Below are 57,671 nucleotides of genomic sequence, written 5' to 3' on the forward strand. Positions count from 1 at the left end.
ACGGCGAGAGGGGCATGGTCATGCCCCTGCGCCAGATCGAGAAGGTCGCCGAGATGCATGGTGCGTGCGCTCATCGGTTGCTGCCCCAGGCGCCGAGGCGCGACATGAGCGGGAACGGCTGCTGCGGCGGCTCGAAGCGCGGCGGCACGCCGAGCAGCGGCGCCACGCGCTCGACCACGTTTCCGGTCACCGGACCGGCGTTCCAGCCGGCGGTCGAGAACCCGTAGGTGCCTTCCACGGCCTGCGGCTCGTCCATGATGGTGAGGAACACGTATTTCGGCTTGTCGGCCGGCACCACCGCCGTGAAGGTGGTGAAGTTCTTGTTCTTGGAATAGCGGCCGTTGATCACCTTCTCGGCCGTACCGGTCTTGCCGCCCACGAAGAACCCCGCGATGGCGGCGGCGCTCGCCGAGCCTTCCGGCACCGAGGCGTTGAGGCGCATCACATAGCGCATGGCCTCGCTGGTCTCGGGCTTGAGCACCTGAAGGGCGGTCTTGCGCGCCTCCTCCTGATCGCGCTTCAGGAAGGTGGGCTTGATCATCACGCCGCCGTTGACCAGCGCGCCCACCGCCGCGAGCGCCTGCAGCGGCGCGACCGCGAGGCCGTGGCCGAACGCGATGGTCATGGTGTTGAGCTCGCCCCAGCGGGGCGGAACGATCGGCAGGGCGCTTTCCGGCAGCTCCGTCTCGAGGCGGGTGAGCTGGCCCATCTTGCGCAGGAAGGCCTTGTGCCCCTCCACGCCGATGCCGAGCGCCATGCGGGCGGTGCCGATGTTGGACGAGTGGACGAACACCTCCGGCGTGCTCAGCACCCGGTGCGTCGCGTGGTAGTCGCCGATGGTGAACTTGCCGTAGCGCAGGCCCGAGCGCGCATCGAAAGTCGAGTTGATGTTGTACTTGCCGGAATCGAGCGCCATCGCGACGGTCAGCGCCTTGAAGGTCGAGCCCATCTCGAACACGCCGACATTGATGCGGTTGATCCGGTCCTTGTCGAGCGCATCGACGGGATTGTTCGGATCATAGTCCGGCAGGGACACGAGGGCGATGATCTCGCCCGTGTTCACGTCCAGGATCGCGCCCGCGGTCGCCTTGGCCTTGTACTTGGCCATGCCCTTGACGAGCTCGTCGCGCAGCGCATGCTGCACGCGCAGGTCCAGGGACAGCTGGATGGGCTTGAGGTCGGCCGCCGAGATGTTGAACCCCGCGCCGTTGAGATCCTGCAGGCCCATGCTGTCGATGTATTTCTCCATCCCGGCGATGCCCACGTTGTCCACGTTGGCGAAGCCGAGCACGTGGGCGGCGGCCTCCGCGTTCGGATAGACGCGCTTGTTCTCCGGCAGGAAGCCGATGCCCGGGATGCCGAGGCGATGCACCTCCGCCTGCTGGCGCGGCGTGATCTCGCGCTTGACCCAGACGAAGCCCTTCTTGGTGCTGAGCTTGTTGCGCAGGTCCGTGGCGTCGAGGTCCGGCAAGACGGCGGTGAGCAGCTCGACCGCCTCGTCCTTGTCGACGATGTTGCGCGGCTCGGCGAAGACGGACACCATCTTCACGTCGGTGGCGAGGATCTCGCCGTTGCGATCGATGATGTCGGGACGGGCTGCGGAAATTTCGGACGACGCGGCGCGGCGCACCTCGCTCGTGTTCTCGCTCGTCACCGCAAGAAAAATCAGGCGGCCTCCGATGAGGCTGAACAGGCCGACGAAGCAGGCGGCTGCGAGACCCACCCGCGAGGTGCTCTTGTCATGGCGCAGGCGAAACAGCTCGCGGGCATGGCCGAGCACGCCGCGTCCGACGCGTCGCGCGGACAAGGGAGCGCGTCCCGGATGCCGCGCAGGTGCGCCATCGGGATGTATGGACTGGCCGATCCCAAGGGCGGAATCCGCCGCAGGGTCCGCCGCGGGATCAGGAAGGCTCGTACCCTGCCATTCGGTTTGGGGCTCTTGCAACACGAGGCTCACCGTTTCGGAGTTTGGGTCGTCGGGGTGCGGGCGTCCGAATTCTTGTCCTTCGGAGTCGACGTCGGCTCGAGAAGACCGAGCGCTTCGAGCTTGCGGCCGATCTCGTCCTCGCGCGAAGGCCGGTTCGGCAGGTCGGACAGACGCGCGAGCTGCTGGATCTTCAGAGGCTGAAGATCGAGATGCTTGTCGACCGCCTCCTGAAGTCGGTCGGGGCGATCGAGATACTGCCATTCGGCCTGCAGAACCGCGATGGCCTCGCGTTCGCGCTGCGCCTTGGATTTCAGCTTCGCCACCTGCTCGGCATAGTACAGCGTGTCGTACTTGATCGAATAGGCATAGCCTGCCGATGCGATGAGAGCAGAGATCGCGATGATGTGGAGCAGCCGGATCATCGGCGCCCTCCCCGTTTTTCAGCCGTCTGCGGCAACTCGGCCAACATGGTGATGGCGCTCAATGGCTCCTGCGGCGGCGTGTCCGTGCGCGCGCCGGCCCGCAGCTTGGCCGACCGAGCCCGCGGATTGCGCGCCAGCTCGTCGTCACCCGGTCCGACGGGACCTCTGGTGATCGCCTCGAAGGTTGGTTCGGGCGCGGCCGCCGTCGGCAGATGGCGCGAGCCCGTGGCCGCGCGCCCGGTGCGGACCGCAAGGAACTGCTTCACGATGCGGTCTTCGAGCGAGTGGAACGTGACGACGACGAGGCGGCCCCCGGGCTTGAGAATGCGCTCGGCCGCGTGCAGGGCGCGTACCAGCTCGCCGAGCTCGTCGTTGACCGCGATGCGAAGGCCCTGGAACACGCGCGTGGCCGGATGGATGCCGCCGGGCTCCTGCCGGATCAGCGAGGCGACGAGATCCGCCAGCTGGCGCGTGGTCTCGAAAGGCTGGCGGCGGCGCATCTCGATGACCGCGCGCGCCACGGCGCGCGCGCGCCGCTCCTCGCCGTAATGATAGAAGATGTCCGCGAGTTCCGCCTCGCTGGATTCGTTGACGAGATCGGCCGCGCTCGGACCGTTGCGCTCCATGCGCATGTCGAGCGGACCGTCGTTGCGGAACGAGAAGCCGCGCTCGGCCTGATCGAGCTGCATGGACGACACGCCGATGTCGAGCACGACGCCGTCGACGCTCTCGAAACCTTGCGCGTGCGCGATCTCGTCGAGGTCGCCGAACCGTCCTGGGACGAGGATCAGGCGCTTCTTGAACTTCGCCGTGAGAGACGCCCCGCCCGCGATGGCATCCGGATCGCGATCGATGGCGATGACCTTGTTCTGGGGATGGGCATCGAGAATGGCCCGGGTGTAGCCGCCGGCACCGAACGTTCCGTCGATGAAAGCACCGCCGCGCTTCGCGTCGAGCGCTGCGCCAACCTCCTCCAGGAGCACAGGAACGTGACGGGACGGTCCGCCAGCGGCTCCGGCTCCTGGGCCGTCGCCGCGTCCCATCATCGTTCCCGTACTCCTGGTGAGGTATTCTGCACTAGCCTTGGCTCCGCAATCCGGCTTCCCAATGCCTTCTTCAGGTCTCGGACCTTCGTGCGCGCCTCCTCCAAGTGCGCACGGAAGCGCTCGGGCTCCCAAATCTGGAACTTGTGACCGAGTCCGACGAACGTCACCGTATCGCCAATCCCGGCATGAACTTTTACCGTATCCGTCAGGATGACACGCCCCTCCGGATCGACCTTCAGAATCTCGCTGGTCCCGAACAACGCCGTCGACAGCTGATCCCGCTCGTCCGAATAGGGCGACAGCGTCGACAAGAACGCATCGATCTCGTTCAGAAGCACGTTGCCGCCTGCGTCCAGGGCCTGCGCGTCCAGCGCCGGATGAACGTAGAGCCCCTCGAATCCATCCTTGGCCAATACGGCCCGGAAGGATGCCGGGATCGAGACGCGACCCTTCGAATCCAACTTGTTGGTGAAATTGGACACGAAGCGGTTCATTGGCCGCAGCTCGCACGCTCCTGATTGTCAGCCCCCCGGCGGACCTTGAGGATCCGCCTCCCGCAGCCGGTGGTGACGCTACTTCCCGAAGCTGAACGCCAGCATTTCTTGAGTGCTTGACGCTCCCTTCGGAAGACACCGTCGACGGGATGGTTTGGGATAACATGGGATAATATGGGCGTCAACGGAACGGAGGTGGGGGACATGCGTCGCGGCATGCATTCCCCATGAGACGCATTTACGGTTAATGAATCGTAAGCGGAGCAATGGTTTGCTCCGCTTTCCTGCAAAATTCCGCCTGTGGAAAGATGGGGTCAGCCGGCCTGTAAGCCGGGTTCTGTAGGGCCCAAAGTCTAAGACCTTGGACGTGGCGGCCATTCCTCTGGGACGGTCATTGCTGACCGCCTCAAGCAACCAACCCGGACGACGGGCCTGGAAGCGGGCCTGGCGCGAACGCCTGTCGTCCCTATTCGGTTTTGCTCCTGGTGGGGTTTACCCTGCCGTGCGCATTGCTGCGTCCGCGGTGCGCTCTTACCGCACCCTTTCACCCTTACCCCGAGGTCCGAGAACCTTCGCGGGGCGGTCTGCTCTCTGTGGCACTTTCCCTGAGGTTACCCTCGCCGGACGTTATCCGGCACCTTGCTTTCCATGGAGCCCGGACTTTCCTCCCCGAGCGAACTCGAAGCGGCCGCCCGGCCAGCTGACGGTGAGGATGTGGTGCCAAATGCCCCTGCCCGTCAAGGGCATTGCGCATGATGCCGAGCGGCCGGTGCGCTAGTCGGCCGCGGCGGTGATCACCTTCACCTTGGCGCAATAGGCGCGCGACGCGCCGGTCATGGTCTGCGCGCGATGTCCGAACTGATAGCGCAGGATGGTGCCGCAGGTATCGCCACCGGCAAGCTTGTAGGCTCGGGCGAGATATTTCAAACCATACCGGAGATTGGTTTCCGCATCGAGCAGGCCGGCAGCCGGCCCCTGATAGCCGAGCGACTGCGCCGTGCGGACGTTGATCTGGGTGAGGCCCAAATTGGGGCCGTTGCGCGCGCCGGCATTGTAGCGGCTCTCGAGCCGGACGACGGCATCCGCGAGTTCGTAGGGAAGGCCGTTCTCGGACGCATAGCGGACGATCATCGGCCGGAGAGCGGTGCCGCGGGCGGAGTCCGATGACCGCAGCTTCAGCGCGGCGTCCACGGGCGTCGCGGGAACGGATGCGGTCTCGTCCTCCGACAGGGCGGCCGCCTCCACGGCCATCCGGGACAGCGGCTTGGCGTCCGGAACCTTGCCGTCCTGAGCCTTGGCGGCAGCGGCGGCTTCCTTCGCCTTCCTCCGGCTCGCTCCCTTGACGGCCTTCGAACCTTTCTGCGCCTCGGCCGCCTCGACGGCCTCCTCCGCGGCGGCTGTCGCCTCGGCGGCGGCCGCGCTCAGGAACTCAGCGGCCTTGTCGGGAGAAATGACCGCACCATCATGACCTCCTTCGGCCCGAGCTTCGGCGGCCAGAAGCAGGGCCGCAGCTCCAGCAGAGGCAATTGCAAGGGTTCTGAGCAGATGTTGCCAAGTCAAACCGAAACTCCAGCCGGCACAAATCGGAAGGTGCGGTCGGTGGAGGCCAATTAGGGCGAAGATGTGGCACATCAAGCCGCATATTTGTTCAGAATACGTTCAAGCTTGGCTGTGTAACCTTGAGGACTCCTGGCTTTGCGGGCCGTTTCTAGCCTCAGGCGAACGGCAAGAATTTTCCTCCGCTTATGCGGAACGGGGAGGAACTCTTTCTCCGCCCAGGAGTTGGCGACAGCGTAAGGTCAAGCTAAACAGGACCGGGCAGCCTACCGCCCGCTCAACAACAGGGAAGCCTCCATGAAGAAGATCATGACAGCCATTGCCGCCGGTGCCCTCACCCTCTCGATGGCAGCCTGCAACACCCCGGGCGAGCGCGCAGTGGGCGGCGCTGCGATCGGCGGCCTTGCTGGCGCGGCCATTGGCGGTGCAGCCACGGGTCGTGGCAGCGGCGCCCTGGCGGGCGCGGCCATCGGTGCCGCCGGTGGCGCGATCGTCGGCGCATCGACCGCCCCGGCCCGCCCGGCCTGCCCCTACGGTACTTATCAGGACGTCTACGGCAACGTTTACTGCCGCTGATCGCGCGTCCACGGTTGGATTTCAGGGGTCGGGACATTCCCGGCCCCTTTCCTTTTGCCCGCACTTGAGCGTACGACTAGTCGCACGATGATTCAGTCGATTTGGGGTAAGCTGGGTGGCGCCGGTATCGGGCTCGCGTTGGGCGGGCCGATCGGAGCCCTCCTGGGTGGTGTGGCCGGCCACGTTCTCATTGACCGCGAGGGCGCTCCTTTCGGGAAGCCGCCGCGCGACGTGCTCTTCACCATGGGTCTCGTGGCGCTCGCGGCCAAGATGGCGAAGGCGGACGGCGTCGTGGTCGATGTCGAGGTCAGGGCCTTCGAGCAGATCGTGGACGTGCCGGACAGCGAACACGGCAAGGTGGAGCGCCTGTTCAACCTCGCCATGCAGACCTCGGACGGCTTCGAGTCCTACGCCCGTCAGATCGGCGACGCGTTCAAGGACGAGCCCGCCCTGCTCGAGGATGTGCTCGACGGCCTGTTCCACATCGCCAAGGCCGACGAGGCGATCCATGAGGCGGAATACGCCTATCTGAGGGACGTGGCGACGATCTTCGCCTTCTCCGACAAGGATTTCGAGCGCGTCGCGGCCCGGCACGTCAGGCGCCCGGACGATCCCTACCTCATCCTCAAGGCCGACCGGAGCATGAGCGACGAGGAGCTCAAGCGCCACTACCGCCGGCTCGTGGCCGAGAACCATCCCGACCGGGAGATCGCCCGCGGCCTGCCGCCGGAAGCCGTCAAGATCGCGACCGAACGCGTGGCCGCCATCAACGCAGCCTGGGAACGCATCGCGGCCGAGCGGAACCTCCGGTGACGGCATGAGCGCTCTCGCCCCGGAAAGCCCGGTCGCCGGCAAGGTGTTCCCGTCGCCCAATCACGGGGAGCGCAAGGACGGCCAGCGCCCCAGCATGCTGATCCTCCACTACACGGGCATGCCGGACGAGAGCGAGGCCCTGCAATGGCTGTGCAATCCGGTCTCGCAGGTCTCCGCCCATTACTTCGTGTTCGGCGACGGGCGCGTGCTGCAGCTCGTTCCCGAGATGCGCCGGGCCTGGCACGCCGGGCTCTCCTCCTGGGACGGGGACAACGACATCAATTCCTGCTCCATCGGCATCGAGATCGCCAATCCGGGCCATCCGGGCGGCCTGCCGCCCTACCCGGACGCGCAGATCGAAAGCGTCGCGGCCCTGGCCCGGGACATCGTCGCCCGCTGGCGCATTCCGGCCACGCGGGTGCTCGGCCATTCCGACGTCGCTCCGGGCCGCAAGGTCGACCCGGGCGAGCTCTTTCCCTGGCAGCGCCTGCACGAGGCTGGCGTCGGCCACTGGGTCGCGCCCTCGGCCACGAGCGACGGCCGCTTCTTTTCCCGGGGAGACCAGGGCATGCCCATCGAGGCCCTGCAGGCGATGCTCGCCATGTACGGCTACGGGGTGAGGATCAACGGGGTGTTCGACGAGGACACCGAAAAGGTGGTCGCGGCCTTCCAGCGTCACTTCCGGCCCGAGCGCGTCGACGGGGTGGCGGATGCCTCGACGATCATGACCCTGCGCAACCTGATCGCCGCGCGGCCGCAGGGCGCCGCATGACAAAGAGTTAACTCGTAACGTCCCGGAAAATCGGCCACAATCGCCCTTCATGACAGTCCATGTGGTGGAGAGGGCTTTTCGGTGCGTCGCGTCTGGTTGTGGTTGATCGGCATCGTCCTGGTGGCGGGCACCGCCGGCTTCGTGCTGTGGACGCCCACGGGCGGCAACGCGTCCGATCAGGCTTACCGCCTCGGCGCGGTGGATCGCGGCCCGATCACGGCGAGCGTGCGCGCGACCGGCACGCTCAACCCGGTCACGACGGTGCTGGTCGGCTCGCAGCTCTCCGGCCAGGTGGTCGAGATCCTGGCCGACTACAACACCCCGGTGAAGGAAGGCCAGGTGGTGGCCCGCCTCTATGCCGAGCAGATCAAGTCGCGACGCGACGCGGCGCTCGCCGACCTCGCCCAGGCGAAGGCCGATCTCGACACCAAGCGCGCGCAGATCGACAAGGCCCGTTCGGCGCTGCAGCGCTCGCAGGCGCAGGCGAACGATCTCGCGGCCCAGCGCGACCGCACGCAGGCGCAGCTCGCGGACGCGCAGCGCACCCTCGACCGGCAGAAGGAGCTGACCACCCGGGCGGTGGGAACCCAGACGGCCCTGGAGCAGGCCGGAACGCAGGTCGACATCCAGAAGGCGAACCTCGTCTCGGCCGACGCGCAGATCGCGTCGAACAGGGCCGAGACGGACGGGCTCAGGGCTGACCTCGCCCTCGCCGAGGCGGGGGTGAAATCCGCCGAGGCGATCATCCTGCAGCGGCAGGCGAAGCTCAAGGACATCGAGATCGACCTCGCCCGCACGGAGATCAAGTCGCCCGTCGACGGCGTCGTGGTGAAGCGGGACATCGAGCTCGGCCAGACCGTCGCCGCCTCCCTGTCGGCCCCGACGCTCTTCACCATCGCGCAGGACCTGCGCGAGATCGACATCTACGCCAATATCGACGAGGCCGACGTGGGCCGCATCAAGGACGGCCAAAAGGTGACCTTCACGGTGAACGCCTATCCGAACCGCGTCTTCGAGGGCAGCGTCAGGATGGTGCGCCTGTCCGCCCAGACGGTGCAGAACGTGGTCACCTACACGGCCGTCATCGGCGTGCGCAACCTCGATCAGGCGCTCCTGCCCGGCATGACGGCAAACCTCCAGATCGTCACCGACGAGCGGGAAGACGTGCTGCGCATTCCCAACGCTGCCCTGCGTTTCCGCCCGCCGATCGCCGTCGCGTCGAGCGAGCCGAACGGCCAGGCGCCGCGGCGGCGCGCGCGCGACCGCGATGCGCCGGCGCAGCCGGAGGACGGTGCGGACGGGCGCATCTACCGGGTCGCCCAGGACGGCCGGCCCGAGGCCGTGCATGTGCGGCTCGGCGCGACGGACGGAACCTATACCGAGATCCTGCGCGGCGACGTGCAGGAGGGCGCGGCCATCATCGTCGGGGCCCAGCGCCAGGATGCCGGGGAGGATGCGAACGGCCCGGCCTCGAACCGCCGCCCCCGCCCCCCGCGCATGTTCTAGTGGAGTGCCCCGTGGCTCTCATCGAAACACGCGACCTGAGACGGGTCTACGATCTCGACGCCGGCCGGGTCGTGGCTCTGGATTCCGTGTCGCTCGACATCGACAAGGGTGATTTCGTGGCCGTGATGGGCCCATCCGGTTCGGGCAAGTCCACGTTCATGAATCTCGTCGGCTGCCTCGACAAGCCGACCACCGGCCATTACCGCTTGGCCGATACGGCGGTCGAGCGCCTCGACGCGGACGGCCTGGCGCGCCTTCGCAACCGCGAGATCGGCTTCGTCTTCCAGCAGTTCAACCTCCTGCCCCGCGTCGACGCGCTCGGCAACGTGGAGCTGCCGATGGTCTATGCGGGGTTCGACCGCAGGACCCGGCGCGAGCGCGCCCTGCATGCGCTCGGCCGCGTCGGCCTCGCCGAGCGGGCGCATCACCGCCCCATGCAGCTCTCCGGCGGACAGCAGCAGCGCGTCGCCATCGCACGCGCGCTCGTCAACGGCCCGAGCCTGCTCCTCGCCGACGAGCCGACCGGCGCCCTCGACAGCCGCACGGCCAACGAGATCATGGCCCTGTTCCAGGAGCTCAACCGCGAGGGCGTCACCATCGTGCTCGTGACGCACGATGCCGAGGTCGGACGCCACGCGCACCGGCTGATCCGCTTCCGGGACGGCCGCGTGACCGAGGATCACCGCCAAGTCCCGGTCGATGCGCGCGCCCTCGCCCGGGAGGCCGCCGAATGAGGTTGATCGAGGCCATCCGGTCCGCATTCTCGGCCATCGCGGCCAATGCCCTGCGCAGTCTTCTGACCATGCTCGGCATCGTCATCGGGGTCGCGGCCGTCATCGCCATGGTGGCGATCGGCTCCGGGGCGCGCAATCTCGTCGACCAACAGATCCGTTCGCTCGGCGCGAACCTCGCCATCGTGACGCCCGGAAATGTCACCCAGGGCGGCGCACGCCTCGGCGCCGGTGCGGCCTCCTCCCTCACGGACGACGACGCGCACGCGATCCGTCGAGAGGTCGACGGCGTGGTGGCGGCCGCGCCCTTCGTGCAGGGCGGCGCCCAGGTGGTGGCCGGCGGCAGCAACTGGGCGACGCGCATCTACGGCATCGACCGGGACTGGTTCTCCGCCCGCGAATGGGACGTCGCCACCGGCCGCACCTTCGATCCGGAAGAGGTCCGGCGCGGCGACATCGTGATCCTGCTGGGCCAGACGGTCGCCCGCAACCTCTTCGGCGAGGACGATCCCATCGACCAGATCGTGCGCGTGCGCAACGTGCCCTTCCGGGTCATCGGCGTCATGGCGTCGAAAGGGCAATCGGCCTTCGGTCAGGACCAGGACGATGTGGTCTTCGTGCCCCTCGACGCGGGCCGCCGCCGTGTGATCGGGCGCAACTACGCCAAGGACGGATCGGTCGGCTCGATCTTCGTGAAGTTCGCCGACGAGAGCGACATCGAGCCCGGCATCGCCAGCATGACGGAGCTGCTGCGCCAGCGTCACCGCATCACGGGCGAGCAGGAGGACGATTTCTCGATCCGCAACCTGACGGAAATCGCCAACACGGCGTCCGCCTCCGCCAACACGCTCTCCATGCTGCTCGCCGCCGTGGCCGCCGTGTCCCTGCTCGTGGGCGGCATCGGCATCATGAACATCATGCTGGTCTCGGTCACCGAGCGCACCCGCGAGATCGGCCTGCGGCTTGCCGTCGGCGCACGGCCGCGCGACATCCTGAGCCAGTTCCTGATCGAGGCGACGACGCTCTCCACCATCGGCGGGGCGCTGGGCATCGGCCTCGGCGCCGGAGCCGCCTATCTGGTGGCGCAGCTCGCCGGCTGGCCCTCGCTCGTGTCCACCAATGCCATCATCGTGGCGGTCGGCTTCTCGGCCCTGGTGGGCATCTTCTTCGGGTTCTACCCGGCGCAACGCGCCGCGAGGCTCGACCCCATCGAAGCCTTGCGGCGGGAGTGAGGACGCCGCTCACGCGCGTCATCACCGGGCTCGTCCCGGTGATCTCGATTGTTCGAGGCGGGGCGTTCTTCCGATCGGGATGGCCGGCACGAGGCCGGCCATGACGTGGAGAGTGTCGGTGAGACCATGGGACGGCGGGCACGAGGCCGACCATGACGCAGCAGGGTCGCAGCAGCCTTATTCCGCCGCCATCACGCGGTAGCGCGCCGGATCGTAGTTGAGGATCGGGGCGAGCCAGCGCTCGACCTCGGTGACGCTCATGTCCTTGCGGGCGGCGTAATCCTCGACCTGATCGCGCTCGACCTTGGCGACGCCGAAGTAATAGGCGTCCGGATGCGACAGGTAGAGACCCGACACGGACGAACCCGGCCACATGGCGTAGGATTCGGTGAGCGTCACGCCGATGCTGCGCTCGGCCCCGAGCAGGCTGAACAGGGTCGCCTTCTCCGTATGGTCGGGCTGCGCCGGATAGCCGGGCGCTGGGCGGATGCCCTGGTACTCCTCGCCGATCAACCCCTCGTTGCTGAGGTTCTCGTCCGTCGCATAGCCCCAGAACTCCCGGCGCACGCGTTCGTGCATGCGCTCGGCAAAGGCTTCCGCCAGGCGGTCGGCAAGAGCCTTGACCAGGATCGAACGGTAATCGTCGTTGGCGCGCTCGAAGCGCTCCGCGATGCGCACCTCCTCGATGCCGGACGTCACCACGAAGGCGCCGACCCAGTCGGGCTTGCCGCTCTCCACCGGGGCGACGAAATCGGACAGGCAGATGTTGGGCTTTCCGTCCCGCTTCGAGAGCTGCTGGCGCAGGCCGTAGAAGGTCGCGAGCTGCTCCTTGCGGCTCTCGCCTGTGTAGAGTCGGATGTCGTCGCCCACCGCATTGGCCGGCCAGAAACCGATGACGGCCTTCGGATTGAACCAGCGCTCGTCCACGAGTTGCTTGAGCATGGCCTGAGCGTCCTCCCAGAGCTGCCGCGCGGCCTCGCCCTGCTTCTCGTCCTCGAGGATCGCCGGGAAGCGGCCCTTCAGCTCCCAGGTCTGGAAGAACGGCGTCCAGTCGATATAGGGCACGAGCTCGCCCACATCGTAGCTGCGGAACACGCGCGCGCCGGTGAAGGTGGGCTTCGGCGGCTGATAGGACGCCCAGTCGAGCGCGAGCCTGTTGGCACGGGCCTTTTCGAGGGACAGGCGCTGCTTGTCCGCCTCCGAGCGGGCATGCGCCTCGGCCACCTTGCGGTACTCGGAACGGAGCGTCTCCACGTAGCCGTCCTTCATCTCGGACGACAGCAGCGAGGACACGATGCCCACCGCGCGGCTGGCGTCGGTCACGTAGACGGCCTGCCCCTTCTTGTAGTTCGGGTGGATCTTCACCGCCGTGTGCACGCGGCTCGTGGTGGCGCCGCCGATGAGCAGCGGGATGTCGAAGCCTTCGCGCTCCATCTCGCTCGCCACATGCACCATCTCGTCGAGCGAGGGCGTGATGAGACCCGAGAGGCCGATCACGTCCACCTTCTCCCGGCGGGCCGTCTCCAGGATCTTCTGGGCCGGCACCATGACGCCGAGGTCGAGGACCTCGTAGTTGTTGCAGGCGAGTACGACGCCGACGATGTTCTTGCCGATATCGTGCACGTCGCCCTTCACGGTCGCCATCAGCACCTTGCCGGCGGCGGACCGCTCGGTGACGCCGGAGGCTTCCTTCTCGGCCTCCATGAACGGCATCAGATAGGCGACCGCCTGCTTCATCACGCGGGCGGATTTCACCACCTGCGGCAGGAACATCTTGCCGGCGCCGAAGAGATCGCCCACCACGTTCATGCCGGCCATGAGCGGGCCTTCGATGACGTGCAGCGGGCGCTCGGCGCCCTGGCGGGCCTCCTCCGTGTCCAGCTCGATGAACTCGGTGATGCCGTTGACGAGCGCGTGCTCGATCCGCTTCTCGACGGGCCAGGAGCGCCACTCGAGATCGGCAGTCTTCGCGGCACCGGATCCATCGCCCTTGAAGCGGGGCGCGGCCTCCAGCAGGCGCTCCGTCGCGTCGGGACGGCGGTTGAGAACCACGTCCTCGCACAGCTCGCGCAGCTCCGGATCGATCTCGTCGTACACCGCAAGCTGGCCGGCATTCACGATGCCCATGTCCATGCCGACCTTGATGGCATGGAACAGGAACACGGAGTGCATGGCCTCGCGCACGGGCTCGTTGCCGCGGAACGAGAACGACAGGTTCGACACGCCGCCCGAGATATGCGCGTGCGGCAGCGTCTCCCGGATGATCCTGGTCGCCTCGATGAAGGCGACCCCGTAGCCGTTGTGCTCCTCGATGCCGGTGGCGACCGCGAACACGTTCGGGTCGAAGATGATGTCCTCCGGCGGGAAGCCGACCTGCTCCGTGAGGATCCGATAGGCGCGGGTGCAGATCTCGACCTTGCGCTCGAGCGTATCGGCCTGGCCCTGCTCGTCGAAGGCCATCACGACGACGGCTGCCCCGTAAGAGCGGCAGATCCTGGCGTGCTCGATGAACGATGCCTCGCCCTCCTTCATGGAGATCGAGTTCACGATGGCCTTGCCCTGGATGCACTTGAGGCCGGCCTCGATCACGTGGAACTTGGAGGAATCCACCATCACCGGCACGCGGGCGATATCGGGCTCGGCCGCCACGAGGTTGAGGAACTCCACCATGGCCTTCTCGGAATCGAGCAGGCCCTCGTCCATGTTGACGTCGATGATCTGGGCGCCGTTCGCCACCTGGTCGCGCGCGACATCGAGGGCGGCGGCGTAATCGCCGTTGGTGACGAGCTTGCGGAACTTGGCCGAACCCGTGACGTTCGTGCGCTCGCCCACGTTCACGAAGGGAATGTCCGAGGTCAGGACGAAGGGCTCGAGTCCCGACAGGCGCATGAGCGGCTGCACCTTCGGCACCGCGCGCGGGGCCTTGCCGGCAACGGCCTCCGCGATCGCCCGGATGTGGTCGGGCGTCGTGCCGCAGCAGCCGCCGACCACGTTGACGAGACCCGCATCGGCGAACTCGGCCAGCATCGTGGCCGTCGCCTCGGGGCGCTCGTCGTAGAGACCGAATTCGTTGGGCAGGCCGGCATTCGGATAGGCGCAGACGAGCGTGTCGGCAACCTTGCCGATCTCCTGGATATGGGCGCGCATCTCGCGGGCGCCGAGGGCGCAGTTGAGCCCGATGGAGAACGGCTCCGCATGACGCACCGAATGCCAGAACGCCGTCGGCGTCTGGCCCGACAGCGTGCGGCCGGACAGATCCGTGATCGTGCCCGAGACCATGATCGGCAACGTCACGCCCTTCTCGGCGAAGACCTGATGGGTCGCCACGATGGCCGCCTTGGCGTTGAGGGTATCGAAGATCGTCTCGATGAGGATGATCTCGGCGCCGCCGTCGACGAGCCCCCTCACCTGCTCGGCGTAAGCGTCGCGAACCTGATCGAAGGTCACGGCGCGATAGCCCGGATTGTTCACGTCGGGTGAGATCGACAGCGTGCGGTTCGTCGGACCGATGGCTCCCGCGACGAAGCGGCGGCGGCCGTCCTCCTTCTCGGCGATCAGCGCGGCCTCGCGCGCGAGCCGCGAGCCCTCGAAGTTCAGGTCGTAGACGATCTCTTCCATGCCGTAATCGGCCTGGGCGATGGAGGTGCCGGAGAAGGTGTTGGTCTCGACGATGTCGGCGCCCGCGCGGAAATAATCGAGGTGCACGTTGCGCACCGCATCGGGCTGCGTGAGGATGAGCAGATCGTTGTTGCCGCGGACGTCCTGCTTCCAGTCCTTGAAGCGCTCGCCCCGGAAATCCTCTTCCGTGAAGCGGGAGCGCTGCAGCTCCGTTCCCATCGCGCCGTCGAGCACGAGGATCCGCCTGGAGGCGGCTTCGCGAAGCGCCTTGATCACGTCGGCGCCGTTGGCGGGGCGAGGAGTATACGCGGTCATTCGGTCTGTTCTCTCGTGATCGTGGCCGAGGTCTCGCCGGCCGACGATTCTCGTTTCATGATGCGGATGTGAATGCCCGGCCGAGCCGGGCATCGGAAACTCAGGCCGCGGCCCTTACGCTCTGGTCGCGCAGGCCGAGCAGATGGCAGATGGCATAGACCAGGTCGGCGCGGTTCATGGTGTAGAAGTGGAACTCGTCGACGCCCCGATCGACGAGATCGATCACCTGCTCGGCCGCGACGGCCGCGGCGACGAGCCTGCGGGTCTCCACGTCGCTCTCCAGCCCCTCGAAGCGGGCGGCCAGCCAGTCCGGCACGCTCGCACCGGTCTTCGACGCGAAGTTCGCCGTCTGCTTGAAGTTCTGCACCGGCACGATGCCGGGCACGATCGGAATGTCGATGCCCCGGGCGCGGACGCGGTCGAGGTAGCGGAAGTAGTGATCGTTGTCGAAGAAGAACTGCGTGATGGCGCGGTCCGCGCCGCAATCGACCTTGGCCTTCAGAGCATCGATGTCCGCGTCGAGCGAGGCCGCCTCGGGATGCTTCTCCGGATAGGCCGACACGGAGACCTCGAAATCGCCGATGGCCTTGATGCCGGCGACGAGATCGCAAGTCCGCTCATAGCCGCCGGGATGCGGCTCGTAGGCCGTGCCGATGCCGGACGCGGGATCGCCGCGCAGTGCCACGATGTGGCGCACGCCCGCATCCCAGTAGGAGCGGACGACGTCGTCGACCTCTGCCCTCGTGGCCGCCACGCAGGTGAGATGCGCGGCCGGCTTGAGGTGCGTCTCCTGCACGAGGCGTGACACGGTGGCGTGCGTGCGCTCACGGGTGGAGCCGCCGGCCCCGTAGGTCACGGAGACGAATTGCGGATTGAGCGGAGCCAGACGTTGGATCGACGCCCAGAGGGTCTGCTCCATCTCGGGCGTCTTGGGCGGGAAGAACTCGAAGGACACCTTGATCGGACGGGCGACCTGCCGGCTGGGGCGGAGCGTAAGCGGTGACATCAGGCGACCTCTCTGTCGGGTTCACTCAAGGGCCAATCCGTCACCACACGGCGATCCTGGCCAAGCCAAAGGGATACGGTCAACTGCTCGTCGGCTGTCCTCGACGGAGCGATCTCCCGGGTGAGGGTGCAGTCGAGCCCCGCCTCGTCGAGCCATCCGGCGACCTGGGAGGGAGCGAAGCCGAGGCGGCGATGGGCCTGAGCCTCGCGCAGGAACTCGAGGTTGTGCGGGGCGAAATCGACCACCAGGATGCGTCCGCCCGGCGCCACCAGGCGCGCAGCCTCCCGGATCGCCCGGGCCGGATCGTCGAGGTAGTGCAGCACTTGATGGATGATGACGAGATCGAATGTGTCGCGGGGGAATGGAGGCGCATAGATGTCGCCCTGGCGCAGCTCGATTCCTCTGAGGCCGGCCTTCTCGAGGTTGGCCCGCGCCACGGACAGCATGGCGTGGCTGGCATCGAGCCCCACGGTGCGGCTGGCCCGGGGGGCCAGCAATTGCAGCATGCGCCCGGTGCCCGTGCCCAGGTCGACGAGGTTCCGGATCCTGGCCGGGCCCAGAGCATCGAGAACGGATGCCTCGACCACCGCTTCGGGCGCGTGGAGGGACCGGATCCGGTCCCAATCCGGCGCCAGGCGGGAGAAGAAGGCCTGGGCGGCCTGGGAGCGCTGGGCCCGCACGGCTTCGAGGCGGGTCCTGTCTTCCAGAAGTTGCGGGTCCGACCGGTCCAGGCTCTCCAGGGTCGGGCGGATGATTCGCAAGGCGACGCCCCGGTCGGTGAGCCGGAAGAACGCCCAGGCCCCTTCCCGGTGCCGCTCCACGAGACCCGCCTCGACGAGAAGCTTGAGATGACGGGAGATGCGCGGCTGGGACTGCCCAAGGATGTCCGTGAGGTCCGAAACGGACAGTTCACCTTCGGTCAGCAGCGCCAGGATCCGCAGGCGCGTCTCCTCGGCGGCGGCCCGAAGGACATCCAGGGTCAGATCCAGTGATGGAGACAGGGTGTCGGGCACGGCCAATTCTCGCTCCTACATATAAAGATATGTTTATATGTATTTTGACGAGAGAGCAAGCGATGTCATGGACCTCATCTCTGGGCCGGCCTTCCGGACGTCCCCGGCGATGGTTTCCATACGGCGAGCGTGGCCGCGGCGAGCGCGGCCCCGTGGGTGTGCGCCCCGTGGGCGTGCGGATCGACCAGAGCATTTGGCAGCCGGTGCCAGTCGGCTCCCGACTGGAACCGCCTAACGGAACGGCGGCTCGTCGAAGCTGCGCAGCTTGCGGGAATGCAGCGAGGAGCGCTGCCCTTTCAGGATGTCGAGCGCCGCCAGGCCGATCATGAGATGCTCGCTCACGGCGCGCTCGTAGAAGGCGTTGGCCGCACCCGGCAGCTTGATCTCCCCGTGCAGCGGCTTGTCCGAGACGCAGAGCAAGGTGCCGTAGGGAACCCGCAAGCGGTACCCCTGGGCCGCGATGGTGCCGCTCTCCATGTCCACTGCGATGGCCCGGGACAGGTTGATCTGGCGCCGCTCCTGGCTCCAGCGCAGCTCCCAGTTCCGGTCGTCGTAGGTCACGACCGTGCCGGTGCGCAGGCGCCGCTTCAGCTCCTCGCCGCGCTCGCCCGTAACCTGAACCGCGGCATCCTGCAGGGCGACCTGAATTTCGGCCAGGGCCGGGATCGGGATTTCAGGCGGCACGGCGCTGTCGAGGATGTGATCGCGCCGCAGGTAGCCGTGGGCCAGCACGTAATCGCCGATGGACTGGGACTGGCGAAGCCCCCCGCAATGGCCGACCATGAGCCAGCAATGGGGCCGCAGCACCGCCAGGTGATCGGTGATGTTCTTCGCGTTCGAGGGTCCGACGCCGATATTGACCAGGGTCACGCCCTGGCCGTCCTTTCGCATCAGGTGATAGGCCGGCATCTGGAACCGGTGCCAGGGCGAGGACCCGATGAGGTCCTCGACGGCGGCTTCGTCCAGGCCCCGCTCGATGCTGATGCCGCCGGGCAGCAGGAGCCTGGTATAGGGCCCGTCCGGATCCGCCATCTCCTTCACGGCCCAGCGGATGAACTGGTCGACATAGCGGTGATAGTTGGTGAGCAGGATCCAGGGCTGCAGGCTGCGCCAGTCGCTGCCGGTGTAATGGACGAGGCGGCGGAGCGAATAATCGACCCTGGCCGCATCGAAGAGCGCCAGGGGCCGGGCCTCGTTCTCATGGAAGACCCAGGTTCCATCGGCGATCTCGTCGCCCACCTTGGCGAGGAGCGGCGTCGGGAAATGCTGCGCGAGCTCCGACGCCGAGTGGGCCCCTCGGCCCAGTTCGTCCCCACGCTCGAAGACATACGGATAGGGAATTTCCTGGTCGCTGACGCCGATCTCGATGGTGGCGCCGTAATCGCGCACGAGATAGTTCAGCTGCTCCAGCAGGTAGTTCCGGAAGAACGCGGGCTGGGTGATCGTGGTGGCGTAGACGCCCGGGCCCTGGAACTTGGCATAGGCGCGCTGCTTGACCGGTGGAAGAGAGGTCGACCGGTAATCGAGGCGCAGCTCCGGATAGCGGAAGCGCGACCGCTCGAATGGCGTGGGCGGCGTTCCGGTGGAGAAGAAATGCTCGAGAGCCTGGCGCTGCGCCTCGATGGCGCTGTCGTGAAGCGCGATGAGCCGGTCGACGGCTTCTTCAGGCGTGGCAACGGATTGGAATGTGGAGATGTGATCGGCTGGCACGTGGACTCTCTTCTGATGTCTCGTGCCTCAAGGGTCATACACCGTTTTGGGGCAGAACCCAACTCCCCGGCGAGCGGTGCAGCGTCGGCCCGACGGAATGCCGGAGGAATCCGGCATTCCTGAGGTCGCTCCCGGACTTGGACCTATTCGCAGACCTCTTCGCGGCGGATGACGACGCGGCCCCAGTCATCGACGAAGCGACGGCGTACCGTATAACAGGACGGCGCATCATAAGCCGGAGAGCCGTAATAGGTGGGATAGGCCGGATATGAATAGGCGGGACGGGCCGCCAATGCGCCGAGCGCCAGGCCGCCGACCACGCCGGCGGCCACCGCGCCGCCGACATTGGAGCCGTGGCGGCGGTAAGGCCGATAGCCGTAGTCGCGGTAGGGGCGGACGACCCCATAGGGCGTGGCATAGGATCCATCGCGCCAACGGCCCGTGCTCTCGCCCGCCGTCGCAGGAGCGGCAGCCAAGAGGGAACCGCTCAGGACCAAAGCGGTGGCCCCAGCCGTCAGAACACGCTTCATGCACACCATGCGAACCTCCATGGGGCAAAGGCCAGGAGATCACGTCTCATGAACACCTTCCGCCCTATTCTGACTGGAAGTCTAATCCGCCCGATATGAACTTGGCCTGAAGGTCTCGTTAAGGTTTCCGTTCAACGGCGGGCTGCCCGCGCCAGGCATGGGCAAGCTCCGAAAAGGAGAACGCGGGCGAGTTCCTGCCCGATCCCGCGCTCTGCTCCGTCACGGAGGTGGCGTTCGCGCGAAAAGATTACCGCGAGAACTTCTTGTACTTGATCCGGTGCGGGATCGTGGAATCCGTGCCGAGGCGGCGCTTCTTGTCCTCCTCGTAATCGGCGAAGTTGCCCTCGAACCATTCCACGTGGCTGTCGCCCTCGAAGGCCAGGATATGGGTGGCGATGCGGTCGAGGAACCAGCGGTCGTGCGAGATGATCACGGCGCAGCCCGCATAATCCTCCAGCGCCTCTTCGAGCGCCCGCAGGGTATCCACGTCGAGGTCGTTGGTCGGCTCGTCGAGGAGCAGGACGTTCGAACCGGACTTCAGGATCTTGGCGAGGTGCACGCGGTTGCGTTCGCCGCCCGAGAGCACGCCGACCTTCTTCTGCTGGTCGGAGCCCTTGAAGTTGAAGGCGCCGCAATAGGCGCGGGCATTGATCTCGCGCTTGCCGAGATAGAGCACCTCGTTGCCGCCCGAAATCTCCTCGTACAGGGTCTTGTTGGCGTCGAGCGAGTCGCGGCTCTGGTCCACATAGCCGAGCTTCACGCTCTCGCCGATCTTGATCGAGCCCTCGTCCGGCTGCTCCTGGCCGGTGATCATGCGGAACAGGGTGGTCTTGCCCGCGCCGTTCGGCCCGATGACGCCCACGATGCCGCCCGGGGGCAGCTTGAAGGACAGGCCGTCAATGAGAAGCTTGTCGCCGAAGGCCTTCTTGAGGTTGTCGAACTCGATGACGTTGTTGCCCAGGCGTTCGGCGATCGGGATGATGATCTGGGCGGTGGTCGGACCTTTCTCGTTGGCCTTGGCCACGAGTTCCTCGTAACGCTGGATACGGGCCTTGGACTTGGCCTGGCGGGCCTTCGGCGAGGCCGACACCCACTCGCGCTCGCGCTCGATGGTGCGCTTGTGCGCCTCGTCCTCGCGACCCTCCTGCTCCAGCCGCTTCTGCTTCTGCGTGAGCCAGGACGAGTAATTGCCCTCGTAGGGGATGCCCCGGCCGCGGTCGAGCTCGAGAATCCAGCCCGTCACGTTGTCGAGGAAGTAGCGGTCGTGGGTGACGATCAGGATCGCGCCCGGATAATTGCGCAGGTGCCCTTCCAGCCAGGCCGTCGTTTCGGCGTCCAGGTGGTTGGTCGGCTCGTCGAGGAGGAGCAGTTCCGGCTGCTCCAGAAGCAGCTTGCAGAGCGCTACGCGGCGGCGCTCGCCGCCGGAGAGCTTGTCCACGGCCCAGTCGTCCGGCGGGCAGCGCAGGGCGTCCATGGCCTGATCCACCTGGGAATCGAGATCCCACAGGCCCTTCGCCTCGATCTCGTCCTGGAGGCGGGTCATCTCGTCCGCCGTCTCCTCGGAATAGTTCATGGCGAGCTCGTTGTAGCGGTCGAGGATCGCCTTCTTGGCCGCCACGCCCTCCATGACGTTCTCGCGGACGTTCTTCGACGGGTCGAGCTGGGGCTCCTGGGGCAGGTAGCCGACCCGTGCGCCCTCGGCGACCCAGCCCTCGCCGGTCCAGTCGGTATCGGTGCCGGCCATGATGCGCAGCAGGGTCGACTTACCGGCGCCGTTGACGCCGAGCACGCCGATCTTGGCATCCGGGTAGAAGGAGAGATGGATGTTGTCCAAGACCTTCTTGCCGCCCGAATAGGTCTTGGTGAGGCCACGCATGTGGTAGATGAATTGACGGGACACGGAAAAAGCCCTGCTTGATCGAGATGTGAATGAAGTTGGCCGTCAGTTAGCAGGAGCAGGCGACCGGGACAAGGCAGGCGTGTCTCGCCAGCGGAGTTCCAGGAAGCCCGCACCTTGAGGTCCGCAGCCGGGGGGCTGCGAGCCTGGGGTGGGATCGCGGGTGGCGCGACGGGCGGTCCGGCTCGATGCTCATGGGGATGGAAGCGCCGGACGGCGCCTCGCGCGCACCCCCCACCCTCACCCTCCACGTCATGGCCGGGCCTGTCCCGGCCATCCCGACCCGGACAAGCGCCGCGCCCTTCCGATCGGGATCACCGGCACGAGGCCGGTGATGACGTGGAGGGGGACAGACCGGGCGGAGGGTGGCCGTGGGAGGATGCCCTCGCGTCAAAGTCCGAACGGATACGTCTCCGGCATGCCCTTTCCATGGGCGTGGGTGAGCGGGGTCACTGCCTTGGTCTCCTCGAACCAGATGAAGGCGTCGAACTGCTCGGCCAGCACCGCCTCGAAGTAATGGCTGTAGAGTTCGGTCTCCGGCCGGTAGACCACGCCGATGGCCCGCTCCAGGCGCGGCCGCGAGAGAGCGTCCATCAGGTCGGCCTGGCCGTTCTCCCGCCAGTCGCTCAGGAAGCAGCCGAGGCCCGTCTCCCGGAAGATGCGCTCGTGGCTGTCGGGCCGGGCCGGACGGACGGTCTTGACCTGCATGGGCTCGTCCCAGTCGTCGGCGGCGGCCACGGTGCCCCGATCGGTGCCGAAACCGATCAGTACGGCCTGGTCGCAGTAGGTCTTCCGGCAAAGCTCGCCGATATTGAACTCTCCCTGCCATCCCATGGCCGTGGCGGCGGCGTTGCCGATGTGGGAATTGTGCGCCCAGACGACCGCCTTGGCGTTGTCGCGCCGGGCCAGCAGGCTCTGCAGGGTCTCGAACATGTGCCGGTCGCGCAGGTTCCAGGATTCCGTCGCGCCCTCGTACATGATCCGGTAGTAATGCTCGGCCGCATGGACGATCTTGGCGTTCTGAACCGCATCGAAGAAGGCCTCGCCGCCCTCCGCCTGAAGATAATCCATGCGCTTGTCCAGAATGTCCTGGAGTTGGCGCAGCAACGCCTCGTCGCAGGGCTTCTTCTGTCCCGTCAGGACGGCGCGGCCGTAGCGGGCCGGGTCCGACTGCCAGGGGCTGAGACAGCCGTAGCGCCCCCTCGCCTCCTTGGCCTTCTCCGGATCGACCCGGTCCAGATAGTCGAGAACGGAGCGGATCGACGCGTTCAGGCTGTAGACGTCGAGGCCGCGGAACTCGGCGCGCTCGTCCTCCGGCTTGTCCTTGTTGTGCTCGCGCATCCAGTTGACGAAGTCATAGACTTCCTCGTTGCGCCACATCCAGGTCGGGAACCGCTCGAAGGCTTCATCCTCTCCGTCGGGGATGGGGCGATGACGCACATAGGCGTCGATCCGCGCCGCATCCGGCCAATCGGCTTCCACGGCCACGATGGAGAAGCCGTGCCGCTCGATCAGACGCTTGGTGATGGCAGCCCGCGCCCGATAGAACTCCGAGGTGCCATGAGTGGCTTCTCCCAGGAGCACGACCTTGGCGTCGGAGAAGCGATCGAACAAGGCGCCGAAGGCTTCTTCGTCGGCAACCGACGGCAGCACCTCCCCGTGCTCGCGCACGAGATCGACCGCTTCCCTGATCGAGGCGTCGTTCTCATTCTGCTTCCAGGACAGCCGGGCCATGATCCTCACTCCGCGGGACCGGCACCTTGCATGCCGGTTCCGCCGGAGAACGATGGCGGGACTCGGCTTGTTCCAGGAAGGAACGTGCACCGGCGTCTCCTCCGGAGCCGCAATTCCGCGCAGAGCGGCCAAGATGGGCCGCTGTCGGACCGAGCGTCAGGCCACTCTCGCCATGATCGACGCGTAGGCTTCCTCGGCCGCGATGACGGTCGCCATCTGCACCGTATGGGCGAAACGATAGGCGTCGCCGTAGATGGTCTCGTCCGGGAACTCCGTGATGAGGGTCAAGGGCGAGGGATGGCGCTCGTCCGCCGTGATCAGGCATGGAACGTCGTTGATGATCTCGTAAGGCGTTCCCCCGGAATGGATCGCGCAGATCTCGATCTGACGGCGGTTGAACGCGGCGAGTCCCGGCACGGCCGACAGACCCGTCGTCACGGCTTCGATCAGCGTCCTCGCGGTCTCGCTCCAGGACGGGTGATGCCGCATGATCAGGAAGAATCCCTTCGGGATCGTCCACAATTCGAAGCCGCGCGGCAGATAGCCGGTGAGCGGCCTGGTCCATTCGTGGGCCGGATAGCCGTGGAAGTTGAGGTGCAGCTGGGCGCCCGACAGCGCCAGCGCCTGGTGGCGGGCGCCGATCTCGTAGACCGGCTCGCCCTGGCCGTATTCCAGGTCGTTGCCGCGCGAGGTATAGCGCGCCGCATGGTGCATATGGCGCGGATTGGCTTCGCACAGGCGCCCATGCAGCGCATAGCCGTCCGGGTTCTCGACCGGGATATAGGCGATGTTGGCGTCGGGATTGGCGAGCAGCCGGCGCACGGCCCGCAACGTTCCGACCGGAGCGGAGGTTTCGTTGGCATGCTGCCCGCTGGTGACGAGAACCGCCGGACGCGAGCCCGCGCGATAGATCCCCGGTACGGGCCGTCCCTCACGGGAAATCCCCTCGAAGGTCTCTCCGGGCAGCGTCGCGAGCTCACGGTAGATCTGCGCGAGACCGGGCGCTGCATCGGCTGTCTCGATGTCCTGCTCCGGCTTCTCCGGATCCTGCGGCTCACCGAAGGCCCGCAGTGTCACCCGCACATGCGCGTCTGCGCTGCCGGCCCGGATATCCGGCACGATCTGACCCGGCTGCACGCTCCTGTCCTCAGGAGGACGGCCGGACCTGCGCTTGAAGAATTCGAGCAGCGAGAAATAGAAATCCTCGTGCAGCGCCTCGCGGGTGCTCATGACCTCGTCGCCGTAATCCAGCGACCGCTCGATGCCGGGGATCGTCACGTCGATGGCGAGGGTTTCCGCATAGGGCTCCGCCTCGGGCCATTCATGGGCTGCAACGCTTGCCATGACCTTCCGATAGACCTGTTCGAACTCGGTCTCGAGCGGCTCGTCGAGGTCCGAGGCGTCGGATCGTCCGGTCACCCTCAGCCAGCCGGTCGGCGTGAGATCCACCTGATCGAGATGGTTGGTGCGCAGGCGGTTCGGCGCGAAAACCCTATGCTCCGCCGCGCGCCCGTCCTGGTATTCGAGCGCGACCTGGTAGGTCAGATCCGCGGGACCGGGCTCGAAGACGGTCTCGACCCCCTCGAGCAAGGCCGCCAGAGGATAAGCCTCGGAGAGGAAGCGCAGCCGATCCGCCTCCTCATGCACGGGATAGCGAATGGCCACGCGCTTCAGGCTGGCCGTGTCGATCTCCTCGAGGAAGGCATGGACGAGCGGCTTGTAGGCGCTGCGGATCCGCGCATGAATACCGGCTCCCGCCAGGTCCGCCTCCGCGGCACGGCGCGCCGCCTCGTCCTCGAACAGCCAGGCCTCGAGCGTCAGGCCGCGATCATTGTTGCCGGTCCAGTCCCGCACCAGGGAATCGAGAGTGCGCGGGATGCGCTCGTCTAGCAATGTGGTCATCGTGATGTCTGTCCTGTCGGATCGAGGAGGTCGCGCAGCCAGTCGCCCAGAAGGTTCAGGCCGAGCACGGTCAATATGATGGCGAGGCCGGGAAACACGCTCACCCACCAGGCCGTCTGCAGATAGGTGCGTCCGTCGGCCAGCATGCCGCCCCAGCTCGGGATCAGCGGATCGACGCCCAGTCCCAGGAACGTGAGGCTGCTCTCGAGAAGGATGTTGTTGGCCACGTTGAGCGTCATCAGGATGACGATGGGTCCCAGCACGTTGGGCAGGATATGGGTGAAGATGATGCGCCCGTTGCCGACCCCGATGGCCCGGGCCGAGAGGATGAACTCCCGGTCCCGCAGCGCCAGCACGGAGCCTCGCACGAGGCGCGCATACTGGACCCATTGCGCGACGACCATGAAGAAGATGATCTTGTCGACGCCGGTTCCGAGAATGGCCAGGAACATGATGGCCAGCAGGATGAACGGGAGCGCCAGCTGGATATCGGCGAAGCGCATCAGCAGGATCTCGGCGATGCCGCGATAGTATCCGGCGACGAGGCCGACGATCGTGCCGACGACGACGGCTCCCATCACCGACAGGACGCCGACCGTGAGCGAGATCCTGCCGCCGACGATCACGCGCGCCAGCACGTCGCGGCCCAGGGGATCGGTCCCGAGGGGATGAGCCAGATCCTGGAACGGCGGCGTGAGACGGGCCATGAGGTCCATGCTCTCGCCGCCGTCGGGAAAGAGAAAGCCGGAGAACAGAACGGCCAGGCCCATGCTCGCCGTGAGCAGGAGACCGAGGACGAGTTCGAGCGACCTGAAGTGTCGGCGCGCCGACGACACAGCCTGAGCGGCAGCCATGGGTCCTACTCCGTCCGGATTCGCGGGTCGATCAGCCCGTAGGCGATGTCGACCAGAAGGTTGATGAGGACGATGAAGAGCGCCAGCACCGTGATGGTGCCCTGGAGCACCGGGTAGTCGCGGTTCGAGATGGCGTCGAAGGCGAGCGTGCCCATGCCGGGCCAGTTGAACACCCGTTCGATGATGACGATGCCGCCGATGAGGCCGCCAAATTGCAGGCCGATATAGGTGACGAGCGGAATGGCGGAATTGCGCAGGGCGTGCTTGTAAAGGACGACGCGGTCGCGCAGGCCTTTCGAGCGCGCCACCATGATGTATTGCTGCGAGAGCGTCTCCAGCATGGAGGTGCGCACGAGGCGCACATTGGTGGCCGTGAGGATGATCGCCATGGTGAGCGCCGGCATGACGAAGCTCTCAGGGCCTTCCATGCCGCTCGGCGGCAGGAGGCCGAGCACGATGGAGAACAGCAGCACCATCATGATGGCGAGCCAGAAGTTCGGGAAGGACAGGCCCACCAGCGACAGGATGCGGATCACCTGGTCCGGCCAGCGCCCCCGGTTCACGGCCGCGTAGACGCCGAGCGGCACCGACAGGACGATCGACGCGAGAAGAGACGCGAAGGCCAGAAGGAGCGTGGCCGGGAGAGCGTTGGCAATGAGCATGGAGACAGACGTGCCGCCCATGAAGCTCTTGCCGAAATCGCCCCGCACCATGCCTTCGAGAAAGGCGAGATACTGCACGTAGAAGGGGCGATCGAGCCCGAGCGCCTGCCGGATGTTCTGCAGGTCCTGCTCGGTGACGTTGCCGCCGCCCATCAGCATGATCGCGGGATCGCCCGACAGGCGGATCGCGAAGGAGACGATCAAGGTCACCGCGAGGACCACGAAAACGGCCTGCAACAATCGTTTGAGGATGAAGCCCGCCATCCTGAGATCCTTCTTGCTCTTGGAAAAACGGCCCCGCTCGCGCGGGGCCTTCCGTTATGTTTCGCTCCGGACATGGCCGCGAGGGTCCATGTCCTGGTCGGTCCGTCACTCGACGGTCGTTTCCGTGAAGCGGAAGCGGCGGTCCGCGGGCGCGTCGAAGTTCTTGACCCGCTTGTTGACGCCGTAGAGCGTGTTCTGGTTGTAGAGCGGGATCTCGAGCGCCTGATCGGCCACGTAGCGCGCGACCTCCTGCAGAACCTTCTCACGCTCCTTCACGTCATACATCGTGCGCTGCTTCTCGAGCAGGGCGTTCAGCTTGGGATCGTTGTCGTAGGGGTTCCACTTCTCGCCCGAGTGATACATCAGGTAAGCGGTATTGTCGTAGTCGAAGGTCCAGCCGCCCCAGGCATTGTGCCAGGCCTCGCCCGTCTTGCCGTTCGGAATGATGTCGTTGAGCAGAACCGGCGGCTCATGCGGCTGCAGCGAGGGCTTGAGGCCGAGCGCCTGGAGGAAGCCGGCTGCCGCCTGCGCGACCTCGCGGAAGGTGGCGTCGTTGCCGCGGAAGTCGATCCTCACCGGCGCGCCGGCCGGCACTTTCGCCTGCTGCAGCATCTGCTTCGCCTTGGCGAGATCGAAGAGCAGAGGCTTCAGGCTCGGATCGTTGCCGAACGACAGGTCCGACTGGAAGCTCGCGATCGGCTTGGCGTGTCCGAGGAGGACCGCCTTGATGATCGCGTCCCGGTCGATCCCCATGATCAGCGCCTTGCGGACATTCACATCCTTCGTGATGCCGTCACGGGTGTTGAGGCGCAGGGCGACGACGGTCGGGCCGGTGATGCTCAGAAGGCTCAGATTGGGGCTCTTCTCCACGGTCGGAGCGAGGCCGAACGGGATCAGGGTGGCGACGTCGATGCGGCCCGACTGGAGCTCGGCCACCTGGGTGTTCGCCTCCGAGATGAACCGAGTCACGACCTTGTCGAGCTTCGGGGCGCCGCCCCAGTGCTCGGGAAAGGCCTCGAGGGTCAGGCTGACCTTCGGGCTGTATTCCGCGAACTTGAACGGCCCGGTGCCGACCGGGTTCATGTTGAAATAGGCGTCACCCTTCTCCTGGATGTATCGGGGCGGCACGATCATGCCGCCATAGCCGGCGAGCTTCGTGAGCAGAACGGGATCCGGCTGCTTCATGACGAAATCGACGGTCGAATCGTCGACGACCTCCACATGGTCGATGGTGTTGTAGTTGGACTGCTGCGGCCCCTTCCTGCCCTCCTCGCCGAGGAGACGGTCGAAGGTGAACTTCACGGCCGCCGCATTGAACGGCTCGCCGTTGTGGAACTTCACGTTCTGGCGCAGCTTGAAGCGGATGCGGCTGTTGTTGTCGAGGAACTCCCACGATGTCGCGAGGCCGGGCTTGAGCTTCATGTCGGCGCCGCGAGCCGTGAGGCCGTCGAAGATGTTGTTGGCGGCCGACGACCAATCGACCAGGAAGGTGTCGATGGGGTCCCAGCTGCCAGGATCGATGGCGACGGCCGTGGTCAGCGTTCCGGCCGCCTGAGCTCCGGACGCCATCAGCGGCGCCGCGGCGACTGCGGCCATCAGGCCCAGCGCCTTCAGGGTGGTTGAGAATGTCATTGTGATGTCTCCTCTGGAAAATCGTCTCTCACGCGGCCCCGCGGAGCGGATCGGACTCGATCGCGACCCAATGTCCGGGTTCGACCTCGCGCATGCGGTGAATGGCGGGCTCCTGCCCGACCGGGCGCACGGGGCTCGGGATCTCTCCCTCGATCCGCGTCTTGGCCCGCTCGCGCTGCGGATCGGCAATGGGCACGGCCGAGAGCAGTTTGCGGGTGTAGGAATGCTGCGGGTTCTCGAAGATCGCCTGGCGCGATCCGAGCTCGACGATCTGACCGAGATACATCACCGCGACCCGGTGGCTGACCTTCTCCACCACGGCCATGTCGTGGGTGATGAAAAGGTAGGAGAGCCGCTTTCTCTCCTGAAGCTCCATGAGCAGATTGACGATCTGCGCCTGGATCGACACGTCGAGGGCGGACACGGATTCGTCCGCGATCACGAGCTTCGGATTGCTCGCGAGCGCCCGTGCGATGCAGATGCGCTGACGCTGGCCGCCCGAGAATTCATGCGGGTAGCGCCTGGCATGCTGCGGCTGCAGGCCGACCTGCTCCAGCAATTCGTGGACGCGCCGCTCGCGCTCCTTCCTGTCGTTGATCAGGCCATGGACGATGATGGGCTCGGCGATGCTGTAGCCGACGGTATGACGCGGATCGAGCGAGGCGAAGGGGTCCTGGAAGATGTACTGGATCTCCTGGCGCAGGCGCCGGCGCTCGCCCTGGCTCATGGCTGCCATGTCGCGCCCGTCGAAGCGCACGGTTCCGCCGGTCGGCTCGACGAGCTGCTGCAGGGTGCGCCCGATGGTGGACTTGCCGCTGCCGGACTCACCCACCAGCGCCAGGGTCTCGCCGGGATAGATGTCGAAGCTCACCGCTTCGACCGCATGGACCCGGTGGGTCACGCGCCCGAAGAAGGTCTTGCCCACGTCGAAGCGTGTGGTGAGCTTGTCCACCTGCAGGATCGGCTTCGTGTAATCGGCCGTGTTCTGCTCGTGCGTATCGCCGACCGCCTTGGCGACGCCGCCGTCCATCACCATCACGGGGGTGCGCTTGGGCAAGGGCTGCCCTGTGAGGCTGCCCAGGCGCGGCACGGCGGAAAGAAGGGCCCTGGTATAGGGATGCTGGGGTGCGGCGAAGATGTCGCGCACCGGCGCCTGCTCCACCTTCTCGCCCTTCCACATGACCACCACGTCGTCGGCCATCTCGGCCACCACGCCCATGTCGTGCGTGATGAAGATGACGGCGGTGCCCATCTCCTGCTGCAGGTCGCGGATGATGTTGAGGATCTGCGCCTGGATGGTCACGTCGAGCGCGGTCGTCGGCTCGTCGGCGATCAGGAGCTTCGGGTTGCAGGCGAGCGCCATGGCGATCATGACGCGCTGGCGCATGCCGCCCGAGAGCTGATGCGGATAGCGGTCGAGCAGCTTGTCCGCATCGGGCAGGCGCACCTTCTGGAGCAGCTCCTTGGCCCGCAGACGGGCGTCCCTCCCGTTCAAACCCTGATGCAGGATGAGAGTCTCGGAGATCTGATTGCCGATCGTGAAGACGGGGTTGAGCGACGTCATCGGCTCCTGGAAGATCATCGCGATGTCGTTGCCGCGGATCTCCCGAAGCCGGCTGTCGGAGGCCTTGACGAGATCGATCGCTTCGCCCCCATCGGGGCGGAACAGCACCTGCCCTCCGGTGATGCGCCCGCCCGTGTAGTCGGTCAGGCGCATGATCGCCAGGGAGGTGACGGATTTTCCCGATCCCGACTCGCCCACCACCGCCAGGGTTCTGCCGGGCCGCACGTCGAAGCTGACATCCCTGACGGCTTTGAAGGCTCCGTTCCCCGTGCCGAACTCCACCGACAGGGAGCGAACCGACAGGAGAGCTTGGTCCTGAGACCTACGATTGGCAGTATCCGACATCCATCCACGCTCGTGAGCCGGCCCTGACCCAGCGGAACGCCGGGCCAGTACCTTTATGATACCTGTCATCCATCACAGCTAGCGAACCAGTCCGTCAAGCACTGTTTGCGTCAGATCAGGCCATCGCAGGGATCATAGATCCGAGTCACAAGGAAACGCCAGCGCGCCTGTTACGGCGTTACCCATTCGCCGCCGCGCATGAGGGGTTCGGCCCGCCCGTCCTGGGTGATGCCGTCCACGTCCACTTGGTCGGATCCGATCATCCAGTCGATATGGATCAGGCTCTTGTTGGAGCCGTGGGAGGCGAGTTCCTCCTCGCTCATCGTTCCGCCGTTGCGGATGCACTTGCTGTAGGCCTGGCCAAGGGCGATGTGGCTGGAGGCATTCTCGTCGAACAGGGTGTTGAAGAAGAGAAGGCCGCTGCGAGAGATCGGCGACGAGAACGGCACCAGCGCCACTTCCCCGAGGCGGCGCGCGCCCTCGTCGGTGTCGAGCACCTTGTTCAGCACCGCCTCTCCCGTGCGCGCTTTGCTCTCGACGATGCGGCCGGCCTCGAACCGGACCTGGATGTCCTGGATGAGGGTGCCGTTGTAGGACAGCGGCTTGGTGCTGGACACGATGCCCTCCACCCGGTCCTTGTGCGGCGTAGTGAAGACTTCCTCGGTCGGGATGTTGGCGTTGCACACGACGCCGTTCTTCGCCCTGGTCGAACCGCCGTTCCACTCATGCCCGTCCGCGAGACCCACGCGGAGATCCGTGCCGGGGCCGCGGAAGTGAAGCGCCGCGTAATTCTTCTCGTTCAGCGTCCGGGTGCGCGCCTGGAGGGTCGCGTTGTGGGTTTCCCACGCGGCGATGGGATCCGGCATATCGACCCGGGAGGCCGAGAAGATCGCCTGCCAGAGCTTGGCCACGGCCACCTCTTCCGAGTCGTCCGGGAACACCGTCCTGGCCCAGGCGGGTGTCGCGGCGGACACGATGGTCCAGTTGATGTCGAATCCCGCGATCATGTTGAGCGCTGGCATATAGGCCTTGGAGCGGGCCCGGTTGGCGCGCGAGACCTTTTCCGGATCCTCCTTGGCGAGCAGCGACGGATCCTCGCCCACGATGGCCAGCCGGGCAGCGCCATTTTTGTAGGCCGCCGCCATGCCCTCGTAGAGCCAGGCCGGAGCCGTGTCGAAGCTCTCGTCCCGGGCATTCCGGAAGCGCAGGAGCGCGCTTTCCTCGTCGGAGAAGATCGTGGTGACCAGGGAAGCGCCGGCCTTGTAGGCGTGCTCCGTGATGCGCCGCACCAGGGCAATCGCATCGAGAGGCGCGGTCACGACCAGTTCCTGGCCCGGCTTCAGCCCCAATCCGACCCGGACGGCGACTTCCCCCAGACGATCGAGAAGCTTGGCGTGGGACGCGGCATCGGTCGGATTCCGGAATTGTTCGTTCATGGTCTTGGGCTCTCGAAGCAGAAATGATGGCCGGAGAGGCTACACGGCTCAGACGCCGGCGCAACCTCGATGGGGAAAAATCTCATGAATGCGGTGGCTTGACCGCGCCGAGAACCTCGGGATCGAAAGCGATGCTCTTGATGATGGCATGGACGGACATGCCCGGCCTCAGGCCAAGCTCCGCGACCGACTTGCGGGTCACGCGCGCCACGAGGCCGTCGCCGCCGCAATCGAGCTGCACATCGACGCTCGCCTCCTCGGAGTCCTCGATCGAGGAAACAAGTCCGGGCAGGACGTTCAGGGCGCTCATTCCCGCCGGCCTGTGCAGAGACAGCATGATGTCGCGAGCACGCAGGCGCACGCGCAGGACCGTTCCGACAGGATGGTTCAGGCGCGGCACCGTCAAGGTCCCGGCTCTGGCCTGCAGGACCGTGAGAGCAAAGGGATCCTCGTGCCGCAGCACCCGGGCGTCGATCAGCGCACCCGCTTCGGCGAGGCCCATAGGCACGAAGAGATGGGAATGCCGGAGGATCTCCGAGGCGGGCCCCGCTGCCGTCACACGCCCCTCGGACAGGACGACCACGGCGGTGGCGAGCCTTGCGATCTCGGCCACGGAATGGCTCACCAGGACGATCGGCACCCCGCCTTCGTCGCGCAGCCGCTCGAGATAGGGATAGATCTCGGCCTTTCGCGCCTCGTCGAGGGAGGCCAGCGGTTCATCCATGAGCAGCAAGCGCGGATCCGCCAGAAGGGCCCGCCCGATGGCGATGCGCTGCTTCTCGCCGCCCGACAATGTGGACGGCCGCCTCTCGAGCAGATGGCCGATGCCGAGAAGGTCGACGACTCCGTCGAAGCTCGTCTTCCTCTGCTGCCTGGGCGTGAACCAGCGCCCGAAGAGCAGGTTCTGCCGTACGGTGAGATGCGGGAAGAGACGTCCCTCCTGGAAGACGTAGCCGATCCGCCGGCGGTGCTTGGGAACGAAGATGCCCTGCGCCGTATCGACGAGCACCTGTCCCTGCACGGCGACCCGCCCCTGCTCAGGCCGGATGAGCCCGCCGATCGCATTCACGATGGTCGTTTTGCCGGAGCCCGACGGACCGAACAGCGCGGTGAGCTTTCCGTCCGATCGGAAGCGTGCGTCCAGGACAAATCCACCCAGCTCGTGCCGGACGTCGACATCGAGACTCATGACGCGTGAGCCCGCCGTCCGACCCGTCGCGCCAGCCATTCGGAGCTCCAGAGCGCCGCAACCGAGATGGCGACGGACACGAGGGTCAGCCGCATCGCGCCGCCCTCGCCTCCCGGCACCTGCGTGAAGGCATAGATGGCCGTCGGGATGGTCTGCGTCTCGCCCGGGATGTTGGACACGAAGGTGATGGTCGCGCCGAACTCGCCCATCGCCTTCGCGAAGGACAGGACCATGCCGGCGATGATGCCCGGCAGGATCAGCGGCAGCGTCACGGCGGCGAAGACCCACACGGGATGGGCGCCCAGGGTGCCGGCTGCGTCCTCGAGCCTGCGGTCGACCGATGCGATGGACAGGCGGATCGCACGCACCAGCAGCGGGAAACCCATGACCGCGCAGGCGAGCGCCGCCCCCGTCCAGCGGAAGGACAGGACGATGCCGAACTGCTCGGCGAGAAACGCCCCGATGGGTCCGCGCCGCCCGAACCCGATGAGCAGGAACCAGCCGACGACCACCGGTGGCAAAACGAGGGGCAGGTGTACCATCACGTCAAGAGCCTGCCGGCCCCAGAAACGCCCGCGCTCGAGCAGCAACGCGATCGCGATTCCCGGCACGAGGCTCGCCGTCATCGCCACGAAGGCGACCTTCAGGCTGAGACGGACGGCCGTCCATTCTTCCGGGGAGAGCCAGTCGGTCACGAACCGGAGGCCGCCTTGCCGACGACCGTGAAGCCCTGCCGGTCGAAGAAGGGCCTGGCCTTCTCCGTGCGCAGGAAGGCAAGGAACGCCGCGGCGTCGGGATGGGTCGAGTCCGTCGTGAGCGTTACCGGGTAGACGATCGGCGGATGGCTCTCTTCCGGGAATGTCGCGACGATGCTCACGTTGGGATCGGCAACGGCATCGGTCTTGTAGACGATCCCGAGCGGTGCCTCGCCGCGGGAGACGAGCAGGAGAGCGGCCCGGACATTGTCGGCCTGCGCGACCTTGTCCTTCACGCCGGCCCACGCCCCGAGAGACTCGAGCGCCGCCCTGCCGTACTTGCCGGCCGGCACCGCATCCACGTGCCCCATGGCCAGGCGGTTGCTGCCGAGGATGGATGCGAGATCGATTCCGGGCCGGAGCGCGACCTGTATCGGCGAGCCCTTGGGCGCAATGAGGACCAGGGAATTGCCGAGCAGGCTGACCCGGCTCTCGGGCTTGATCAGTCCCCGGGAGGCTGCGTAATCCATCCAGTCCAGGTCGGCCGAGAAGAAGAGATCGGCCGGTGCGCCGGCCTCGATCTGCTTGGCCAGGACGTTGCTGGCGGCATAGGAGACCGTGACCCGCTTCCCGGTCTCCCGCGTCCAGGCGGCGCTTGCGTCATCGAGGGCATTCTTCAGGCTGGCCGCCGCGAACACCACCACGTCCCGGGTCTGCGCTCCCGCTCCGCCAGCCAGCGCGAACATGGCGCCGACCATGGCGAGAAGACCGAAGAGGCCCACCGTCGCAAGCCTCCCGGTCGAATGTCGTGCCGAACGCATCTCGTTCCTCCCGGCTGGGCTGTCCTGATTGGTGCAGGCATCCTACCGATCCTCGACCGGCCATCAAGCCGGTCGACGGCGCGCCGACGGCTTCTTCACGCTGGATCGGATCAGCCGGTAGCCGAGCAGCACGGCGACGATGGCCGCATAGACGATCGGCTCGGGCGGCCAGGATTTGACCACGAGCAGGAAATGAAGCGCCGCCCCGATGGCCGCCGCGTAGACGAGGCGATGCAGCTTCGCCCAGGCCTGTCCGCCCATGCGCCGGATCGCGGCGTTGTTGGAGGTGACGGCCAGAGGCACGAGGATCACGAACGTCGCCATGCCGATGGTGATGTAGGGCCGCTTCACGATGTCGGCCACGATGGCCGGGAGGTCGAGCCCCTGGTCGAGCACCAGATAGGTGAGGAGGTGCAGGGCCGCGTAATAGAAGGCGAGCAGCCCCAGAGCCCGGCGGTAGCGCAGCAGGTTGATGCTGAACAGCTGGCGCAGGGGCGTGATCGCCAGGGTGGCGATCAGGAAGCGCAGGGCCCAGAGGCCGAGACCCTGCTCCAGGTAGCGCATCGGATCGGCCCCGAGCCGATCCGTGACGCCCGCATAGAAAAGCCACACGGCCGGGATGAAGCCGACGAGATACACGGCGATCTTCGGCACCTGGGGCAGAGCGAAGCCTTTCTTCTCGCCCTGAACGGAGGCTCGTCCCGCCATCAGTAGAATTTCCGCAGGTCCATGCCGGTATAGAGGCTGGCCACCTGGTCGGCATAGCCGTTGAACATGAGTGTCGGACGGCGTTTCACGAACAGCCCGCCCTCCCCGATGCGCCGCTCGGTGGCCTGGCTCCAGCGCGGGTGGTCCACGCTCGGGTTCACATTGGCGTAGAAGCCGTACTCGCCGGGAGCCTGCCTGTTCCAGGACGTCTCCGGCTGCTTCTCGACGAAGCTGATCCGGGTGATCGACTTGATGCCCTTGAACCCGTATTTCCACGGAACGACCAGCCGGATCGGCGCGCCGTTCTGGTTCGGCAGGGTCTCGCCGTAGAGACCCACGGCCAGGATGGCCAGGGGGTTCATGGCCTCGTCGAGGCGCAGACCCTCCACATAGGGCCAGTCGAGCACCGGGAACATGGATTGGACCCCGGACATCTCCTCGGGCCGGTAGGCGGTCTCGAAAGCGACGTATTTCGCGCTGCCCAAGGGCTCCACCCGCTTGATCAGGTCCGCCAGCGGGAACCCGACCCAGGGGATGACCATCGACCATCCTTCGACGCAGCGCATGCGGTAGATGCGCTCCTCCAGGGCCGACGACTTGATGAGTTCCTCGACGGCGAACGAGGCAGGCTTGCCCACCATCCCGTCGACGTTGACGGTCCAGGGCGCGGTCTTGAGGGTGCCCGCATGCGCCGCGGGATCCTCCTTGCCGGTGCCGAACTCGTAGTAGTTGTTGTAGCTCGTGACGTCCTCGCGGCTGGTCTTCTTCTCGTCCGTGGAGAAGGGACTCTTGGCGGCCGACAGGGGCGCGGCCTCCAGGCCCAGCGGCAGGGCCGCGGACAAGGCCAGACCGGCGGCCCCGGCCATCCATTGGCGGCGGTTGAGATAGACCTCCCGGGGGGTGATCTCGGAGGGCAGGACATCGGCAGGGCGGCGGATCAGCACGGCATCACCTCGTTGAGAACCCATTGTGAATGGGTACACCCGAGAACGCCAGAGGTGCTCTCACGTTTGCGTTACAAGCTATCTTTTTCCGGTGGCCTGGACGAATTTCCGCGTGATCTCGCGCGGGTTGGTGATCGCGGTGCCGACCACCACCGCATGAGCCCCTCGCCTGAAGGCTTCCGCAACAAGATCCGGCGTATCGAAGCGCCCTTCGGCCACGACAGGAACCGGGAGTTCGGCAACGAGAGCCGACAGGAGCTCCAGATCCGGCCCCTCGGATTTTCGCGAGGCCGTCTCGTCCGTGTAGCCGGACAGCGTCGTCGCCACATAGGTGGCGCCGGCCGCATGGGCAGCGCGCCCCTCCTCCAGGGTGGCGATATCGGCGAAGACCTCTCGGCCGAGATCGGTGCGGATGCGGTCGATCAACCGCGCCACCGGCTCGCCGTCACGGGCGCGCGGGGTGGCATCGAGGCCGATGATGTCGGCCCCGGCCTTTGCGATCTGGGCCGCCTGCGCGAAGCCGGGCGTGATGTAGACCGGGAAGCGGTCGTCCCACACCTTGGCGATCCCGATGATCGGGAGCCCGGTCACGGCGCGGATCGCCGCGACATCGCCCTCGCCGTTGGCGCGGATGCCCTTGGCACCGCCCGCCTCCGCCGCCTGCGCCATGGCGGACATGTAGACCGGGCCGTGCAGCGGGTTGTCGGCACGGGCCTGGCAGGAGACGACGAGAGCGCCTTTCGGGATCAGCATGTCGGCTCCTACTTCACGGCCCCGGCCGTCATGCCCTGGATGAACTGGCGCGACAGGGCGATATAGAGAAGCGTGATGGGCGCCGCCGCGATGGTGAGGCCGGCGAACAGCATGCCCCAGTCGGTGGTGTACTCGCCCATGAAGGTGGTCAGCCCCTGCGGCAGGGTCTTGCGGACATCGGTCTGGATGAAGACGAGCGGGAAGAAGAAGTCGTTCCAGATCGGCACCGCATTCTGGATGGCGGCGATCGCCATGGGCGGACGCGCCAGCGGCAGCATGATCGACCACATGATGCGGGGCTCCGAGGCGCCGTCGATGCGCGCCGCATCCTCGAGCTCCGCCGGCAGGGTGCGCAGGAACCCCGCCATGATGAACACGGTCGAGGGCAGGCCGATGGCCGTATAGGTGACGATCAGGCTCCAGCGGCTGTCGAGAAGCCCGAGATCCCGCAGGAGGATGAAGAGCGGGATGACGGCGAGCTTCAGGGGCAGCATCAGCCCGGCCAGGAAGAACAGCAGGATGAAGGTATTGGTGCGCGACTCGTAGCGCGCCACCGCATAGCCCGCCATGGTGCCGAGCACCAGGATCAGGAGGATCGACGTGCCGGTCACCAGGACCGAGTTGACGAAATAGACCGGCATCGCGGTTTCGCCGAGCACCTTGGCGAAGTTCCCGATCTGCGTGAAATCCGGCAGGGCGAAGGGATGCTCGAAGATCTCGCCCGTCGTCTTGAAGGCGGACAGCACCATCACGACGACGGGATAGAGCATGATGAAGGAGTTCGCGATCAGGATGACCTGAGCGAGCAGGACGAACGGGACAGCCTGGCGGGTTGCCGGCGTATCGGACGTGACGGCGGTCAAAACTGGATCTCCCGACGGCGCAGCCACAGGGTCAGCATGGACGCGAAGACGACGATGAACAGGAACAGGAGCGTGGCGAGCGCGGAGCCCATGCCGAAATTCTGGATGCTGGCGCTCTGGTTGCCGAAAGCCGTGCGATAGAAGACGAGGCCCAGCACGTCGGTGGAGCCGAAGGGCGAGCCGTCGAGCCCCACCATCACGTAAGGGATCTCGAACCAGTTGAAGGCGCCGATGAAGAGCAGGGTGAACAGGATGGTGGTGCTCGGCGCCACCAGGGGCCACACGATGGTCTTGAGAAGCTGCCACTCGTTGGTGCCGTCGAGCCGGGCCGCCTCGATGACCTCCGGGGGAATGCGCTGCATGCCGGCGAGATAGACGAGCGCCGGGAAGCCCACGAAATGCCAGGCATTGGCGAGGATCAGCGCCCCGAGCGCCGTGGAGGAATCGCCGAGCCAGGGCTTGGCCCATGCATCGAGACCCAGGGAATACAGAGCCTGATTGATGATGCCGAAATTGGGGTTCAGGAAGAGCTTCCACAGGAAGCCGACGATGATGGTCGAGAGCACCACCGGGACGAAGATCGCGATGCGGTGGAAGCGGAAGCCGAACGGTTCCTTGTAGAGAAGCCACGCCAGGAGGAACCCGCCGCCGTTCTGGATGATCATCAGGGCGACGAGCGCATAGACGTTGTGCAGGAAGGCGTTCCAGACCACGGGCGCCATGGTGGCGCCGAACAGCACCTCCCTGAAATTCTTCAGGCCGACGAACTCGCCGCGCGCCAGTCCCTGCCATTCGTAGAACGCATAGGCAAAGGCCGACAGGATGGGATAGACCACGAACAGCGACATGAACACGATGGGCGGGACGACGAGGAACGCCACCCATAACCGGTGCTTCAGCGTGCGGGGCTGCTGGCGCGAGACATGCATGGAATCAAATGCCTTCAGGATGGGCGGCGGGCGATGAAGCCCGCCGCCCTTCGTCGGAACCTTACTTCTGGAACGGCTTGTAATAGGTCGCGATGCCCTTGTTGATCTCGGCCGCGGCCTGCTCAGGACTCTGCTGACCGGCGAGCATCTTCTGCACGTTCGACTGCAGAAGCACCGAGCCGCTCGGCTCCTGGTAGCGGAAGCGCACGAGCATCAGATAGGACATGGAATTCTCGGCGAGCTTCGCCACCTCCTGCGTGATCGGATCCTCGATCTTGATGCCCTTGATCGGCGAGAGGTTCTTGAGCGTGTTGGTGAAGGCGGTGCCGTATTCGGGGGTCGCCAGGAAGCGCACGAACTTGAGCGCGGCGTCCTTCTTCTCGGTCTTGGCGTTCACCGCATATCCGCCATCGTAATAGGTGGCGATCAGCGCCTGGTCGCCCGCCTTCAGGACCGGAGCGGGAAACACGCCGAGATCCAGCGTGGGGTTCTGGTTCTTGAAGTTCGCCACCTCGTAGGAGCCGCCCGCGAACATGGCCGCGCGGCCCGCCACGAAGAGCTGCTGAGACGACGGATAATCGACGCCGGTGAAATTCGGCGCGAAATATTGGCTGACGTCCTTCAGCTTGGCGAGGGCATTGACGAAACGCGGGTCGGTGAAGTTGGCCTTGCCGGACACGATGTCTGCCTCGAACTCCTTGCCCAGCATGGAGGAGAGCAGTCCGCCGACGATGGTCTCGTTCTGCCAGGCCGTCGCCGTCCCGTTGGAGAACGGGTTGATGTTCTTGGCCTTGAGCGCCTGGGCAAGCGCCATCATCTCGTCCCAGGTCTTCGGCGGATTGAGGCCGTTATCCTTGAGGATCTTCTTGTTGTAGACGACGAGCTGCGCCTGCATGGCGAAGGGAACCGCGTACACCTTGCCGTCCGAGCGCAGGGTCTCGGCCGCGAGCGCCGGCTCCGGGAAGTTCGCCAGTTCCGGCACGTTCTGCTGATCCAGGGCGAGCAGGTAGCCGGGGGTCGCGATGGTCTCCAGGTTGCCGTAGGCGCGGACCTGGATCACGTCCGGGCCGCGGCCGGCCGCGAGCGCGGTGGAGAGGATCGTCTGATAGTTCTCGGGCGCATAGGTCTCGAACCTCACCGTGATGCCCGGCTCCTTGGCCTGGAACTTCTTGATGATGTCCTGGTAGAAGGCCTTGTCTTCCTGGCGCCAGCTCCAGAAGGTGAGCTCGGTCTGGGCCATGGCGGCGGTGCCGGAAAGAAGCATGCTGCCGGCGGCGGCAGCCATCAGAATGCGTCGGGTCAGCGTCATTGTCGGTTCCCTCATTGTTGAAGTCCTTGTCCTCCCACCGCGGGGCATGATCCTCGGTCATGCCTCACGGGATTTCTTCAGCCATACGGCTCGGCTGCGATAACGAGAAACGTCGCGTCGTCATGGGTTTTAACACGCGGATAGGTGCCTGCCATGAGGTCGCTCCGCTCCCTGTCGCGCAACTCCTGCAACAGATCAGCGCCCCGGCCGGCGGCCAGCCGGGCATGAAGGGTGCGGTCCGAATAGGCTTCGAACACATCCACGAGACGCATGAAACCGTCGGTTGCAAGCACGATGGGGTCGCCCGATTTTATTTGAGCGTCGAAACGCAGGGCCTGTCCGGCCCAGGGCCGCAACGGGTTCACCACCCAGTAGCCGTCAGGCCGGTTGAGCCGGGCGCGGTTTTCGAGGATCTGGCGTCTTGCGGCCTCCGGAATGGAGCCTGGCGCATGCTCGCGGGCGCCGAGGGCGGCCAGCGTCTTCCTCTCGAACGGCTTCGCCCGTTCGTCGCTCCAGCGCACGATCCCCTGTTCGGTCGGCACCAGGGCGATCACGTCGCCCAGGAAGCGGCCATGGATGTCGATCCGCCCGTCCCTCCCCGACCGGGCCTCGATCAGGCCGAGGCAGGCGGAAGGGGCATGGTGATCGTCGACGGTCCGGACATGGGCGGTGGCCCCCTGGAAGGCCGCGGAAACTTCGGGTTCGAGGCGGTTCAGGATCGAGTCGGCGCTTCCTTCCGCGGCGAGACCCGTGAGCCTGTCGCCGACCAGGCCGGCGAGCCACGCGGCATCGCTGCCCGCGGAGGTGAGCTGCTCCTCGGACAGGCCGGTCGCACCGTCGATCACCCAGGCGAAAGGCCCGGACAGGCCGATCCCGTCCTCGTTGACACGGGAGCCTGGCAGGGACAGCCGGTCCAAAGGCCGGAAGCGGGGGATGGGGCTGGTCTCGTTCACGGCTTAACTGGTCTCATATTGGTTGCCTGCTGTCCATACTGGTCTTAACGGCTTTTAACATCCTTCCGGAGGATCAAAGGCCTTGCTCCGGATCGGTTTGATCGAATCCCGGGCTTGGGCGTTAGTGCTTTGATGAACCCTGAGGCGAAGGGACAGCCATGGTCACCCTGGAGATCGACGGCAAGGCGACTGCCGTGACGAACGCGGACGAGGATCAAGCCCGCGAACTCTTTCTCAGCGAGAGCTTTAAAGATGACCTAAAGTCGTTTAAGAGCGAGGGCCGCTCCCTCTGGGACGGCTCAGCTGCCTTGACGACACGGCCCGCATCGGAACACGAGATCGATGCCTTCTACGAAGCCCTGGACGAAGAGGACGAGGTCGACGAAGACGACGAAGACTATGACGACGACCTCGATATCGATGTCGTGTTCCTGGTGTCCATCGACGAAATTGACGACGCCGCTGCCTCCGGCTGATCATCCTTATCGGAGCCCTCGCAGGCTCCCCAGACACGGTTCAGCCTTATTCACATGCCTTTTCCCAAGACCAACCCCAGCCTCGAGCGCGCCCTTTCCGACCGAGGCTACAACGATCCGACGCCCGTCCAGGCTGCCGTGCTGCAGCCGGACGCTCTCGATCGCGACCTCCTCGTGTCGGCCCAGACCGGCTCCGGCAAGACCGTGGCCTACGGCCTCGCCATGGCGTCGACCCTGCTGGGCGACAGCGAGCGTTTCGAAACCCCGCGCGAGCCGCTGGCTCTGATCATCGCCCCGACCCGCGAGCTTGCTCTCCAGGTCAATCGGGAACTCATCTGGCTCTACGGGCCGGCCGGCGCGCGGGTCGTCTCCTGCGTCGGCGGCATGGACGTGCGCCGGGAGCAGCGGGCGCTCGACGATGGCTGCCATATCGTGGTCGGCACCCCGGGTCGCCTGCGCGACCACCTGGAGCGCGGTCGCCTCGACACATCGAAGATGCGCGTCGTGGTGCTCGACGAAGCCGACGAGATGCTCGATCTCGGGTTTCGGGAGGACCTGGAGTTCATCCTGGATGCGACCCCGGAGGAGCGCCGCACGCTCCTGTTCTCCGCCACGCTGCCCAAGAACATCGTCGCCCTTGCCCGGCGCTATCAGCGCGACGCCCATCGTGTCGATACGCTGGTGGAGAACGAACCGCACGGGGACATCGAGTACCGCGCCCTCCGGATCGCGCCCAACGAGGTGGAGCACGCGGTCGTCAACGTGCTGCGCTTCTACGAGAGCCGCGGCGCCATGGTGTTCTGCCACACCCGCGAGGCCGTGCGACACCTGCATGCCAGCCTGATCGAGCGCGGCTTCGCGGCCGTTGCCCTCTCGGGCGAACTGACCCAGAACGAGCGCAGCAACGCCCTTCAGTCCCTGCGCGACGGGCGTGCCCGCGTCTGCGTCGCCACCGACGTGGCGGCCCGCGGCATCGACCTTCCGGATCTCGGCCTCGTGATCCATTTCGATCTGCCCAATGATCATGAGACGCTCCTGCACCGCAGCGGCCGCACGGGCCGTGCAGGCCGCAAGGGCGTCTGCGTGATGCTCGTGCCCTACACGCGCCGCCGCAAGGCCGAGCGTCTCGTCGACATGGCGGGCGTCGACGTGACCTGGGCCGGTCCGCCATCGGCCGACGAGATCCGCCTGCGGGACCGGGATCGACTGATGCAGGACCCGATCTTCTCGGAAGAGACGACCGAAGAGGATCTCGCCATGGCGCGGGCGCTCCTGGCGCAACGTTCGGCCGAGGAGATCGCAAACGCCCTGGTACGCTTCCATCGCGCGCGCCTGCCCGAACCGGAAGAGATCGTCGATACGGGTCCCGACCGCGAGCCCCGTCAGCGCAAGGACAAGCGTGAGCGGCAGGAAGAGCGCCTGCGCGGCTTCAAGGACAAGGGACGGGATTCATCCGAGGGCGGATTCGAGCGCTCGTCCGAGGACATGGTGTGGTTCCGCATGAGCGTCGGGCGGCGCAACAACGCCGACCCCCGCTGGCTGCTGCCGATCATCTGCCGCCTGGGCCATGTGACGAAGAAGGAGATCGGCTCGATCAAGATCTTCGACCGTGAGACCAAGTTCGAGATCGTCAAGTCACACGCGCCGAAATTCGCTTCCGCCGTGCGCAAGACGAACGACGAGGATATCCGCATCGAGCCGGCCGATGCCGGACCGGGCAAACTCCGCGACACGAAGCCCCGCGATGGCAAGCCGTGGGACCGGCCGAAGGGCCATGGCCCCAAGGACAGGGGCGGCCCTCCCCCGCACAAGAAGAAGGACAGCCGGGGCCCCAAGGACGGCAAGCGCGCGAAGACCAAGGAGCGCTCGTCGGACAAGCGCCCCTGACGACGCGATCGGAACAGGCCGGGGCTTCCCAAATCCCTGGCCTGTTGCAGGAGAGTCGATCGCCGCGAGGACGACACGCTTCGGATTTCCCCTCCTCCGATGAGACGCCACCCGCGTGGCGTTCGGGCCCCCGGCATCGATCCCTATCCAGAAAAGCCAAGCTTGCATCTTCGTCGTGCCGACATCCGGCCGTTGATGCTGCATTGCAGCAAAGGTATTGTGCGACGCAACATTGCCCCCATATGGTGAGTTGGTTTCAGGACAACTCCTTACCCGGAAGGGCCCATGACAATGCAACGCTTAGGGACGATGATTCGGCAACTGGCCCGTTACCGCCGCCAGTGGGAAACCGTGATGAAGGCGTCGAACGCCGCCGCCACCGCGTTCGATGCCACGCCGGTGCCGAGCCGGCTGACCGAGATCACGGGTTTCGGCTCCAATCCCGGCAATCTCCGGATGTTGACCTACGTTCCGGACCATACCCCTGCCTCCCCGGCTCTCGTGGTCGTCCTGCATGGATGCACGCAGACCGCAGCCGGGTACGATCACGGGTCGGGCTGGTCCGCGCTCGCGGATCGCTACGGCTTCCTCGTGCTCTACGCCGAACAGCAGGACGCCAATAACCCGAAGCGCTGCTTCAACTGGTTTCAAGCCGGCGACATCGAGCGCGACGGCGGCGAAGCCCTCTCGATCCGCCAGATGGTCGAGCATGCCGTTCGACAGCACGGCGTGGATCGCGGCCGCATTTTCGTCACCGGCCTGTCGGCTGGCGGCGCCATGACATCGACCATGCTGGCGGCTTACCCGGATGTTTTCGCCGGCGGGGCCATCATCGCGGGGCTTCCCTATCGCTGCGCGACCAGCGTTCCGGAAGCCTTCGAGTGCATGTTCCAGGGTCAGACGCGCTCGGCGGACGAATGGGGCGACCTCGTGCGTGGCGCTTCGTCCCACCGAGGGCCCTGGCCCAAAGTCTCGGTGTGGCACGGCAGTGCCGACGCGACGGTCAAGCCGATGAATGCGGGCGAGATCATCAAGCAGTGGACGAACGTCCACGGCGTGCCGGCTGCCCCGGGTCGCAGCGATACCGTGGATGGATACCCGCGCCGCGCCTGGACCGATGCGGCGGGGAACGAGATCATCGAGGAATACGTCATCACCGGCATGGCGCATGGAACACCCTTGGCGGTCGGCAACGACGAGAACAGCTATGGAGCAGCCGGTCCTTTCCTTCTCGACGTGGGTATTTCCTCGAGTTACCGGATTGCCGCCTTCTGGGGATTGACGGAGCCGTTCGAGGCGAGGGCCGGGCTTCGGCCCGAGGCCCGCGAGACCCGCGAGACCCCGAAGGTCGTGGAAGCGGCTCCTCGACCGTTCCAGGCTGCACCGGCAGCCCCGAAGCAGGATGCGGCCGCCCGCAAGCCGCAGCAGGACGGACCATCGGCTTCCTCGCCACTCGACATCGGCGCCGTGATCACGAAGGCGCTCAGGGCGGCGGGACTGATGAAGTGAGGCCTGGCGATCGAGGATAGCCTCACGGCCTTCCGCGCATCGTGCGGACCCGGCAGGTCACAGACGTGGCCCGAACGATGCGCCAGCCAAGGGTGGAGCATCCTTGCGATGATACCCTCTCCACGTCATGGCCGGCCTTGTGCCGGCCATCCCGATGCGGAAGAGCGCCGCGCCTCAGACAATCGGGATCACCGGGACAAGCCCGGTAATGACGTCGAGGGTGGTGCGAGCGGGTGATGACACCCTCCACACGTCATGGCCGGGCCCGTCCCGGCCATCCCGATCAGGAAAGGCGCCGCACCTCGGACAATCGGGATCACCGGGACGAGCCCGGTGATGACGAGGGGTGCCCATCCGGTCCAGCGATCAAGACAGGGTCCCGGACGATGCGCCGCTTCAGGATGTGAGCATCGGGTCGATCCCAAACCTGGGTCCCCTTTTCACGTCCGATTCTCTGGAAGCCCGAACTCCGCTGAAGCTCCCGATGACGGCTTGGCTCCCGCTCGGGCCGGTCAGGGCTTCTTCTCCTGGCTCAGCAGATCCTCCTGCTTGCGTCTTTCGCCCGTGACGCAGTTCATGCTGCCCTGCTGAGCCGGGATGACCCGCGGCCGTCCGACACCGATCCCGGCAATTTCACGCATGATCTTGGTCCGGACGACCATGGCGAACTGCTCGGGGTCGTGCAGAGGCAGGACGAAGGAGCCAACGCCACCGATGACGCACTCTCTGAAATACAGGTCGAGATCCGCCATCTCCGTGCTGCCGGCGGCCCGCCTGAACATGATCGGCAAGCCGTTGATGATGATGCCGTCCGCAACGGCCTCGTCCCGCGCATAGGTGACGTGGCGGCCGTCGTTGTTGGGGCCGTCGCCGGACACGTCGATGACGCGGCGGACAGGAGCGCCGCCCAGCTGCTCAAAGAGCTTGCGGCTGTAATCGATGATGCCCGAAATCGACGTCATCCCGGCTTGGCGAAGCGGCTGATACGCAAGCTGATTGGAAAAGGACACCGCTCTCTCGGGACTGTCGATCAGCGTCCACGGCATGATGACCCGTTGATCCTTCACGCCGGACCATTCGACATAGGTCACCGCGATGCGTCCATTGACGCCGTTCTCGATGGCCTCATGAACGAGGGACGAGCGGAAGGCATCGATGAAGCCCTCACGCTGCAGCCCCTGCTCCTCGCTTTCCATGGAGGACGATACGTCGACCGCGATGACCAGGGCAACGTCGAGTTGTGCGTCCGAGAGGCTGGGGCCGGCCGCAAGAACGTCACCGGCCAGGAGGAAAAGTGCGAGAGCACCCAGGAGCCTGTTGACCATGACCACCTCCGCTCCTGGCTCCCCATCCGCCGACGGCTGCCAAGATTGCTGTCTGTCAACGCTTCAGCCGGGGATTTGGTACGCAAGCGTGACCGATAAATCGGCGCGGCACCCTTCTCGGGCGTACGCTCGCGACACCTCGTGGGAGCGCCGGGTCGCTTCCGCTCCCCTGCCGGCCCCTGCCGATCTGGCCCTCCGGAGACGTAACAAAATCCACTCTCTATACGCAGAGCAGACAGGGGGCCGGTCTTTCGGTAATGATTTCTTACGCTACGCAAGGGGCACAGCCATGAAACCAGATATGGACTTGATCGGCGCACTCACCAGCTTCTCCGTCGGCACCCTCGATGGCTGCGACGCGATGATGGTGATCGAACTCGCGACCACGCCGGAGGAATACGAGAGCGGCATCCGCCGCCAGATGCCGATCGCGATGACGCCGGAGCATGCACGCGAACTCGGCCAGGCGCTGCTGCTTGCCGCCAGGGCCGCCGAGATGGGCGAGTCTCCGAGCTACGCCTTCAACTGATTCCCGCCTGCGGTCGAAGGACGCGATCCGTCCTTCTCTCATCGACGGGCCCTGTGAGAGCCCATGTCGACATGAAGATGATCGTGGTGCACCTCACTGGAGTCGGGGCTGAGCACCACATCGAAGACTTCGCAGGCTCCATCTCTGAGCGCGCGGAGAAAGGCGGATCGCCGTGAATGGCCTCCGATCGAGCACACCGTGCGAAAATGTGGATCCGGTTTTTCGCGTCGGACGGTGCGCCGCTCAAAGACTTGAGCATCGGAATCGATCCCAAAAGTGGACCCACTTTTCACGTCCGATGCTCGAGTCGGTCCACACGGTGACCTGCTGTCTATCCGCCAGCACGAACCCTGCAACGTGGATGGCATGGGCGGTCGCAGGTTCGCCGCGACGATCCTGGCAGCGATGATTGATGTGCGGCAGGCATGCGGACCGAGATGCGCGCCACGCGCCACGTCCTGTCCGGACTGCTCGCGGGCCGGCGGGCGCAACGAAATGCGTCTCGGGCGACGTCCAGGGATGCTCTAGAGCATCGGACGGAAAAGTGGATCCGGTTTTCCGTTCTGACCGATGCTCTCATTCAAGAAGAAAGCATCGGATGGATCCCAAAAGTGCAAGTCCACTTTTGGGTCCGATGCTTTAGAGCCCATCCGCTGCCAAACCAGTCGAGGACCGATCGAGACGCGTCCAATCGGAAGCTCTTCATCGCCGGCATCGGGCGCCGCCTTCATACAAAAAGAGCAAGGCGGACGGTCCGCCTTGCTCGTTGCCCGGGAGGGCTGCCGGCTCACCCGCGAGGGGCGAGCACGGGCTCATGGGATGGAGGATCAGATGGCTTCCTTGAGGTCCTTGGCGGCGCGGAAGGCGATCTTCTTCGATGCCTTGATCTTCACCGGCTCGCCGGTCTGAGGATTGCGGCCCATGCGGGCGGCGCGCTTGCGGACCTGCAGGATGCCGAGGCCCGTCAGGCGGATCTTGTCGCCCTTCTTCAGGCTCTTGGCGATCATGTCGACGACCTGGGTCAGCATCTCGTTGGCCTGGCGCTTCGGAAGCTCGTGCAGTTCGGAAAGCTTCTCCGCGATGTGGCGCAGCGTCAGGATTGGAGACGTCGTCGTGGAGGAAGCCTTCGCTACCTTCTTCACCGACGTTTTCTTCGCCGGGGCCTTGGACGCGGCAGCCTTCGAGGCTACAGCCTTGCTGGCGGCCTTTGCAGGCGCCTTGGCGACCTTCGACGATGCCTTTGCTGCAGCCTTAGGCGCCGCGGCCTTCTTGGCCGGGGCCTTCTTTGAAACTTTGGTTGCAGTCTTGGCCATCAGAAACTCCTTTGTAGATGGTGAATGCGTAAGACAGCAGACTCTCAATAACGCTTTCAGCCAAGAATTAAAGATGCGATCGCTCGCTATCCGCACAATAGTAACGGTTACTTGTCGATTTCTCGTCAACGGCCGGCCGAATGCTCGCTGCGCGGTGCCTGAAGCCCGCCTCGCATGCGGGCCGCAGGCGGACGGCAAGCGGCCGGAAATCCGATAAGAGGCGACGGCCATGCGGGTTTCGGCGCCCGTCCGCGGGATCCGGTGGGGCATGATCTCTCCCGGCCGTCATCGAACGAGACGCCCATGGACGAGCGGACGGCACTTTCCCTGTCGCAAAATCGCAGTATTGACGGTATTGGATCGACAAAGAGCTTGAGCTCACCATATTCGGGAAGCGCCACGGTGAAAGCATGACACGGGTTGCCTGCATCGGAGAATGCATGATCGAGCTGAGGGAGGAGGCCGACGGCCGGCTCTCACGCGGCTATGGCGGCGATACGTTCAACACCGCCGTCTATCTTGCCCGCCTGGGAACGGAGACCGATTATATCACCGCGCTCGGAGACGACAGCTGGAGCGACGAGCTGATCGAGGCCTGGACCCGGGAAGGCGTTGGGACGCAACGAGTGCTGCGCCTGCCCGGACGTCTGCCGGGGCTCTACATCATCCAGACGGATCCGAAGGGCGAACGCCGGTTCTCCTACTGGCGCGAGACCGCCGCCGCGCGCCTTCTGTTCCAGGCGCCGGAGGCCGAGCCCGTCATCGCGGCCATTGCCGCCTATGATCTGATCTATCTGTCGGGGATCTCTCTTTCCCTCTACGGGGAAACGGGACGCGAACGCCTGTTCGCCGTGCTCCGGGACGCACGAGCCAAAGGCAGGCGCGTGGCCTTCGACACGAATTTCCGTCCGCGGGGCTGGACCGATCCGGAGGTCGCGCGCGCCGCCTTCCGTGAGGCTTTTGCCTGTGCCGACATCATTCTCGCCTCGACGGAGGATCTCGACCTGCTGTTCGGCGCAGGCGGCGCGGACGAATTGCTGGCCTTTTCCGACCGGGCCGAGATCGTCCTCAAGCACCCTGATCTGACATGCCGCGTTCTGGGGCAAGGGGGTGACATCGTGGTCCCCGGCACGCCCGTGGACGACGTGGTCGACACCACTGCGGCGGGCGACAGCTTCGCGGCGGCTTACCTTCATGCGCGACTGTCCGGCGAGAGCCCCCGTTCCGCCGCGGCGGCAGGACATCGCCTCGCCGGCCAGGTCGTGCGCTATCGCGGCGCGATCATCCCGCGCGACGCGATGCCATAATCGATGCCATTCAAGGAGTTCCTGCCATGCCTCAAGACCTGAAGGATCTCGCCGCCGCCCGCAGCAGGACGCTGGCCGACATCCTCCGCGCCGGCCCTATCGTCCCGGTCATCACCCTGGACCGCGTGGAGGATGCGGTTCCTCTCGCCCGAGCCCTCGTTGCCGGCGGGTTGCGCCTGCTGGAGATCACCCTGCGGACGCCTGCCGCCGTGGATTCCGCGGCGGCCATCATCCAGGATGTGCCCGAGGCGATCGTCGGCATCGGGACCGTTCTGACGCCGAAGGATCTGGAGCGTGCTCAGGCCCTCGGGGCCCGCTACGCCTTGAGCCCCGGCGCCACACCCGACCTGCTCGAAGCCGCGAGCGGGAGCGAATTGCCGTTCATTCCGGGGATCGCGACCGCGTCCGAACTCATGGCGGCTCTCGCCCATGGTTTCCCGGTCGTCAAATTCTTCCCGGCCGTTGCAGCCGGCGGCATTCCTGCCTTGAAGGCCCTCGCGGGTCCCTTCCCGCAGGCGCGGTTCTGCCCGACGGGGGGCATCGACGAGAAGAACGCCCGGGACTGGCTTGCCCTTTCGAACGTGGTGGCCGTGGGAGGGTCTTGGGTTTGCCAGACCTCCGACATTCGCGCCCAGGCCTGGGGCGAGATCACCGCGAAGGCGCAGCGCGCCGTCATGTCCGTGAAGGATTGACCGCATTGCGGCTTGGCGGCTGACCTCTCGGAGGGTTGTCAGCATCCCCGCCTCTGGCGATACTCGTCGCCAGGGGAGGAACGACAGTGGCTTCGACGATCTACGACACGAACCTCGACAAGAACCAGGCGAATTACCAGCCTCTGACGCCGCTCTCGTTCCTGGAACGCGCCGCCGTCGTCCACCCGGACCGCACGGCTCTCGTCCATGGCCCCCTGACGCGCAGCTATCGCGACTTCTATGCGCGCTCCCGGCGTCTCGCCTCCGCCCTTGCCCGGCGCGGAATCGGGCGTGGCGACACCGTCTCGGTCATGCTTCCCAACACGCCCGCCATGCTCGAGTGCCATTATGGCGTGCCCATGGCCGGCGCCGTGCTCAACACGCTGAATACCCGGCTCGACGCCAAGGTCATCGCCTTCTGCCTGGAGCACAGCGAGGCCAAGGTGCTGATCACCGACCGGGAGTTCTCGGCCACCATCAGGGCCGCCCTCGAACTGACCTCCGCCACCCCGCTCGTCATCGACTACGACGATCCGGAATTCACCGGTCCCGGCGAGCGGCTGGGATCCACGGAATACGAGGAGTTCCTGACCGAGGGCGATCCCGATTTCGCCTGGAGCCCGCCGCGAGACGAATGGGACGCCATCACCTTGAACTATACCTCCGGCACCACGGGCGATCCCAAGGGCGTGGTCTATCACCATCGCGGCGCCTACCTGCTCGCCATGGGCAACATCCTCACCGCCGGGATGGGGCAGCATCCTGTCTATCTGTGGACGCTTCCCATGTTTCACTGCAACGGCTGGTGCTTTCCCTGGTCGCTCTCGATCGTCGCGGGAACCCATGTCTGCCTGCGGGCCGTCCGGGCGAAGCCCATGTTTGAGGCGCTGGCCGATCGGAAGGTCACGCATCTGTGTGGCGCGCCCATCGTCATGTCGACATTGCTCAATGCCCCGGGATCGGACAAGCGGCCCCTGCCCCATACGGTCAAATTCATGACGGCCGCCGCGCCGCCGCCGGAAGCGGTGCTCGCCGCGATGAAGGCGGCGGGCTTCGACGTGACGCATCTCTACGGCCTGACGGAGGTCTACGGCCCGGCGGTGGTCAACGAATGGCATGAGGAATGGGATGCGCTCGACCCGGGCAGTTATGCTGCGAAGAAGGCCCGGCAGGGTGTGCGCTACCCCGTGCTGGAGGATCTCGACGTGCTCGATCCGGACACCATGCAGCCGGTGCCCGCCGATGGAAAATCCCTCGGCGAGGTCATGTTCCGCGGCAACGTGGTCATGAAGGGCTATCTCAAGAACCCGGCCGGAACGGCTAAGGCCTTCGAAGGCGGCTGGTTCCATTCGGGGGATCTCGGGGTCAAGTATCCCGACGGCTATGTGCAGCTCAAGGACCGCTCCAAGGACATCATCATCTCCGGCGGCGAGAACATCTCCTCCATCGAAGTGGAGGACGCCCTCTACAAGCATCCGGCCATCCAGGCGGCGGCCGTCGTGGCGATGCCGGACGAGAAGTGGGGCGAGACGCCCTGCGCCTTCGTGGAGCTGAAGCCGGATCAGTCGGCATCCGCCGACGACATCATCGCCTGGTGCCGGCAGCAGCTCGCGTCCTACAAATGCCCGCGCACGGTCATCTTCACGGAACTCCCGAAAACATCCACGGGCAAGATCCAGAAATTCCAGCTGCGCGAGATGGCACGGGCCCACAGGGCCAGAGCTTGACGAAAGAGCGCTCGATCAGCGCCCCTTCCACTCCGGCTTGCGCTTCCCGATGAAGGCATCGATGCCCTCGGCGGCATCCTCCGCCATCATGTTGCAGGCCATGACATGGCCCGCATAGGCATAAGCCTCTTCCAGGCTCATGGAGCGCTGGCGGCCGAACATGGCCTTGCCGGTGCGGATCGCCACCGGACTTTTTGCGCAGATGTCCGCCGTGAGCGCGGCCACCGCCCGGTCGAGTTCCCCATCCGGCGCTACGCGGTTGACGAGACCGAAAGCCAGCGCCTCAGCGGATGAGATGAAGCGTCCCGTCACCAGCATGTCGAACGCCTGCTTGGGCGAGACATTGCGGGAGAGCGCCACGGCCGGGGTGGAGCAGAACAGCCCCACATTGATGCCGGATACGGCGAAGGTGGCACTGTCCGCCGCAACGGCCAGATCGCAGGACGCCACGAGCTGGCATCCCGCGGCGGTGGCCATGCCGTGAACCCGGGCGATCACCGGAACCGGCAGGCTCACGATGCCCTGCATGACCCGGCTGCATTGTGCGAACAGCCTTTCATAATAGTCCTGCCGTGGATTGGCCCGCATCTGCTTGAGATCGTGCCCGGCGCAGAACGCCCGGCCGGCGGCGGCGAGAACCACGCAGCGAACGGCGTCGTCCTCCTTGAGACCGGCGAGCGCTCGTTCGAGGGCCGACAGCATCTCCTCGGACAGGGCATTGAATTGGGCCGGGCGGTTGAGGGTGAGCGTCGCCACCCCGTCGCGATCCTCGCGAAGCAGAACCTTGTCCTCGGCAAGAGCGTTCTGGGCATCCATGGGCCTGTCCTCCGGACGGCTTCTTCCTCGTTGTTCGCAGGATCCAACCCGAATAAGCTCGATCTGGCAATACGGCCCTTGAGAAACGTCGCCCCAGGGGTCCGACAGAAGAGGTGTTTCTCGTGAACAAGCCGCCGATCAGCCGCTTTCCCGTGCCGGAGATCTCCGACCTGTCGGAGGACATCCGCACGCGCATTCTCGCGGTTCAGGAGAAGTCGGGCTTCGTGCCGAACGTGTTCCTGGTGCTGGCCCATCGCCCGGACGAGTTCCGCGCGTTCTTCGCCTACCACGACGCCCTCATGGAGAAGCCCGGCGGTCTCACAAAGGCCGAACGCGAGATGATCGTGGTGGCGACGAGCAATGCCAACCAGTGCCAGTATTGCGTCGTCGCCCACGGAGCGATCCTGCGGGTCCGGGCCAAGAACCCTCTGATCGCCGACCAGATTGCGATCAACTACCGCAAGGCCGACATCACGCCCCGGCAGAAGGCGATGCTCGATTTCGCCATGAAGGTGGCTCTCGAGGCCTATTCCGTCGGCGATGCGGACATCGCGTCGTTGAACGCCCACGGCTTCACGGAGGACGACGTCTGGGACATCGCGGCGATTGCGGCGTTCTTCGCCATGTCGAACCGTCTCGCCAACGTCACCAGCATGCGGCCGAACGACGAGTTCTATGCGCTCGGCCGAGGCTTGGCTTCCTAGAGCTGTTTCCACTGGCGTGGAATCACCTCTCTTCTTTGCTGTACCGCATTTTTGACGGCGAACCGGATCCACTTCGCCGAAAAATGCACTAGGCCAGGAGCACCTTGCCCGGGTTGAGGCGGTTGTCGGGGTCGAGGGCGTGCTTGAGCCTGCGGGCGAGCTCCATCTCGGAGGGCGCGCGGTAGCGCGCCAGCTCGCCCACTCGGTATTGCCCGATCCCGTGCTCCGCCGAGATGCTGCCGCCGAAAGCCGCGACCACGTCGTGCACGATGCGGTTCACCACGGAAGCGTCATGGTCCGCATCCACGAGCACGTTGTAGTGGATATTGCCGTCGCCCAGGTGACCGAACGCGTTCACCCGAGCGCCCGGGGCTCCGGCGGCCAGCGCCTCGCCGGCCTCCGCGAGAAAGCGCGGAACCTCGGTCAAGGGCACCGAGACATCGTGCTTGACGCTCTTGCCTTCCCGGGCCTCGGATTCCGTCACATGCTCGCGCAGGGCCCAGAGCTGGGCCGCCTGGGCGCCGGACTCGGCAATGACGCCATCGAGAGCGAGCCCCCGCTCGAAGGCCGAGCCCAGCATCGCCTCCGCCGCCTCCCGCAAGCCCGAGAGGCTGGAGGCCGCCTCGATCAGCACGAACCACTCGCCTTCGGCAATGGGGGCCCTCAGGCCGGCATGCTTGGCGACGAGCTGCATGGACGTTGCGGAGATCAGCTCGAAGGCCGAGACCTGATCGCCGAGTTCGTCCTGGGCGAGCTCGAGCAGCCGGAGGGCTGCTGCCGGGTCGCGCACCGAGAGCAAGGCGGTCACCGAGTGCTTGGGCCGCGGCAGAAGCCGCAGGACGGCGGCCGTGACGATCCCGAGGGTGCCCTCGCTGCCGATGAAGAGCTGCTTCCAGTCGTAGCCCGCATTGTCCTTGCGCAGCTTCCGCAGGCCGTTGATGACGGTTCCGTCCGACAGGACCACTTCGAGACCGAGCACCAGGCTCCGGGTCATGCCGTAGCGCAGGACGTTCACGCCGCCCGCATTGGCCGCCACCACGCCGCCGATGGTGGCGGAGCCTTCCGCCGCAAGGCTGATCGGCAGCAGGCGCCCGGCCGCGGCCGCGGCATCCTGGGCCACCTTGAGGATGCAGCCGGATTCGGCCTCGATGGTCAGGCCGACAGGGTCGACGCTGCGGATGGCCGCCATGCGGTTGAAGGACAGGACGACCTGGGTGCCGGACGCATCCGGCACCGCGCCGCCGGCCAGCCCCGTATTGCCGCCCTGCGGGACCACGGCCGCACCGGCCTCGCGGCAGATCCGCACGACCTGGGCAACCTGATCGGTCGAGGCCGGGCGGACGACGCAAGCCGGCCGCCCCGGGAAGAGCCTGCGCCAGTCGACCGCGTAAGGCTCGAGATCGGGCCCTTCGGCGATGACGGCCGAAGGGCCGAGAAGGCTCGTCAAGCGCTGCGGCAGATCCATCGGCTGGGTCATCGGACAATCCCTCACGGTTTCGACCATCGCTCCTGACCGATCAGCAGGCGATCGTCAACGCGGCATCCGCGAGGGACTCGTCAGCAAGGACGCGCAGCAAAGTTTCAGTCAGCGCTTGCCCGAGCCCGGCTCGGCCATCTTGCGGTGCTGTTCGGCGAGCATGCCGGCCGGCGTCACGTTGGCCAGGATGGTGGTGAACTTGTTCTTCCATCCGCTGACCACGTCGCCCTCGCCGTTCAGCATGGCGTCGAACCCGACCTTCGCCACGAAGGCGGGGTCGTCCTTCTTGTCCTGGCCGACCTTGGTATCCTCCATGCCGGCCCGCTCGAAGAATTCGGTCTCGGTAGCGCCGGGCATGAGGCAGGTCACCGTGATGTTGGTGTCCTTCAGCTCGTTCCGGAGCGCAAAGGAGAACGAGTCGATGAAGGCCTTCGTGCCGTTGTAGACGGCCTGGAACGTGCCCGGCATGAATCCTGCGATCGAGCCGGTGATGAGGATCCGCCCCTCGTTCCTGGCGCGCATGTCCCGGCCGACCTTCTGAATCAGATACAGCGTGCCGGTGATGTTGGTGTCGATCACATGACGGGCATCCCGAAAATCCTGATCGAGGAAAGCATGGCCGAGTCCGTGTCCGGCATTGGCCAGGAGCGCTGCGACGGACCTGCCTTTGGCCGCCGCATAGAGCTTGTCGACCCCCTCGAGGGTGGCAAGATCGGTCTCGACCGCCTCGACATCGGCTCCGAGCGTCCGGAATTCCTCGGCTGCCTCGTGGATCGCCGCCTGATCGGCGGCGATCAGCAGATCGTAGCCGTTCTGGGCGCAGAGTTTCGCGAGTTCATAGCCGATGCCGGAAGAGGCCCCGGTCACGATGGCAAGAGGCTTTGCAGTGTCAGACATGGTATGCTCCCAACGGGCAATCGGGGTGAGCCGGCGATGGGTGAAGGGGAAGGCGAAACCGGCATGTGGTGCTTGAACTCGTGAAGCGCGCTTCAGTTCAATATTCGTCCGGCAGGCAGCGGCGCCGTGCCCGCTCAGTCCAGTCGAAGACCAGTGTCGCGCCGGTCCCGAACAGTTGCTTTCGCCCTGGGGGCAAGATACCTTCACCATAACGACATAAGAAAGCTCAGGCCCCGACGGGTCTGCAGCCGGGAGAAGCGCTCTTGAGTCCGCAAGAATCGGCGACGTCCGGCGTCGCGGTGAGTGGTAGCGCATACGGACGCGGCATGGCCCGTAACGTGGCGGGAACTGGCGCCACGAACATGACGATGCATTCTGTCTCGACTGCCGGCCTGGTCCGACGCAGGGGATGCGGCCGATGACTCTCGCTCTCGAAGACGTTTCTAAGAAGGTCGGGGCAGCGGTTCATGTGGACAATGTCCGCCTGACCCTGGAGCGCGGATCCCTCAACGTCCTGCTCGGAGCCACCCTGGCCGGCAAGACGTCGCTCATGCGCCTCATGGCCGGTCTCGATGCGCCGACGAGCGGCCGGATTCTCGTCGACGGGCAGGACGTGACCGGCTGGCCCGTCCAGCGTCGCAGCGTGGCCATGGTGTACCAGCAGTTCATCAACTACCCCTCGCTCAATGTTTACGAAAACATCGCCTCGCCCCTGCGCGTGTCCGGGTTGCCGAAGACCGAGATCGACGCCCGTGTTCGCGATGCCGCCAGACTCCTGAAGCTCGACCCTTATCTCGACCGCAAGCCCTTGAACCTCTCCGGCGGCCAGCAGCAGCGCACCGCGATTGCCCGGGCCCTCGTCAAGGGGGCGGATCTCGTCCTGCTCGACGAGCCGCTGGCCAACCTCGACTACAAGCTCAGGGAAGAACTGCGCGAGGAGCTGCCGCGGGTCTTCGCGGCCTCGGGGGCGATTTTCGTCTATGCCACGACGGAGCCGTCCGAAGCCCTTCTCCTCGGCGGCAACACGGCGACCCTGTTCGAAGGGCGGGTCACCCAGTTCGGCCCGACGCCGCAGGTCTATCGACGCCCCCACGATCTGACCACCGCCCGGGTCTTCTCCGACCCGCCGCTCAACACCCTGAAAGTCCGCAGAACCGGTGGCAGCGCGACCCTCAGCACCGGCGGAGAGATCCGGGCCAGCGGCCCTCTCGCGATGGTTCCGGACGGGGATTATACGATCGGCTTTCGGGCCCATCACCTCGGCCTGGAGCCCGCCGGGACGGACGAGATCACGATTCCGGCCGTGGTGTCCGTGTCCGAGATCACCGGTTCGGAAAGCTACGTCCATCTCGATGCCCGGGAGCACCGGCTCATCGCGCTGGTCCCAGGCGTGCGGCGGCTGGAGCCGAAATCGGCCGTCACGGCCTATATCGATCCGAAACATCTGTTCCTGTTCGATGCGGAGGGCCGTCTCGCCGCTGCCGATTCCGCTCAGAAGGCGGCGTGAGGAGAGACGGATGGCCCGCATCACCCTCGATCATCTCGCCCATGCCTACAAGGCCGATCCCCGGACGCCGGACGATTACGCGCTCAAAGAGATCAACCATGTGTGGAGCCAGGGCGGCGCCTACGCGCTGCTGGGCCCCTCGGGCTGCGGCAAGACCACCCTGCTCAACATCATTTCCGGCCTGGTGCGCCCTACGCGCGGGCGCGTCCTCTTCGACGACCTCGATGTGACGGATCTCCCGACGGAAGCGCGCAACATCGCCCAGGTGTTCCAGTTCCCCGTGGTCTACGACACGATGAGCGTGCGGGAGAACCTGGCCTTTCCGCTCAAGAACCGGCGCGTGCCGCGCGACAGGACAGCGCAACGGGTGGAGGAGATCGCACGGCTTCTCGACCTCACCCGCGTGCTCGACCGCAAGGCCAGCAACCTCACGGCGGATATGAAGCAGAAGATTTCCCTCGGGCGCGGCCTGGTCCGCCCCGACGTGGCGGCGATCCTGTTCGACGAGCCGCTCACCGTGATCGATCCGCACCTGAAATGGCAGCTGCGCTCCACCTTGAAGGAGATTCACCGCGCCCTCGACATCACGATGATCTACGTCACGCACGATCAGACCGAGGCGCTCACCTTCGCCGACAAGGTCGTGGTCATGCACGACGGCGCGGTGGTGCAGACCGGGACGCCCGACGAGCTGTTCGAGCGTCCGGCGCACACTTTCGTGGGCCATTTTATCGGGTCGCCGGGCATGAACATCCTGCCCTGCAGGGTCGAAGGCGCCACCGC

51 protein-coding genes and 1 other RNA gene (2 of these 52 running past the window's edge) are annotated in these 57,671 nt (G+C 65.9%); 16 read left to right on the forward strand and 36 right to left on the reverse strand.

Annotated features, from left to right (window positions below):
- The 7 genes from OCW50_RS04555 to OCW50_RS04585 form a co-directional block, all read right to left on the reverse strand.
- Positions 1-74, reverse strand: the 5' end (the start) of a protein-coding gene (locus OCW50_RS04555; RefSeq protein ID WP_262296595.1) for a UDP-N-acetylmuramoyl-L-alanyl-D-glutamate--2,6-diaminopimelate ligase. It extends 1,396 nt beyond the left edge of the window; 74 of the gene's 1,470 nt are visible here — the first part of the coding sequence; its start codon is at positions 72-74; its stop codon lies off the left edge, out of view.
- Positions 71-1,807 carry a peptidoglycan D,D-transpeptidase FtsI family protein gene (locus OCW50_RS04560; RefSeq protein WP_262296596.1) on the reverse strand — a complete coding sequence of 579 codons (1,737 nt, stop codon included), beginning with the start codon at positions 1,805-1,807 and terminating at the stop codon, positions 71-73. The genes OCW50_RS04555 and OCW50_RS04560 overlap by 4 nt, the downstream gene beginning before the upstream one ends.
- 146 nt (positions 1,808-1,953) lie before the next feature.
- Entirely contained in the window at positions 1,954-2,349 is a 396-nt protein-coding gene (gene ftsL, locus OCW50_RS04565; RefSeq protein WP_262268163.1) for a cell division protein FtsL, read from the reverse strand.
- Positions 2,346-3,395: a 16S rRNA (cytosine(1402)-N(4))-methyltransferase RsmH gene (gene rsmH, locus OCW50_RS04570; RefSeq protein ID WP_262296597.1), complete on the reverse strand. Its 1,050-nt coding sequence runs from the start codon at positions 3,393-3,395 to the stop codon at positions 2,346-2,348. Before rsmH ends, ftsL begins: the two co-directional genes overlap by 4 nt.
- On the reverse strand, positions 3,392-3,889 hold the full coding sequence (mraZ, locus tag OCW50_RS04575; protein ID WP_262296598.1) for a division/cell wall cluster transcriptional repressor MraZ: 498 nt from the start codon (positions 3,887-3,889) through the stop codon (positions 3,392-3,394). The genes rsmH and mraZ overlap by 4 nt, the downstream gene beginning before the upstream one ends.
- 310 nt (positions 3,890-4,199) lie before the next feature.
- Positions 4,200-4,593, reverse strand: an RNA gene (gene rnpB, locus OCW50_RS04580) — RNase P RNA component class A.
- 70 nt (positions 4,594-4,663) lie between these two features.
- The gene (locus OCW50_RS04585) at positions 4,664-5,449 is read right to left on the reverse strand and encodes a lytic transglycosylase domain-containing protein (RefSeq protein WP_262296599.1); all 786 of its coding nucleotides are present in this window, start codon (positions 5,447-5,449) and stop codon (positions 4,664-4,666) included.
- 294 nt (positions 5,450-5,743) lie between these two features.
- Here OCW50_RS04585 and OCW50_RS04590 point away from each other — a divergent pair, with 294 nt between their 5' ends.
- The 6 genes from OCW50_RS04590 to OCW50_RS04615 all read left to right on the forward strand — a co-directional run bounded on the left by OCW50_RS04590 (position 5,744) and on the right by OCW50_RS04615 (position 11,076).
- Positions 5,744-6,022, forward strand: a complete 279-nt coding sequence (locus tag OCW50_RS04590; protein WP_213561655.1) for a YMGG-like glycine zipper-containing protein — start codon at positions 5,744-5,746, stop codon at positions 6,020-6,022.
- 87 nt (positions 6,023-6,109) lie between these two features.
- The gene (locus tag OCW50_RS04595; protein ID WP_262268159.1) at positions 6,110-6,835 is read left to right on the forward strand and encodes a TerB family tellurite resistance protein; all 726 of its coding nucleotides are present in this window, start codon (positions 6,110-6,112) and stop codon (positions 6,833-6,835) included.
- Positions 6,836-6,839: 4 nt separating this feature from the next.
- Positions 6,840-7,607 carry an N-acetylmuramoyl-L-alanine amidase gene (locus OCW50_RS04600; protein WP_262296600.1) on the forward strand — a complete coding sequence of 256 codons (768 nt, stop codon included), beginning with the start codon at positions 6,840-6,842 and terminating at the stop codon, positions 7,605-7,607.
- Positions 7,608-7,688: 81 nt separating this feature from the next.
- Positions 7,689-9,113, forward strand: a complete 1,425-nt coding sequence (locus tag OCW50_RS04605; protein ID WP_262296601.1) for an efflux RND transporter periplasmic adaptor subunit — start codon at positions 7,689-7,691, stop codon at positions 9,111-9,113.
- Positions 9,114-9,124: 11 nt separating this feature from the next.
- A complete protein-coding gene (locus tag OCW50_RS04610) occupies positions 9,125-9,847 on the forward strand; it encodes an ABC transporter ATP-binding protein (RefSeq protein WP_315974395.1) in 723 nt (240 codons plus the stop codon).
- Entirely contained in the window at positions 9,844-11,076 is a 1,233-nt protein-coding gene (locus tag OCW50_RS04615) for an ABC transporter permease (RefSeq protein WP_262296602.1), read from the forward strand. The genes OCW50_RS04610 and OCW50_RS04615 overlap by 4 nt, the downstream gene beginning before the upstream one ends.
- A 177-nt stretch (positions 11,077-11,253) precedes the next feature.
- Here the strand turns inward: OCW50_RS04615 and metH are convergent, their stop codons facing one another.
- The 23 genes from metH to OCW50_RS04730 form a co-directional block, all read right to left on the reverse strand.
- Positions 11,254-15,009 carry a methionine synthase gene (gene metH, locus OCW50_RS04620; RefSeq protein WP_262296603.1) on the reverse strand — a complete coding sequence of 1,252 codons (3,756 nt, stop codon included), beginning with the start codon at positions 15,007-15,009 and terminating at the stop codon, positions 11,254-11,256.
- A gap of 100 nt (positions 15,010-15,109) precedes the next feature.
- Complete coding sequence (gene metF, locus OCW50_RS04625; RefSeq protein ID WP_262268154.1) at positions 15,110-16,015, reverse strand: methylenetetrahydrofolate reductase [NAD(P)H]; 906 nt, start codon at positions 16,013-16,015, stop codon at positions 15,110-15,112.
- A complete protein-coding gene (locus OCW50_RS04630) occupies positions 16,015-17,028 on the reverse strand; it encodes an ArsR/SmtB family transcription factor (protein WP_262296700.1) in 1,014 nt (337 codons plus the stop codon). Before OCW50_RS04630 ends, metF begins: the two co-directional genes overlap by 1 nt.
- A 231-nt stretch (positions 17,029-17,259) precedes the next feature.
- Complete coding sequence (locus OCW50_RS04635; RefSeq protein ID WP_262268152.1) at positions 17,260-18,738, reverse strand: AMP nucleosidase; 1,479 nt, start codon at positions 18,736-18,738, stop codon at positions 17,260-17,262.
- A gap of 143 nt (positions 18,739-18,881) precedes the next feature.
- Positions 18,882-19,268 carry a hypothetical protein gene (locus OCW50_RS04640; RefSeq protein ID WP_262296604.1) on the reverse strand — a complete coding sequence of 129 codons (387 nt, stop codon included), beginning with the start codon at positions 19,266-19,268 and terminating at the stop codon, positions 18,882-18,884.
- A gap of 247 nt (positions 19,269-19,515) precedes the next feature.
- A complete protein-coding gene (gene ettA / locus OCW50_RS04645) occupies positions 19,516-21,168 on the reverse strand; it encodes an energy-dependent translational throttle protein EttA (protein ID WP_262268150.1) in 1,653 nt (550 codons plus the stop codon).
- Between the two features lie 387 nt (positions 21,169-21,555).
- Positions 21,556-22,899, reverse strand: a complete 1,344-nt coding sequence (locus OCW50_RS04650) for an erythromycin esterase family protein (protein WP_262296605.1) — start codon at positions 22,897-22,899, stop codon at positions 21,556-21,558.
- Positions 22,900-23,055: 156 nt separating this feature from the next.
- Positions 23,056-24,801, reverse strand: a complete 1,746-nt coding sequence (locus OCW50_RS04655; RefSeq protein WP_262296606.1) for a M14 family zinc carboxypeptidase — start codon at positions 24,799-24,801, stop codon at positions 23,056-23,058.
- Entirely contained in the window at positions 24,798-25,655 is an 858-nt protein-coding gene (locus OCW50_RS04660) for an ABC transporter permease (protein WP_262296607.1), read from the reverse strand. The genes OCW50_RS04655 and OCW50_RS04660 overlap by 4 nt, the downstream gene beginning before the upstream one ends.
- Before the next feature lie 5 nt (positions 25,656-25,660).
- Complete coding sequence (locus OCW50_RS04665) at positions 25,661-26,581, reverse strand: ABC transporter permease (RefSeq protein WP_262296608.1); 921 nt, start codon at positions 26,579-26,581, stop codon at positions 25,661-25,663.
- A 105-nt stretch (positions 26,582-26,686) separates the two neighbouring features.
- Positions 26,687-28,213, reverse strand: coding sequence for an ABC transporter substrate-binding protein (locus tag OCW50_RS04670; protein ID WP_262296609.1), 1,527 nt, complete (start codon positions 28,211-28,213; stop codon positions 26,687-26,689).
- A gap of 28 nt (positions 28,214-28,241) precedes the next feature.
- Positions 28,242-30,122 (reverse strand): ABC transporter ATP-binding protein, encoded by a 1,881-nt coding sequence (locus OCW50_RS04675; protein ID WP_262296610.1) that lies wholly within the window; start codon positions 30,120-30,122, stop codon positions 28,242-28,244.
- Positions 30,123-30,292: 170 nt separating this feature from the next.
- A complete protein-coding gene (locus tag OCW50_RS04680; RefSeq protein ID WP_262296611.1) occupies positions 30,293-31,558 on the reverse strand; it encodes an aminopeptidase in 1,266 nt (421 codons plus the stop codon).
- Between the two features lie 82 nt (positions 31,559-31,640).
- On the reverse strand, positions 31,641-32,747 hold the full coding sequence (gene modC, locus OCW50_RS04685) for a molybdenum ABC transporter ATP-binding protein (protein WP_262268221.1): 1,107 nt from the start codon (positions 32,745-32,747) through the stop codon (positions 31,641-31,643).
- Positions 32,744-33,442: a molybdate ABC transporter permease subunit gene (modB, locus tag OCW50_RS04690; RefSeq protein WP_262268142.1), complete on the reverse strand. Its 699-nt coding sequence runs from the start codon at positions 33,440-33,442 to the stop codon at positions 32,744-32,746. Before modB ends, modC begins: the two co-directional genes overlap by 4 nt.
- Positions 33,439-34,263: a molybdate ABC transporter substrate-binding protein gene (gene modA, locus OCW50_RS04695; RefSeq protein ID WP_373371304.1), complete on the reverse strand. Its 825-nt coding sequence runs from the start codon at positions 34,261-34,263 to the stop codon at positions 33,439-33,441. The genes modB and modA overlap by 4 nt, the downstream gene beginning before the upstream one ends.
- Positions 34,264-34,326: 63 nt before the next feature.
- On the reverse strand, positions 34,327-34,971 hold the full coding sequence (gene msrQ, locus OCW50_RS04700; RefSeq protein WP_262268141.1) for a protein-methionine-sulfoxide reductase heme-binding subunit MsrQ: 645 nt from the start codon (positions 34,969-34,971) through the stop codon (positions 34,327-34,329).
- Positions 34,971-35,915 carry a protein-methionine-sulfoxide reductase catalytic subunit MsrP gene (gene msrP, locus OCW50_RS04705; RefSeq protein WP_262296612.1) on the reverse strand — a complete coding sequence of 315 codons (945 nt, stop codon included), beginning with the start codon at positions 35,913-35,915 and terminating at the stop codon, positions 34,971-34,973. The genes msrQ and msrP overlap by 1 nt, the downstream gene beginning before the upstream one ends.
- A 78-nt stretch (positions 35,916-35,993) precedes the next feature.
- Complete coding sequence (locus OCW50_RS04710; protein WP_262268139.1) at positions 35,994-36,668, reverse strand: N-acetylmannosamine-6-phosphate 2-epimerase; 675 nt, start codon at positions 36,666-36,668, stop codon at positions 35,994-35,996.
- A gap of 8 nt (positions 36,669-36,676) precedes the next feature.
- A complete protein-coding gene (locus tag OCW50_RS04715; RefSeq protein ID WP_262296613.1) occupies positions 36,677-37,531 on the reverse strand; it encodes a carbohydrate ABC transporter permease in 855 nt (284 codons plus the stop codon).
- Complete coding sequence (locus tag OCW50_RS04720) at positions 37,528-38,460, reverse strand: carbohydrate ABC transporter permease (protein WP_262296614.1); 933 nt, start codon at positions 38,458-38,460, stop codon at positions 37,528-37,530. Before OCW50_RS04720 ends, OCW50_RS04715 begins: the two co-directional genes overlap by 4 nt.
- A gap of 61 nt (positions 38,461-38,521) precedes the next feature.
- Positions 38,522-39,769 carry an extracellular solute-binding protein gene (locus OCW50_RS04725; RefSeq protein ID WP_262296615.1) on the reverse strand — a complete coding sequence of 416 codons (1,248 nt, stop codon included), beginning with the start codon at positions 39,767-39,769 and terminating at the stop codon, positions 38,522-38,524.
- Positions 39,770-39,846: 77 nt separating this feature from the next.
- Complete coding sequence (locus tag OCW50_RS04730; protein WP_262296616.1) at positions 39,847-40,722, reverse strand: hypothetical protein; 876 nt, start codon at positions 40,720-40,722, stop codon at positions 39,847-39,849.
- Positions 40,723-40,880: 158 nt separating this feature from the next.
- Here OCW50_RS04730 and OCW50_RS04735 point away from each other — a divergent pair, with 158 nt between their 5' ends.
- The 3 genes from OCW50_RS04735 to OCW50_RS04745 all read left to right on the forward strand — a co-directional run bounded on the left by OCW50_RS04735 (position 40,881) and on the right by OCW50_RS04745 (position 44,594).
- Entirely contained in the window at positions 40,881-41,198 is a 318-nt protein-coding gene (locus tag OCW50_RS04735; protein WP_262268134.1) for a hypothetical protein, read from the forward strand.
- Positions 41,199-41,252: 54 nt separating this feature from the next.
- Positions 41,253-43,085, forward strand: a complete 1,833-nt coding sequence (locus tag OCW50_RS04740) for a DEAD/DEAH box helicase (protein ID WP_262296617.1) — start codon at positions 41,253-41,255, stop codon at positions 43,083-43,085.
- A gap of 291 nt (positions 43,086-43,376) precedes the next feature.
- Positions 43,377-44,594, forward strand: coding sequence for an extracellular catalytic domain type 1 short-chain-length polyhydroxyalkanoate depolymerase (locus OCW50_RS04745; protein ID WP_373371309.1), 1,218 nt, complete (start codon positions 43,377-43,379; stop codon positions 44,592-44,594).
- A 512-nt stretch (positions 44,595-45,106) separates the two neighbouring features.
- On the opposite strand, the gene OCW50_RS04750 is transcribed toward OCW50_RS04745, so the two are convergent.
- Positions 45,107-45,919, reverse strand: coding sequence for a DUF1194 domain-containing protein (locus tag OCW50_RS04750; RefSeq protein WP_262296619.1), 813 nt, complete (start codon positions 45,917-45,919; stop codon positions 45,107-45,109).
- Between the two features lie 289 nt (positions 45,920-46,208).
- On the opposite strand from OCW50_RS04750, the gene OCW50_RS04755 reads away from it, so the two are divergent.
- Positions 46,209-46,448: a hypothetical protein gene (locus OCW50_RS04755; protein ID WP_262268130.1), complete on the forward strand. Its 240-nt coding sequence runs from the start codon at positions 46,209-46,211 to the stop codon at positions 46,446-46,448.
- A gap of 38 nt (positions 46,449-46,486) precedes the next feature.
- On the opposite strand, the gene OCW50_RS04760 is transcribed toward OCW50_RS04755, so the two are convergent.
- Entirely contained in the window at positions 46,487-46,816 is a 330-nt protein-coding gene (locus OCW50_RS04760) for an extensin family protein (protein WP_262296702.1), read from the reverse strand.
- Positions 46,817-47,275: 459 nt separating this feature from the next.
- Positions 47,276-47,590, reverse strand: a complete 315-nt coding sequence (locus OCW50_RS04765; protein WP_262268218.1) for an HU family DNA-binding protein — start codon at positions 47,588-47,590, stop codon at positions 47,276-47,278.
- A 611-nt stretch (positions 47,591-48,201) separates the two neighbouring features.
- On the opposite strand from OCW50_RS04765, the gene OCW50_RS04770 reads away from it, so the two are divergent.
- The 3 genes from OCW50_RS04770 to OCW50_RS04780 all read left to right on the forward strand — a co-directional run bounded on the left by OCW50_RS04770 (position 48,202) and on the right by OCW50_RS04780 (position 51,487).
- The gene (locus tag OCW50_RS04770) at positions 48,202-49,068 is read left to right on the forward strand and encodes a sugar kinase (RefSeq protein WP_373371305.1); all 867 of its coding nucleotides are present in this window, start codon (positions 48,202-48,204) and stop codon (positions 49,066-49,068) included.
- Positions 49,069-49,094: 26 nt separating this feature from the next.
- On the forward strand, positions 49,095-49,760 hold the full coding sequence (gene eda / locus OCW50_RS04775; protein ID WP_262296621.1) for a bifunctional 4-hydroxy-2-oxoglutarate aldolase/2-dehydro-3-deoxy-phosphogluconate aldolase: 666 nt from the start codon (positions 49,095-49,097) through the stop codon (positions 49,758-49,760).
- Positions 49,761-49,846: 86 nt separating this feature from the next.
- Positions 49,847-51,487: an acyl-CoA synthetase gene (locus tag OCW50_RS04780; protein ID WP_262296622.1), complete on the forward strand. Its 1,641-nt coding sequence runs from the start codon at positions 49,847-49,849 to the stop codon at positions 51,485-51,487.
- Positions 51,488-51,502: 15 nt separating this feature from the next.
- Here the strand turns inward: OCW50_RS04780 and OCW50_RS04785 are convergent, their stop codons facing one another.
- A complete protein-coding gene (locus tag OCW50_RS04785; RefSeq protein ID WP_262296623.1) occupies positions 51,503-52,303 on the reverse strand; it encodes an enoyl-CoA hydratase in 801 nt (266 codons plus the stop codon).
- Between the two features lie 122 nt (positions 52,304-52,425).
- On the opposite strand from OCW50_RS04785, the gene OCW50_RS04790 reads away from it, so the two are divergent.
- Positions 52,426-53,007, forward strand: coding sequence for a peroxidase-related enzyme (locus OCW50_RS04790; protein ID WP_262296624.1), 582 nt, complete (start codon positions 52,426-52,428; stop codon positions 53,005-53,007).
- An 88-nt stretch (positions 53,008-53,095) separates the two neighbouring features.
- Here the strand turns inward: OCW50_RS04790 and OCW50_RS04795 are convergent, their stop codons facing one another.
- Positions 53,096-54,484 carry an FAD-binding oxidoreductase gene (locus tag OCW50_RS04795; protein ID WP_262296625.1) on the reverse strand — a complete coding sequence of 463 codons (1,389 nt, stop codon included), beginning with the start codon at positions 54,482-54,484 and terminating at the stop codon, positions 53,096-53,098.
- A 108-nt stretch (positions 54,485-54,592) separates the two neighbouring features.
- Positions 54,593-55,381 (reverse strand): SDR family NAD(P)-dependent oxidoreductase, encoded by a 789-nt coding sequence (locus OCW50_RS04800; RefSeq protein ID WP_262296626.1) that lies wholly within the window; start codon positions 55,379-55,381, stop codon positions 54,593-54,595.
- Positions 55,382-55,799: 418 nt separating this feature from the next.
- On the opposite strand from OCW50_RS04800, the gene OCW50_RS04805 reads away from it, so the two are divergent.
- Entirely contained in the window at positions 55,800-56,888 is a 1,089-nt protein-coding gene (locus tag OCW50_RS04805; protein ID WP_262296627.1) for an ABC transporter ATP-binding protein, read from the forward strand.
- Positions 56,889-56,898: 10 nt separating this feature from the next.
- A protein-coding gene (locus OCW50_RS04810; protein WP_262268121.1) for an ABC transporter ATP-binding protein crosses the window boundary here: on the forward strand, positions 56,899-57,671 show its 5' portion. The gene runs 328 nt beyond the window's last position; 773 of the gene's 1,101 nt are visible here — the first part of the coding sequence; its start codon is at positions 56,899-56,901; its stop codon lies beyond the right edge, outside the window.

This window comes from Microvirga sesbaniae (assembly GCF_025460805.1).
Taxonomy (GTDB): domain Bacteria; phylum Pseudomonadota; class Alphaproteobacteria; order Rhizobiales; family Beijerinckiaceae; genus Microvirga; species Microvirga sesbaniae.

What these genes read in the sequence shown, in the direction of transcription:
- OCW50_RS04590 (WP_213561655.1), top strand. Translation starts at nt 5,744, where the DNA reads ATGAAGAAGATCATGACAGCCATTGCCGCCGGTGCCCTCACCCTCTCG.
- OCW50_RS04670 (WP_262296609.1), bottom strand. Translation starts at nt 28,213, where the DNA reads ATGACATTCTCAACCACCCTGAAGGCGCTGGGCCTGATGGCCGCAGTC.
- modA (WP_373371304.1), bottom strand. Translation starts at nt 34,263, where the DNA reads ATGCGTTCGGCACGACATTCGACCGGGAGGCTTGCGACGGTGGGCCTC.
- metF (WP_262268154.1), bottom strand. Translation starts at nt 16,015, where the DNA reads ATGTCACCGCTTACGCTCCGCCCCAGCCGGCAGGTCGCCCGTCCGATC.
- OCW50_RS04795 (WP_262296625.1), bottom strand. Translation starts at nt 54,484, where the DNA reads ATGACCCAGCCGATGGATCTGCCGCAGCGCTTGACGAGCCTTCTCGGC.
- OCW50_RS04665 (WP_262296608.1), bottom strand. Translation starts at nt 26,581, where the DNA reads ATGGCGGGCTTCATCCTCAAACGATTGTTGCAGGCCGTTTTCGTGGTC.
- OCW50_RS04595 (WP_262268159.1), top strand. Translation starts at nt 6,110, where the DNA reads ATGATTCAGTCGATTTGGGGTAAGCTGGGTGGCGCCGGTATCGGGCTC.
- OCW50_RS04740 (WP_262296617.1), top strand. Translation starts at nt 41,253, where the DNA reads ATGCCTTTTCCCAAGACCAACCCCAGCCTCGAGCGCGCCCTTTCCGAC.
- OCW50_RS04660 (WP_262296607.1), bottom strand. Translation starts at nt 25,655, where the DNA reads ATGGCTGCCGCTCAGGCTGTGTCGTCGGCGCGCCGACACTTCAGGTCG.
- rsmH (WP_262296597.1), bottom strand. Translation starts at nt 3,395, where the DNA reads ATGATGGGACGCGGCGACGGCCCAGGAGCCGGAGCCGCTGGCGGACCG.
- OCW50_RS04710 (WP_262268139.1), bottom strand. Translation starts at nt 36,668, where the DNA reads ATGCTGATCCCGAAAGGCGCTCTCGTCGTCTCCTGCCAGGCCCGTGCC.
- OCW50_RS04800 (WP_262296626.1), bottom strand. Translation starts at nt 55,381, where the DNA reads ATGTCTGACACTGCAAAGCCTCTTGCCATCGTGACCGGGGCCTCTTCC.
- OCW50_RS04735 (WP_262268134.1), top strand. Translation starts at nt 40,881, where the DNA reads ATGGTCACCCTGGAGATCGACGGCAAGGCGACTGCCGTGACGAACGCG.
- OCW50_RS04655 (WP_262296606.1), bottom strand. Translation starts at nt 24,801, where the DNA reads ATGACCACATTGCTAGACGAGCGCATCCCGCGCACTCTCGATTCCCTG.
- OCW50_RS04615 (WP_262296602.1), top strand. Translation starts at nt 9,844, where the DNA reads ATGAGGTTGATCGAGGCCATCCGGTCCGCATTCTCGGCCATCGCGGCC.
- OCW50_RS04750 (WP_262296619.1), bottom strand. Translation starts at nt 45,919, where the DNA reads ATGGTCAACAGGCTCCTGGGTGCTCTCGCACTTTTCCTCCTGGCCGGT.
- metH (WP_262296603.1), bottom strand. Translation starts at nt 15,009, where the DNA reads ATGACCGCGTATACTCCTCGCCCCGCCAACGGCGCCGACGTGATCAAG.
- OCW50_RS04600 (WP_262296600.1), top strand. Translation starts at nt 6,840, where the DNA reads ATGAGCGCTCTCGCCCCGGAAAGCCCGGTCGCCGGCAAGGTGTTCCCG.
- OCW50_RS04805 (WP_262296627.1), top strand. Translation starts at nt 55,800, where the DNA reads ATGACTCTCGCTCTCGAAGACGTTTCTAAGAAGGTCGGGGCAGCGGTT.
- OCW50_RS04760 (WP_262296702.1), bottom strand. Translation starts at nt 46,816, where the DNA reads ATGCCATCCACGTTGCAGGGTTCGTGCTGGCGGATAGACAGCAGGTCA.
- ftsL (WP_262268163.1), bottom strand. Translation starts at nt 2,349, where the DNA reads ATGATCCGGCTGCTCCACATCATCGCGATCTCTGCTCTCATCGCATCG.
- OCW50_RS04785 (WP_262296623.1), bottom strand. Translation starts at nt 52,303, where the DNA reads ATGGATGCCCAGAACGCTCTTGCCGAGGACAAGGTTCTGCTTCGCGAG.
- modC (WP_262268221.1), bottom strand. Translation starts at nt 32,747, where the DNA reads ATGAGTCTCGATGTCGACGTCCGGCACGAGCTGGGTGGATTTGTCCTG.
- OCW50_RS04755 (WP_262268130.1), top strand. Translation starts at nt 46,209, where the DNA reads ATGAAACCAGATATGGACTTGATCGGCGCACTCACCAGCTTCTCCGTC.
- eda (WP_262296621.1), top strand. Translation starts at nt 49,095, where the DNA reads ATGCCTCAAGACCTGAAGGATCTCGCCGCCGCCCGCAGCAGGACGCTG.
- OCW50_RS04720 (WP_262296614.1), bottom strand. Translation starts at nt 38,460, where the DNA reads ATGCATGTCTCGCGCCAGCAGCCCCGCACGCTGAAGCACCGGTTATGG.
- OCW50_RS04675 (WP_262296610.1), bottom strand. Translation starts at nt 30,122, where the DNA reads ATGTCGGATACTGCCAATCGTAGGTCTCAGGACCAAGCTCTCCTGTCG.
- OCW50_RS04770 (WP_373371305.1), top strand. Translation starts at nt 48,202, where the DNA reads ATGATCGAGCTGAGGGAGGAGGCCGACGGCCGGCTCTCACGCGGCTAT.
- OCW50_RS04725 (WP_262296615.1), bottom strand. Translation starts at nt 39,769, where the DNA reads ATGACGCTGACCCGACGCATTCTGATGGCTGCCGCCGCCGGCAGCATG.
- mraZ (WP_262296598.1), bottom strand. Translation starts at nt 3,889, where the DNA reads ATGAACCGCTTCGTGTCCAATTTCACCAACAAGTTGGATTCGAAGGGT.
- msrQ (WP_262268141.1), bottom strand. Translation starts at nt 34,971, where the DNA reads ATGGCGGGACGAGCCTCCGTTCAGGGCGAGAAGAAAGGCTTCGCTCTG.
- OCW50_RS04680 (WP_262296611.1), bottom strand. Translation starts at nt 31,558, where the DNA reads ATGAACGAACAATTCCGGAATCCGACCGATGCCGCGTCCCACGCCAAG.
- OCW50_RS04640 (WP_262296604.1), bottom strand. Translation starts at nt 19,268, where the DNA reads ATGAAGCGTGTTCTGACGGCTGGGGCCACCGCTTTGGTCCTGAGCGGT.
- OCW50_RS04745 (WP_373371309.1), top strand. Translation starts at nt 43,377, where the DNA reads ATGCAACGCTTAGGGACGATGATTCGGCAACTGGCCCGTTACCGCCGC.
- OCW50_RS04650 (WP_262296605.1), bottom strand. Translation starts at nt 22,899, where the DNA reads ATGGCCCGGCTGTCCTGGAAGCAGAATGAGAACGACGCCTCGATCAGG.